Source organism: Litoribacillus peritrichatus, assembly GCF_039537985.1.
GTDB classification, from domain to species: Bacteria; Pseudomonadota; Gammaproteobacteria; order Pseudomonadales; family Litoribrevibacteraceae; genus Litoribacillus; species Litoribacillus peritrichatus.
The window spans coordinates 1,126,324-1,183,994 of record NZ_BAABBN010000004.1; the positions used below are offsets into that span (position 1 = coordinate 1,126,324).

Genomic DNA, 57,671 nt, shown 5'->3' on the forward strand with positions numbered 1-57,671 from the left:
TACCCATAATGATTTGATCGCGGGCACTAACGCGCAACAGCAAACCGAACGTTATCATTATCAAGGGCACTTATTCACCCAACGTGTTCGCGCCAGTGGCTTTAGCCATTATTTTGAATGGGAAGGCGAAGGCCCTGCGGCGCGCTGTGTTCATAACTGGGGCGATGACGGTCGATACGATTACCACTTTGAGTATGTGGATGATGAACGTTTAGCCATCAGTACGGATGGCCGTGGACAGGTCTGGAAATTTTGGCACGACGAAGAAGGCAGACTGATCTCAAAACAATCGCCATCCGGTCATCAATGGCAGTATGAGTTTGACCAACACGGTCAAAAGGTGGCCGAACGATCGCCAAACGGTGGCACCACTCAATTTACCTACAATGAGCGTGGCCAGTTAGTTTCGGTTCAGTCGCCCGATGGCGCGATCACTCAGTATCAATACAATGGCTTGGGGCAACGCATTGTTACTATTGATGCTGAAGGCGGTGTTTGGCAACAAGAATATTCCGTGGTAGGTCATCTGAAAAAGACAACTCTGCCCAATGGAGCCCAAACTCAATTCCGCTACAACGAACAAAGCCAACTGGTTGAAATAGAAAGGCCAGATGGCGCGTTGGTTAAATACCGATGGAATGAGCAAGGTCAACTGCTTGCCCGAGCAATGGGCGAGCAGCTCTTTCGTTACAGCTACGATGAACTCGGCCGTTTAAATGGCGTGCTCGACGGCAGTGGGGTTGTCACACAATACACTCGAGATGACAAAGGCCAGTTAATCAGTATTAAGGCCTATGAGGAAAGCGACCCTGGCAATGCTCAAGAACAGCGCTTTCAGTACGACGATTCAGGGCGCTTAATTCAAAATACCGATGCCCAAGGACGAACCCATCAATATCAGTTTGAAGGCCTAAGCCAACCGACTAAGCAAATTCGGCCTGATGGCAGCTGGCTTCATTATCAGTACGATAACGAACGTAACCTCACCGGCATCCAGCGCAGTGATGGCAATGAATACCTCATTGAATACGATGGCGAAGAACTGCCAACGAAGCTAACCGGCTTTGATGGCCGACAACAGAGCTTAAAATACGACGGCGAAGGCCGTTTGATTGAATCGGACGATTGCGGTGAAAAAGCGGTTCGTTTGAAACGCGATTTACAGGGCCGAGTCACAGAACAACTCGGACGCAGCCATAAAACCCAGGAAACGCAAAGCAACTATTTTCAATACGATAAATTAGGTCGCGTAACCTTTGCCAACAACGCAGACCGTAAACTGCGTTTTCAATACGACGCGAACGGTCAACTGCTCGAACACTGGCAGGATCAATGGAAGACAGAACACCAATACGATCAAGCCGGGCGTCGTACCCAAACGCTTCTGCCTGATGGTCAAACCGTTCAATTTCATTACGACAAACACGGTCGCTTAAATCAGCTAGGCCTGAATGATCAACCTCTGACCTTAAGAAAGTTCGACCAACAAGATCGTGAAATTGAACGGGAATGCAGCAATGGCGTACTGCTGAAACAATCGTTCGATGCTTTCGGTAAAATTACTCAACAGCAATGGCACAACCTTCAAAATGCGTCAGCGGATCAAAACGAAAAAGAAGGCCAAAACCAAGCACAACTACGCTCTTATCAATACGAAAAAACTCAATTAGTCGCTATTGAAGACAACCAGCTTGGCAAAAAAGCTTACGTTTATGATGAACTGGATCAGCTGATCTCGGTCCAGAATACCAAAAATGAATCACACACTTCTGAAAGCTTTGAATGGGACAGCTTTGGGAATCCTGCGGGGGACGGCGTAGTCGTAGAAAACGACCGCTTGATTAAGAATAACGGCTCAAGTTATCGATATGACGCGTGCGGAAATCAGATTCAGGTGGATGCTGGAAAAGCAGACAATGAAGCTCCGAAACATCAAACCCGAGAGTTTGATGGCTTCAATCAACTTCGCCGATTAAGAAACAACGGCAAAGTTAATCATTATCAATACGACGCCCTAGGCCGAAGAAGCGCCAAACTCACAGAGCAAGGTAAAACCGATTACCTGTGGGACGGTGATCAACTGATTGGTGAACATCATCAAGGTAAATTCCGTTGGTACATTTACCAGCCAAATACGTTTTTACCCATTGCGCTGGTTGAAGAAGGCCAAGTATACCACTACCACCTAGATCACCTTGGCACCCCAATCCAACTGACGGACAACCAAGGCCAAACGGCCTGGCAAGCAGATTACACTGCATTCGGTGAAGCACAAGTAATCATCGAACAGGTCAACAACCCGATTCGTTTTCAGGGCCAATACTTTGATCAGGAAAGTAGCCTTCATTATAACCGGTTCCGGTATTATGACCCTGAAATAGGCAGATTCATTCACCAAGACCCGATTGGGTTAGTGGGTGGGATTAATCATTATCAGTACGCGCCGAACCCTGTGCAGTGGGTTGACCCGTTTGGGCTTAAATGTAAAGAGCAACCGCCGCAAGCAGCAAATAACTTATCAGAAACTACAATTCCTGAAAATTATGATCCAGTATCTGATACATTTAAGGGTGTTGATATCAATTTATTCTCGACCGATGAGGCAATTCACTACTCAGCAAAGAATGTGGATAATAAAGACGATATTTTTATAGTGGGAGGGCATGGCAGCCCAGATAGAATGGTTGATCAGAATAGAGAGCTTGTAACCCCAGTGGCACTTGCGAGAATGATTAAGAACCACCCCAAATACCAAGAAGGAATGCAAGTTTATCTTTTATCTTGTAGTACAGGGCAAGGGAGTAATAGTTTTGCAGAACAGCTAACAAAAGAGATGGGTGGTCCAGTTACTGCACCTACCACACTTGCTTGGTACTGGAGTGATGGAACAGTAAGGCCGTTTGAAGCAAAAGCTAAGCTAGATGAAAATGGAAGAGTCGTGAAGGATGGTAATGGTAATCCAGTTAAAGAGCCTGATTACTCTAAACCAGGCACTTACCGAACTTTTGATATTTAGAGTTAATTCATGAAGTTTATTTTTTCTTGTCTCTTAATTTTACTGCTTTCAACTTCCTCTTTATCAGGAGAACCTAATATGTCATACGATCCGAATGATCTTTTTGGGGGAAGTATTCCTCTAAACGAAGACCCTAATTCAACGGTTAATACTTTTAGTTTAGGTGAAAAAGAATTAAATATTTTAATTGCTCAGGGTAATAAAGGTGATAAATCCGCAGCTTTTAAATTATATCAATTCTACGAGTTTTCGGAATACGATAGAGGCAAAGCAGATCATTGGCTTCTAACAGCCGCAAATTTAGATCACATTAAAGCACAATACAACCTTTCAGTCGGCTTTTTTCAAGATGGGAAATATGCTGAAGCACTTTATTGGTGTAAGAAAGCTATTGAAAATGGTCACATTAAAGCTAAAGAGCTACTTGAAGATATCGAAGGTGAACGCTGATAATTGCTGCTCACAACACCTTAATTAGAAAAAACTATATGTTAAAACACGTGGCGAATTTAAATGTATTAATTCAGATTGGAATTCGCGAAGAAGGTGTTTGTCAGGTCAGATTCAGTTCATGCACGAATTCAACCCACAAGGTCAAGCAGCCAAATGCTCAAGCAGCAATGATTTACTAGGACTCTCTTATTAGAAATGGAGAGTATGCCTTATCAAGGGCCGATTATGATGCAGAGAAATTGGATACTCCGGATTATTGCTCAGAGAATAAGAGTTGTTTAACTCATGTATTTGATATTTTAAATGCAGGTGATAAAGGTGCACCTACTTCTTAACCTGCAAATTTAACCACCGGAAGGTATATTCGTAGTTTAAGAAAAGAGACAAAAGTGTTAGATGAGGGGCTTTGATAAATAAAATTATTTCTAAAAAATCTTTTGTATGTGATGAGCATAACTGTTCTACAACGGCTCCTGTCTGTTGTCATATCGAAGAAAGTATAAAGCACGGAGTACCCATTAAGATTGTCCCGGTTATATATGAGAGATACTTAGTTGATATTTATTATGAAAAACACTGGATCTGTTTAGCTTGTGCTAATAAATGCGGTGCTCCAATCGCAGGTTGCTTGCTTTTTGATCCAATAATCAGAAGTTTTATGAAGCTAGCTGAATTAGAAAAGGATATGTATCTAGAAGAAGTCTATGAACTTATAGATCCTTATTTAGATATTAAAAAAGAGCTTAAGGCTATATGTAGTGAATGCTTCAAAGAAAATTATTTTTATGATATTGAAATAGTTAGAAAAAATCACCAGTTAAATGAAACAGAGATGAGTGTTAAGAAGTAATGTCCGAATTCAGATAATAAGTTCAATACTCATGGTAGATGATGGTTTTTATACTTCGTTCAGTGAAAAAATGAAGCTCGATGAAATTGATATAGAAAATTTAAAGTGGATTCTTGAAAAAGAAAGTAGCACATTGTCGTGCAAATATTGCGTTAAACAAAACCTCTTGTCATGGTCAAACATAACAGGAGAAACTCAACGTAATATTAATGTAATCGCCGAGTTTGATAAAGCAGAAGAGTATATTAAAAAAAATGGTTATACGGAGTACCATCCAGAAGGAACAAATTATTGGAGTTCAGATGCCCCTGTTGCAGTCCAATTCTATCCATATCATGAAAGTAAGATAAATGTTTGTTCAAAATGCGGGGCCGTATTTTTGACATACACTGAATACTCAGGGCATGGGCCTCAACATAGAATTAGGTATATTAAGAAAAATTTAATTGTTTCATAGATAAATACAGACTCTATCAGCCCTCTGACTATTTATTTTTTATGAAATGATGGAAGAGTACCTGTGAACACATAGAATGGGACAGCTTTGGGAATCCTGCGGGGGACGGCGTAGTCGTAGAAAACGACCGTTTGATCAAGAAAAACGGTGCCAGTTACCGGTATGACCCATGCGGAAACCAGATACAGGTTGATGCTGGTAAAGCAGATAATGAAGCTCCGAAACATCAAACCCGAGAGTTTGATGGCTTCAATCAACTTCGCCGATTAAGAAACAACGGCAAAGTTAATCATTATCAATACGACGCCCTAGGCCGAAGAAGCGCCAAACTCACAGAGCAAGGTAAAACCGATTACCTGTGGGACGGTGATCAACTCATTGGTGAACATCATCAAGGTAAATTCCGTTGGTACATTTACCAGCCAAATACGTTTTTACCCATTGCGCTGGTTGAAGAAGGCCAAGTATACCACTACCACCTGGATCACCTTGGCACCCCAATCCAACTGACGGACAACCAAGGCCAAACTGCCTGGCAAGCAGATTATAGTGCATTCGGTGAAGCACAAGTCACTATCGAACAGATCAACAACCCGATCCGTTTTCAGGGCCAGTATTACGACGATGAGAGCGGTCTTCACTATAATCGATTCCGGTATTACGATCCGGCAATAGGCCGATTCATCCACCAAGACCCGATTGGGTTAGTGGGTGGGATTAATCATTATCAGTACGCGCCGAATCCGGTGCAGTGGGTAGATCCGTTTGGGTTGAGTTGTAAGGAATTACCTATAGAAACGCTTGATAAGGAGAACCTCCTTGGTAAGGGCGCATTTAAAGAGGCTTATACAATTAATGATGATCAGGTATTTTTGATTCCAAGAAAGGATGCTCCTCATGGGCAGCCTCACTCTTTTGAAGACTTAAAACAGGAAGCGTTCTTACTGGAATATATCAGCAGTTTTGGGATTCCAACATTAAAAATATTTGGTACTGGTATTGTGACCTTGCCTGATGGCGAGAAAGTAAAGGGTTTAATAGCGGAAAAGAAGCTCTTTAATGGTAAGGATATATTAGCCATTAGAAAAGGAAAGAAGGCTGACGTAAGCATAGAAGATGTTAATCAAGCGGTCACTCAAGATACCCTAGATGAACTTAATAAAATGGATCGCATAATTAAAAAAGAGAACTTAGTTATCAAAGACCTTCAAATCCTATATGGAGAAGATGGTAAGCCTGTTGTAGCTGATCCCCTAGATGCTTATGCGGGTGAATATGCGGAAGAAAGAGATGTTAAAATAACTAAAGATAGACTGAGAACCAATAGAGAAATGGTTGAAGGTATAATAAATAAAAATTCTACTTGATATAGAAGGCTTTTATGTGTGAAGAGATCAGGAACGGTCTTACAGAGAATGAAAATATTATAAGGTCTCTAAAGAATAATATTGTTGTAAATGTTCAACGAGTATATTTCAAGAGCTCATTAAAGGAGTGGTTGGAAGATAAAAAACAGAACTTAAGTACTTATTTTAATCTAGAATGTAATTCTATCTTAGTCACCTTAAGTAATGCTGATATTATTGGTTTTGCTGATGATGATGTAAAAGATTCAATCGTGACATGGTTTGACACTCAAAATGGTATTGAAGACGATACTCAGTATTATGATCGTGAATGGTCAACTTTGTTAGATTATGATGATCCTGTCTACTCAAATAAAGATACCTGGGCTGTTCTCATTGGAGAGAAGGTCACTCGAATTAGGGTTTTGTCTATCGACTTAGGAGGAATTAAACGGTTTGATGATTCTTTTCAAAGAGCAATCATATTAGAAACAGAGAAAGGTGGTTTAGTATTGTCCTATGGATTAAAAGAAATCGAAGGTAGCTATTTCCCCATATCAAAACTAGAAGATTTCCCCCAAGAGTTAATGGATAAAGCGGAGATTATAGAACTTTAGACAGAGGCTTAGTATTATTTATAATAACCCTATTTAGAGATGATTTTTGTGGTATATGCTGAGTTATTAAAAGAATCTATTCATGAGGTCAAGTCTTTAATTTCCGGTCATGATCAGGTTGGCTATTTTCAAAAGCTTTGGGGTGGTGATTATTTTCATAATGTGGAGTCTTCGTGGAGCAAACACATTGAGAGCTTTAAACATAACATCATGGTTGATACTGACTGGAAAGAGCTAATTCTTGTTATTACATTCGACTATTATTTGGGCCCATGTGTCGGATTACCTGAAAAAGTTAAGCTAGATTTTTATAACTGGCTGATAGCTGAAATTAAAAAACAGTGTGCTTAATCTATCAGGAGCTAAGCGTTGAGCACTTTGCCTATCGACCATGAAAAGTTGGAAGAATATCGGACGTTAACGACGGTGTCAGGGGTGTACCTTGAGGTTTGGGCTCAGGTCTTGAAAGATAAAAGAATGAGAGATTCTTTGGCAGATTGCTTGGTACGCTTTTCTGAAAATGATACCGAATTCCTGATTGATATAATTCGTCCTCGACCAACAAAAATTCTTGGTGGAGGAGATGGGCGCATTAAGGTTGATAAGAAAACCCGAGAAATCATTTTATTTACTTATGCCCGGTGAACTTCTGTTTTAAAAAAGGGCCATCCGTGGCCAACACTATGGTATAACTGATGTGGTTAAGCTTCGGTTTTTTCTATGGCTTTCTCCTCTTCATTAAATAATACGGGTGTTGCTTTCACTTCCATTTTTCTCTCCCAGGTGAATACAAACGCAGGGAGGAAGTTGATCAGAACAAGTTTGGTTTGAACCAGCGGGCCAAAAATTTCCTGCGCTAACCACCGAAACTGTTCTGCCTTAGCAAATTTGTACGAATGGAGGTATTGGAAGGTAATAAATTTAGTATTTTGGTGGCTGAGTTCTGCAATGGCCTCCAAAAAATGTTTTGTGGCTTGATCATCTTGGGTGTTGATTGGTCTGCCTGAGAATACATAATCCACTTTCTCCCAGTTTTTGTTGGTGATCAGTTGAGCGTAATCATCCGCTTTGCCTGTCTCAAACGTTGCAAAAGGCATGGTTTCTTTTAACAGGTCAGTAAAACCAGCGTCCTGTTCTATTCCAAAATACTGTTCTTGTGAGGCCACTTTAGTCAGTAGCTGTCGAGATACGTTGCCTGTGCTTGGGTTGATTTCAAGTACTTTGTCTGTTCGGTTCAGTTCTACATTTTCTACCATTTTGCTTGCGAGGTTGTTGGATGCAGGAAAGGCGGTGCCGATAGATTTTGGATCATCCAATACGGATTTGATAAAAATGCTGTATTCGCCTGTCATTTGTTGTCTCCTGTTTAATGTATGGAGTCAGTTTACAAAAGACTTAATAAACGCAAGATGGAGGGAGCATTAAATAAAGTTAATGGAACTGTCTCATGTTAGGATGCAGAAAAAACAGGGAGGTTAGGACATGGTTTGCCATCTGAAAAATGAAGTATTGAATGTGATTATCAAGCCTGAAGGGGCTGAGTTAACCAGCATTAAAGACAAAGCAGGGCATGAGTATTTGTGGCAGGCCGATCCGAGTGTATGGAGTCGTCATGCGCCAGTGCTGTTCCCGATTGTCGGTGCGCTTAAAAACGGTTCATATTGTTATGAAGGTACGGAGTATTCATTAAGTCAGCATGGTTTTGCCAGGGACAGTTTATTTACGGTCATCCGGGCGTCAGACCTGGAGGCGGAGTTCCAGTTAAAAAGTGATGCCCGGACCTTAACGAATTATCCATTTGAATTTGATTTTCGGGTGATCTACCGGCTCGAAGGGAGTCAGCTGATGACTCGATTTGAGGTTTATAATTTAGGTGATCGGGACATGTTGTTTTCAGTAGGCGGTCATCCAGCATTTAATTTGAATTGGCTAACAGGTGACTCCATCGATGATTATTATCTGGAGTTTGATCAGTCGGAGACGCTTAATGTTTGGCAACTTGAAGATTCGTTGTTGGCAGAAAATCCGAAACCGTTTTTAGACCAAGAAAGAATCATTCAGTTAAGTTCGTCTACCTTTGATCACGATGCATTAATTTTTCTGGAACATAACTCCGGCATTGTTTCCTTGTGTCATAAACGGACTTCCCGGCGTATATCGGTGAATATCTCTGGTTTTCCTCATTTAGGTATATGGTCTAAACCGGGTGCGCCTTATGTTTGTATTGAACCCTGGCAGGGGCATGTAGACCCTACCGACCACAGTGGCCAATTTGAGGATAAGCCAGGAATCGTGCGGTTGTGTAAAGGGGGTCACTATAGCGCGGAGTTTTCAGTTACTATTACCTAAATATCACCTATTTAGCTTTTTCTATATTGTCGGCGTAGGCTCTTAATCCTGGGCCTACTTGTGGAATGACTTCCTTCGGGTTGATCTCTTCACCACACTCAGAGCAGCATGCCTGAATGGTCATTTTATGCTGACACTTGGTGTGCATATATTCTATGGGTGGCCCATCGCCGTTATCCATCCAGGTATCTCCCCATTTGGCCAGAGACATCAAAACGGGATACAGCTCAACCCCTTTGCTTGTGAGCTTATATTCGTAGCGAAGCGGCTTTTCCTGATACGGAACTTTTCTCAGAACGCCATGTTCAACCAGTTTGGTTAATCGATCGGCCAAACGATGACGGGATAAACCGATGCTTTTTTGAAATTTATCAAAACGTTTTATGCCGATAAAACAATCACGAAGAATTAAGAGTGTCCAGCGATCACCAAAAATGGAAAGGGCTCTTGCTACAGAGCATGGTAGTTCTTGAATTTCATCCCACTTCATACAGTCAGTTGTCTCTTTGTTTATCTGTGATTGTGATGTCATCAGTATAGCTTTACAAATTCCATTATGGAACTTACTATCAAGTGAGTTACAAAATGGAACTTATATTTGGCTGTGATTTGAACAAAAGAAAAATATAAAAATGAGATCGCTTGTAAGTGGATTCTGGAGGAGAGATGGACATGACTGGTATTCAACACAAAGATATTCAAAATAAAGACATTCCAAATAAAGACAGTCTCAGGACTAAGGCGGATGAGGGGGCGTGGAAGTCAACAGCTTGTATGTTGTGCAGTATCGGTTGCTCTATCGAGGTTCAGGTAGAAGGACAGACGTTAAAGAAAATTCGTGGTGATAAGGCGTCAGGCTCCTCCGAAGGATACATTTGCCAAAAAGCGGCTCGTTTGGATCACTATCAAAACCATACCGAACGCCTCACTAAACCGCTCCGTAAGAATGCGGAAGGACGTTTTGATGAAGTTGAATGGGATGAGGTGATCCCTGAAATTGCGCAGAAGCTACGAGCTATTAGAGATCAGCACGGTGGGCATGCCTTTGCCTACTATGGTGGTGGCGGTCAGGGTAACCATTTAGGTGGGACTTACAGCTCTTCTTTAAATGCGGCTTTGGGAACACCTTACGTTTACAGTGCGCTTGCCCAAGAAAAGACGGGTGATTTCTGGATTAATGGAAAACTGTTTGGGCGACAAAATTGTTACGCTGCGGAAGGCATGGAGCACGCCGACTATACCATTGTCCTAGGTGCGAACCCTTGGGCTGCTCACGGTGTGCCCAAAACACGAGACGTGCTTAAAGACTATAAGAAAAACCCAAATCGAACTATGGTGGTGATTGATCCCCGACTCAGTGAAACCGCTAAAATGGCGGATATTCATTTGGCGGTAAAGCCTGGACGGGATGCTTTTTTGTTGTCTGCAATCATAGCCATTATTTTGCAGGAAGGCTTGGAAAATACGGACTTCATTGCAAAGCATACAACAGGTTTTGAACAGGTAAGACAGCAGTTTCTGAATATTCCTCTTGAGCGATACGCAGAGCTTTCGGGAGTGGGTCCAGACCAGATTAAAGAAGTGGCCATTGGGTTTGCACAAGCGAACACAGCCACAGTTCAGGCCGACTTGGGGATACAGCAGAGTCTTCACAGTACGTTAAATTCCTACCTGGAGAAATTGCTGTTCTTAATCACGGGGAATTTCAATAAAAAAGGCGGCAACCATTTGGTGTCTCAGTTTGCCCCGATCATTGGTCATTCAAAAGAACCTGAAGAGGGCGGTGTTGTGACCAGAGTGACGGGAATGAAAGGCATCAGTAAACTTTTCCCGCCAAACGTGTTGCCTCAGGAAATCAGCACAGATCACCCTGATCGAATTCGGGCATTGATTGTGGACAGTGCCAACCCGGTAATGTCTGGTGCGGATACTCGGGCCTATAAACAGGCGTTTGAAGATTTGGAAGTGTCGGTTGTGATTGATGTGGCACTGACCGAAACTGCCCGGGCTGCCGATTATGTCTTGCCTGCGTCCAGCCAGTTCGAGAAAACGGAATGTGCGTTTTTTACCTTCGGATTCCCAACGTCTTATTTCCATTTGAGAAAACCTGTTGTGAGGCCTCAAGGTGATACTTTGCCAGAGGCTGAAATCTACCGACGCTTGGTGGTTGCGTTGGGTGAAATTCCGGATGAATTTCCTAAATTGGAGCGTATTGCCAAGCTGGATCGCAAATTTCAGTTTGGACGGCTATTTCCTGCTGCGTTGGCGGCAACTTTGAAAGTGAATCCAGAATGGATGCCTTACCTTCCCGTTATTTTATACGCGACGTTAGGAAAGGCTTTGCCGCAAGATTTGTCATCGGCAGCAACTCTCTGGGGAGTTTGTCAGTTTTATGCGGGTCGATTCAGTGATCAAGTCGCCGCAACAGGGGTAGAAGGGAAAGGGTATACATTAGGCAATAATTTATTTAATAAAATACTGGCATCGGATAAGCCCGTTCCTCTGGCAACGTTTGACTATCAAGATACTTGGAAGATGATGAAAACCAAGGATAAGAAAGTCCATCTTTATATTTCAGAAATGGATGATGCTTTGGATCAGCTCAAGCAAGAAGCTCAAGAATTAGCAGAGGAGTCCAATAATGAGGCGTATCCGTTTATTTTAATGGCGGGTGAGCGTCGCTCCTATAATGCAAACCAGATATTCAGAACACCTGACTGGCGAAAAACCGATAAAGATGGAGGCATGAGAATTCACCCCAAAGATTTGGTGTTGTTAGGTCTGGATGATGGTCAGCAAGCAATTTGTCGTTCTGAAACCGGTAAGGTTGAAGTCTCACTTATGAGTGATGACAGTGTCCAGCGGGGGATGGTGACTTTGCCACATGGCTACGGCATGTTGTACACGGATGCGTCTGGCGAACTCAAGCAAAATGGCCCGGCCATTAATGAACTCACCTCCATGAACCATTGTGACCCGATTGCCAAAACGCCTTATCATAAGCATGTGAATGTTGCGATTGAGTCTGTGTGAGTTCTGAATTGGGAGCCAAACGGTTTTTAATTTAAAAAGTTTATCAGTCGTTTGGCGTTACTTGAATCAGATATATTCTGTGGCCAAACGGCATAAACTGGAATCGGTTCTACTTGCCAGTCGGGCAGCAGTTCCACCAAAGTCCGGTCTTTTATGTAGTGTTCGACCAGATAATCCGGCGGAGTTGCTAAGCCTAAGCCCGCCACACAAAATTGGCACATGGCTTCTACATTGTCGACGCAAAGTTTGCCCAACGTTTTAAGGGTTTGCTTTTCACCTGATACATGAGTAATGGTCCGTTTGCGAGAGAGTTGGTTCAGCTGAACCCAGCTGAACTTTTTAAGTTCGTCCGGGCTTTTGGGGTAAGCAATCGCGTCAAAGAGGGAGGGGGCTGCAACTAACTTTCTGAATATTTGCGCTACTTTCTTTGCCTTCAGACTGCTGTCTTCCATTGCTCCAACTCGCAGAGCCAAGTCAAAACCTTCAGCGATTAAATCATCCCTTGAGTCAGAAAAGTGGATGCTTAGTTCAATATCGGGGTAGGCTTTGTGAAATTCTGCAATTTGTTGATTCACAGGGGCGCGTGCTAAAACCGCTGCTAAAGCGATTTTTAAGTGTCCTGAAGGTGTTTCTGTTTTCCTGAAACTTGCTCAATCCCTGTTTTGGCGGCTGAAACCATGAGCTGGGCTTGCTTATAAAGGCTTTCGCCCTCAGAGGTGAGTGTGAGTTTACGCGTTGATCGGTACAGCAGTGCTGTTCCTAAGCGTGCTTCTAATTGGGATATTTGATAACTGACGACCGATGGCGACAACCCCAAAGTCGTTGCCGCTGCTCGGAAAGATCCGTGCTTGGCGGTTTCGGCGAAAACAGCGATGGCTTTAAGATCATTAATCATAATTAAAGATTATAGAACAATGAAATTAAATAATGCTATCTAATTAACTAATAAAGCCTGGATTACACTGCTCAGAAACGAATGGGAAGAAGTATGAGCGTATATTTAGCGATGGGGTTGTTTGCTTTATCAATGTCGATTTCACCGGGGCCTGTGAATTTTATTACATTTTCGTCTGGTATGAATTCTGGTTTAAGGGCTTCAATGGGCTTCGTTTCTGGAGCGACGTTGGGGTTTACCGGGCTTTTAATGGTGGTCGGGTTTGGTTTGACGGCGGTTCCTTGGGAAAGCAGTGACTTATATTTAAGTATGAGTATTTTGGGGGCGAGCGTTATTGGTTACATTGGCTATCAAATTTTCTCTTCAAATAGTGATATAAACCCTTCAGGTCAAGGCGATACGGTAAGAGCCAGCAAACCTTCATTTTGGCAGGGCGTTCTTCTGCAATGGCTAAACCCTAAGGCTTGGGCTGCGTGTGTTGCAGGTGTGTCTGCATTTAATCTAAACAGCTCTGCGTCTCAGCTTATGGTGTTTATTCTGGTGTATTTCTTTGTATGTTATTGCTCAATTGCTGGTTGGGCATACGCTGGAAGTCGTGTCAGGGATTGGGTGAAAGCACCTCAAGCGCTCTCTGTTTTAAATATGTCGATGGGAATTTGTTTGATGGGCGTCTCGATTTACTTACTTTTAATGGCGTTTTTTTAAACAGCGAAGTACATTGTGTCTCATAGCTTGAGGGGATGACCAAACTATGAGATATGAAGGGTATTTAAAGGATCTAAATCGCATTCATACGTCAGAAATTTACGGCGCTGCTGTTTTCAGGGCCGCAGCGTCTGTGACTTTGAACAAAACCATGCGAGCTAAGTGGAAGCTGTTATACGAGCTTGAGGTTCAAACTCTTAAGCGGTTTCATGCTTACATGGTTGAGACCAACCAAAAAATTCTTTTTACTTGGGGGTGGTCATTACGAGGTCACGCCGAAGGCATTGTGCTCGGTCTTTTACCTTGGGAGATTGCGATGCGAATGCTGGCTGACGGCACAGAATCCTACCAACAAACCTTTGCGCGCCTGAAGAAACACAGCGTACCTGAAGATGAAGGTTTTTTTGATTACGTCTATGCTCATGAAAAAGCCATAGAGGCCTTTGCTTTGAAGGAATTATCCTTTGAAAAAGAGAGCACTTTAGTGTTGAATGCCCTCCTTAATAACGAGGGCGTTTCTGATTAAGTCCTTTTAACGCTTTTTTCATTATTTTATTGAGTTTTTAATGAACGTCTTTGGTAATTCAACCTCATATGCGGGCTTTATCTCGCTTTTGAGATGCATTTTTGTCCTGGTTTTTGGGTTGGTGTTTCATTTAACTGCGAAAGCAGATGATTTCCGTATTTTATCTTTGGATTTGCCTGAAAATGTCTGGGCGCTGGGGTTTGCACAAACCCTGAGAACGTCGGTGTATGAAGGTGAGTCAACGGATCAGGACCTACTGCCGGTATTCGCATACAAAGGAAAGCACGGTTATATATTAGGCCCGGAGGCTGGGCTGCACTTGTACAAAGACTCTGATTGGAGAGTCGACTTGTTTGCCGCTTATCGGTTTTCCGGCTTCGATAAAGATGAAAACTCTGCGCTTGAGGGCATGTCTGCGGATGACAGTCTCGATGGCGGTATTAAGTTTTTTTGGCAACGAGGAGACTTTGAAGCGATCGCCAGTTGGCGAATGGACGTCAGTGAAAGGCACGAAGGGGACGAAGCTCAATTTGAGTTTGGTTATTTATTTACTTCAGAAAGCTGGAAGTTGCGCCCGTGGATAGGGGCGAAATGGCAAAACTCCGATCTTGTAAATTATTATTTTGGGGTCAGTGAAAAAGAAGCAACGCCAGATCGAGAAGAAACGGTTCTGAGTGACCATTGGCAAGCCGGATTGGGTATTGATACCTCTTATCGCGTTGATAATAATTCGGTTTTTTCATTTTCGTTGTCTGAAATGCGTTTGGATACAGACATAGCTCACAGCTCAATCGTTGAAGAGCAATACATGTTCAAGGCCATTTTGAGTTACCAATATCAATTTGTTGAGGGTAGTGGTGGTAGCAGTGTTGATTTTTCAAATGATTTTTTTGAGGGCGACTGGTTTTATCGGGTTGCCGGAGGCTTGGCCACCGAAGAATCCTTTAACAAAATTATTCGGGGGCGTATAAATTTTGAAGAAAGAAATACAGGAATCACCAGTGTATTTGTAGGTAAAAAGCTGACGGATGAGTTCTTTTCTCTGCCCATCGAAATTTACCTAAAAGGCGGGCTGGTTCGACACTTTGAGCAAGGAACCCAACCGGATTTTTGGGAATACGTTACTGCTTTTAAAGGCTATTACAGCGGCTTTCCATGGTCTGATCGAATTGAGACCCGTTTAGGTTTTGCTGAGGGCGTTTCTTATGTGGAACGGATTCCAATCATTGAACTCGAAAATGTTGAAAGTAAGAACCCTTCTGCTTCGCATTTGTTGAATTACCTGGATTTCAGCATTGATGTAAATCTTGGGGATGTATTCAGCAAACCTTCGTGGAAATCTTGTTATGGTGGCTTTTCGATACACCATCGTTCGGGAATTTTTGCCAGTGCCGATGCGTTTGGTAATGTGGATGGCGGATCAAACTACAATACGCTTTATATCGAGTGTCAGTTCGAAAATAAACTTTGAATAAAATAAAAAATCAAGGTTATTTTCGTGTGAGCTACTCCCAAGTTGAACTTTTACTTGAAAATACTATCTATTGTTCCAGATGCGCATGAGATAACTCAGAAATAATACTGAGATTCAGAACGGCGCACTTGGCACACACTTATCATCTACAATGACAACATACGGTTAAATAACCCGACTTGATAACTGGTAGATGGTGTAACACATCATAGTTTTATATCGAGTATCAAAATGAATATTCAACGATTGCGTACCACATCTGTACTTTTATTCTTTGCGGCATTGATGTCGCTTTCCTCTCAGGCAATGGCAAAAGCGCCGATTTATACCTCCTTCTTCAGTGATCTTGCCGTTTCAGGCTACGATGCTGTTGCTTATTTTAATGAGAGTAAGGCGGTTGAAGGTTCTGAAAAGTTTGAACTTGAATATAAGGGTGCACAGTGGCGTTTTAAAAATGAAGCCAACTTAAACGCGTTCAAGGCGTCGCCAGAAAAGTACGCCCCTCAGTACGGTGGTTATTGCGCTTGGGCTGTAGCTAATAATGACACCGCAAAAGGCGACCCTCTGCAGTGGACGATCCATCAGGGTAAATTGTATTTAAATTATAATGCGGACATTCAAGCTAAATGGGAAAGTGACAAAGTTAACTTAATTGAGAAAGCGAATAAAAACTGGCCTGACGTGCTTTAAATTCATAATAACGATAAATAGACATGGTTTTGGAGGGTAAGTCATGAAAGGTAAAGTGATTGCTGTTGGCAGTTGGGTTGTTGTTCTTTGGATCTGTAAGGTTTTTTTGAGTTCGCTGCCGTATAAGTTTACAAGTCACCCGGATACTCAACACATATTTGGCACCATCGGCGGTTGGATGGAAGGTGTGCTGTCCCAAAGCATTGGCCAGTGGTTTACTCAATATGGCGCATTTGCTGTAGGTGGGGCTGAACTCTTGGTTTCCGTTTTATTGTTACTTCCTGCTGTTTTCTTTTTGATTACCAAAGTGAACTCTGGTGTTACTTTGCCGAGTAGGGCGCTTGTGCATAGTGTAGGTGGCTTAGTGGCGTCTTTAGTGATGTGTGGAGCGGTCTTCTTCCACCTGGCGACCCCTTTAGGCATCGAGGTGTTGCATAACGGTCAAAGTGATGGAGGTTCGTTGTTTTACGCAGCGGTTTCTATTTTGGTCTTAGGATTGGTGATGGCCATTGTGAACTTTTCGCACTGGCAATCCATGAAGTCGGCGCACTTGAACCCTGCGGTTCAGTAACAATTAAGCCTAAGCGATAAGTTCTTTATATTTATGATGATTCGATTATTACTGATAGTTTCCTACATTTTGTCTTGTCTTCGTTTAAGAGTCGGGCCTTGGCGATATTTTCAATTAAATGCTTCTTACTTTAATGAGAACAAAGGCATTTATTCAAAATTGGATATCGATAACCTGATTCCAGAACAGTGGCGATTGCAACAGTGGGTCGATGGCCATGGTCAAGAGCCAACGTCGTATCCGGTGTTCGTAAAGCCTGAGTGGGGGCAGAACTCCAAAGGCATTCAACGAGCAGATAATGCAGAAGCGCTGAATTTGATTCGATCAGAGCGCAAGCCCTCTCAAGTACAGCACCTTGTGCAGGAAGCTGCTACGGGCAAAATTGAATTTGAAATTTTTGCCGTTCCTTCTGAAAACAATATTGAACACTATCAGGTTCTTTCAATTACGAAGGTGTTGAATGATGGTGATGCTGAATTTCCAATTAACGGTATTTATAACAAGCATACCCACTATCAGGACATTACAGATCAGTTCAGTGATGAAGATTTAGACCGGTTGTGGGCACACTTAAAACAAATCGGACAATTCAGAATTTCCCGCTTCGGGGTACGAGCTGATTCGATCAAGGCTTTGTTGGATGGTCGCTTTAAAGTGATAGAGATAAATCTTTTTCTACCAATGCCTTTAGTTCTGTTAACAAAAAACACCAGCGTTTCATCGAAATTCAGTTTTGTATTTCAGTGTATGTGGCTCTTAGCAAAAGTCACCAAAACAATACCGGTAGAACAGAATAAACGTCCGATTTTTTTCCAGAAACTGAATTTTATTCGTCGTGTAAAACACATTGCTCAAAAAGAGGCTAATTGATGTTAGCAATTAAAAAAACCATCTATGCATGGATCAGTAAGCAGTTTATGGATGGCTGCAGTAGCTACAATAGCCTGGAAGTACGAAAAGGGTGTCGCTCAAAAGAACAAGCCCGAGCAGTATTTGAAAAGGGCAATGTACCGCATGCGAAAGGAATGATTTTTCTTAATCCTTTCAAAGCCCATCGTTTTGCTAAACAACATGGTTTTCCATTAGTGATTAAACCAAACGTCAGTGGCTTTTCAAGAGGAAGTCACTTCCCGATCAATAGCTATGCCGAACTTTGGAAGGCGATCTTTCTGGCAAAACTTTGGTGGCCAACCACTGTGGTAGAGCAGTATCTGAAAGGTCATAACTATCGGGTGGTAGTGGTTAAGGGGGAGATCATGTCCGTTATTGAGCGGTTTTCTCCTTTCGTGGAAGGAGATGGCCAGCATACCATCAGTGAATTGATTGATATTGAAAATCAGGTTCGAAAGGATATGAACTTGTTTCCTGTCATTCATCCCTTATCGAAAGGTTCGGTCACTCAAAAGTTCTTAAAAAAGAAAAACTATACCTTAGGTACGGTGCCGGATAACGGTGAAGTCGTTACTTTGTTTTATCGAATTTCATTAGCACCGGGTGGCGTGGTAAAAATCATTAAGAAAGATGCTTTACCTGTTGAAAACAAACAGCTTTTTCAGGATGTTCTGGAGATGTTTGATGCGAATATTCTCGGGATTGATGTGATTCTGGAAAAAGGGATAGAGCACTCTTATAAGGATCAGAAATGTATTTTTCTGGAAGTGAACTCACGTCCTTATTTGAAAATGCATGATTATCCAAGGTATGGCGAAAAAGAAGACTTATCACCTTATTTTGAGAAGCTGGAGCAGCTCGATATTAGCCAGGCTGATATATTCTAATGAGTTATTTATCCGCCCGATTTTTTCAATTTGCCGGAGTGCACTCGTTTTTAATAGGCTTGTTGCCTTTTTTTATCCCTGTGTTGCTTTGGCAAAATAAAGAGTCGATAGGCAATGTTGCATTGTTTATTGCTTTGACTGGGCTGGGCTTTGTCGTTTCGCTCTCGTTATGGGAACGATTATTTATCAAAGCGCATTGGCGTCTGTTAATCGCATTGTCATTAGTTTTTGAGTTATTGCTTGTCTCCGTATTAATGGCTTCGGAGGGGCTGCTTCTCATCGTGGTTGCCGCGCTACTAAACGGGGCCTATAACTGTTTTTACTGGACGACTCAGCGGGTCATGTTCAGTGCCATGACGGCAGAGCATGAACAGACACGTAACAAAACAGGGAAAGCGTTCGGTGATTTCCAGATATTGGTGGTAGTGCTGCTAAAACTGGGTATTTTGGCGGGCGCGTTTTTGTTGGAACAAGGCGATATTCATTGGGTAGTGCTGACAAGTTTGCTGATTACTCTGGTTTCAGGGGTATGGTTCTGCCGGAGCAGTGTTGCTGACCGGCTTGCCGGTGTGAATGAACTACTGAACGTTGAAAGAGCAGAGAATCTAAAGCCGTTATCTTCATTTCGTTTCAGGGACAACCATAACTCGGCCATCATTTTTTATCTGGATGGGGTGTTTCTGTTTCTGGAAAGTTATTTCTGGGTGTTATCTCTGTTTTTGATTACTCAAGAAAATGTCATGAATTTGGGATTGGTCGTCGTTACGTTAACTGTGTTTCTGTCAGTGGTTTTCTTTTTAATTAAAAATAAAATCGATGCACTGAACCCGCAAAAGGTGTTTGTTATTGCCGTCGGTATGTACGCCATCTCTTGGTTACTTCGGGCTGAGCTGGACATGGATATGGCTGAATACTGGAAGTATCCGGCAATTGTATTAATTGCTTTTTTGACGACATTTTTTAGATTAAGTTTTAATAAACGTTTCTTTGATATTGCCCGTAAACAGAAGGCTTTGCCGTATTTGTTATCAAAAAGTTATCTTTCGCAGGCAGGAATTGCGATATTCTTTGGCGGTTTAGCTTGCTTGGCATATTCTTTAAAGGATACAGCGGAATTATTAACTTTGGTGTATTGGGTGGCCGTGCCAGCGTCGCTGGTTTATTGGGCGTATCTTTCACCTGAAAAAGCGCTTAAACCAACCCATCGAACTGAAAAACTGGCGGTCAAACGGGTGCAGTCATAAGTGTTGTGGTTATAAGTGCTGCGAAGCGTAGCTCAAACAAAAAAATTTTAGATATTGAATGGTACATCAGGAATGCAGAAAGTTATTAACGCAAGTATTGAAATTTTGGATCAAATATCGAACTTCATTATGGAGTTGGATGATGCTTCTTATACCAAGGTATCTAAACCGTTATTTGACAGTTCCATTGGTCAGCATTTGAGACATATCCTCGATATCTTTCAGGCGCTGATGACAAGTGAAAATGGCGACTTAATAGATTATGACTTGCGAAGAAGAGGCATTCCGTTAGAAACCGATCGAATGGCCGGTTTGCAAGAAATTGATCAGGTTCGAGAGTGGTTGTTGTCTTTAGAGCCGGAACAGCTCGATAATGATGTTGTGATTAGTACTGAAGTTGCTTTAGTAACACAACAAACCGCCGAGTTCAGAACGACGTTTGGACGAGAGTTATGTTTTGCTTCGAGTCATCTGACGCACCACTTGGCGCTCATGGTCGTTCATGCCAAACTGTTAGGGCTTGAAGTAGACTCCCAACTGGGCGTTGCCCCGGCGACTGCGACCTATATTCGTGAGCAGGAAGAAACTTCGTGTGCACATTAAGCTGGCTAAATAACGATGACGGTTATGAGATTTTTTTTAACCGTGATGAACAGAGGTCTCGGGCGAAAGCCATTCCACCTAAATTACTAAATCTGCAGGATGTATCGGTTTTAATGCCTGTTGACCCGAGGGGAAATGGCAGCTGGATTTCTGTGAATGAATTTGGCCTTTCTCTTTGCTTATTGAACTTTTACCAAGGGCACAACCCCCGCCAGAACTTGAAAAGCAGAGGTCAGCTTTTAAAGACCTTGTCTCATTTTGAAGACACCAAATCCGTTGTTTTGCATTTAACGTCAATGGATTTAACCTGCTACGCACCTTTTACTCTGGTTGCGATTACAGATAAACAAGAGTTCTCAGTTAAGAACACGGCGGCTTCTCACCAGACGTTTCAGTGGGATGGACAACACCTGCAACTTGTCAATCTCAAGCGTGCCATGATTACCTCATCGTCGGTTATGTTCGATACGGTTGCTCCTTTCCGTATTGATAATTTTGACGCTTTATCATCATCCGCTTCAGCAGAAGATCATTCGCGTTTCCATCAAGGTCATACCACAAAAGAAGGCTATAAATCGGTTTGTATGCATCGGGAGGACGCTAAGACGGTCAGCTTTAGCCGAATTCATGTTTCGGACAAAGAGATTAAGTTTTCCTATTTGGATGGTTCGCCGTGCCAAGGTGGTGATTACATCACTACTTATCTACCAAGGTGTGTTGAAGGTTCCGTTGATCAAAGCCTGCCGTCACCCAGTTGATTCCTGAATTTGGGTTTTCATTGTTGGGTCTCTGAGTTGATCTGTTGCATTTCCTTGATTGTTTCAAGTTTGGAACTTTTGGTTTTAAGACGGGACTAAATTAACAATAAAAATGGCCTACTTAACACGATAAATGGACGGATCATGAATCGACTTTTGCCTTTCTTCACTTTACTTATTTCAATAATAAGTCTCACTGGTTGTGGTCAATCGACCTCAGAAAAATTGGTGTTAACCGGTTCAAGCACGGTAGCGCCATTGGTCAGTGAGATAGCTTTGAGGTATGAATCTCAACATCCGGGAATTCGAATTGATGTTCAAACCGGTGGTTCGTCGCGTGGGGTAAACGATACCCGAAGTGGTTTGGCTGATATTGGCATGGTATCACGTTCGCTGAAGACGTCTGAGGAAGATTTATCGGCCAATATTATTGCCTGGGATGGCATAACGCTGATTCTTCACCAAGATAATCCTGTTACAGCATTAACTCGCCAGCAAGTCATTGATATTTTTACCGGTAAGGTTCAAAACTGGCGTGAAGTTGGCGGTAAAAATGAGGCCATCGTGGTGGTAAATAAAGCGGAAGGGCGTTCTACACTTGAGTTATTTTTAAAGCATTTTGGCTTGAAAAACAGTGACGTCGATGCCGATATTATTATTGGAGATAACCAACAGGGCTTAAAGACGGTTGCCGGAAATCCATTGGCCATCGGTTATGTATCGATCGGAGCCGCTGCTTATGAATTTGAGCATGGCGCCCCGATTAATCTGTTAGCCATAAATGGTGTTGAAGCTACACTGGCTAATGTTGAAAAAGGTGTTTTTCCTATTGCTCGGCCGCTTAATTTAATTATCAAAGACTCCGACTCAAAGTTGGCGACTGACTTTATTGCATTCGCACAGTCGTCCAAGGTAAATGACCTGATCCTAAACCAATACTTTATTCCTGCCAATGCGAACTAATCCGATTTTTTCTAATGCACTCTTATTTGGTGCGTGGTTTTCTGTTGGTTTGTTAATACTGATTGCTGTGTTTATGGTTTTGCGAAGCTGGCCTTTCTTTGACCGTGAAGGCTTGGGCGCTTTATGGCTGGACAGCAATTGGTTCCCGACGGAGGGCTCGTTTAACCTGCTGCCTATGGTAGCCGGTTCTTTAATGGTGACTTTGGGAGCTGTGTTATTAGCAGGGCCAACGGGCGTTATCTTGGCGATTTTTGGCCGCTATTATGCACCGGCCAGGCTGGCGTCCGTGTATCGGGCTCTTATGGAACTGCTGTCCGGTATTCCGTCGGTTGTTTATGGCTTTTGGGGGCTATTGGTTCTTGTGCCATGGATCAGTTCTTTTGCGCCGCCCGGAGCCAGTATTTCAGCGGGAATCATTGTTCTGGCCATTATGGTTTTGCCTTTGGTGGTACTCACAGTCGACACCAGTTTTGAGCAAACACCTAAAAAATGGTTGGTGGCGGCGGATGCTCTGGCGTTACAACGTTGGAGTAAAGTTTGGCGCATTGTTTTACCTGCTTCGCTGCCGAGCATTCTCTCGGGCATTACGTTGCAAACCGGGCGGGCTTTAGGTGAGACCATGGCGGTACTGATGGTTTGTGGCAATATTGTTCAAGTACCAGGGAGTATTTTTGACCCCGCAAGAACGCTGACTGCGAACATTGCACTGGAAATGTCTTATGCCAGCGGTCTACATGTAAATGCCTTGTTTGTCAGTGGCTTACTGTTGTTTATTTTGACTGTGGTCATTGTTAAGTTCGGTGGGCTGATACAGGAAGGAACAAGGAGGCAAGGTGCTTAGGAGACAAGATGCTTAGCTCCCGACAAACAGATCAGTTTATGACAGGCTTAATTTGGCTGGTGGCTATCGTTGTCACCGTTATCCCATTGATGATGGCTTACGATCTGTTGGCGAACGGTATACAGCACATCAGCTGGTCGTTCTTAGTGGATAAACCACTGGATTCAGGCCGCTCCGGTGGTATCGGGCCTTTGATCGTTTCTACTTTCCTGATTTTATTCGTGTGTTTATCTGTTGTTTTTCCGTTTGGCTTGGCGTGCGCTTTGTATTTAAGTGAGATGGTAGAAGGCGATAGCACTAAGGGAAAACAAATAAGCCAGGCGTTGGATATATTGAGTGGTGTGCCTTCTATTGTATTTGGTTTGTTTGGTTATGTGTTTTTTGCTCAAATTTTAGGTTTGGGGTTCTCAATATTATCCGGCGGACTTACCTTGGCCTGTATGGCGTTGCCATTGTTTGTCCGGCTCACCGAGCAGGCATTGCGGCATACGCCAAACAGCTATCGTCAAGCGGCAGAGGCGCTTAACTTATCTCATGTGAGTTTTGTTTTTAGAATACTTTTGCCCTCGGCATCAACGGGCATAGCCGCAGCAACGATTGTGGCGACAGGCCGGGCATTGGCCGAAACGGCGGTGTTAATTTTCACCGCAGGTTATGTCATGCGCCAGCCTGAATCTTTGATGGATTCCGGCAGGGCGCTTTCGGTTCATATTTATGATTTGGCCATGAATGTTGCCGGTGGTACTAAGCCTGCAGCGGCAACCGCGCTGGTGTTATTGAGCTTACTTATCCTAATCAATTTATTTGCCCGGTTTTTGAGTAAACGTTGGTTGCGTCAGTAGAGTAAAAAGTTATGACTATGATTCAGAAATTTCTAACTCGTATAAAGCCGGTAAAGGCACCTTGTGCGGCAGATATCGCCGGTGAATCTTCACTCGCATTACGGATTAATGCTTTATCTGTAAAGTATGGCGACTATCAAGCGTTACGCAATGCCAGCCTGGTGGCGTACCCCAATCAGATTCTGGCTCTGGTCGGCCCCTCCGGCTGTGGTAAAAGCAGCCTGTTGTCTTGCATAAACAGAATGACGGATGGCGTCAAAGATTGTCATGTAGGCGGCGAAATCTTATTGAATGGTGAGAATGTTCTTGCTGATAACTACCCCGTGGATGCTTTAAGAAAGTGTGTTGGTATGGTGTTTCAGCAGCCCAATCCTTTTCCTTTGTCGATCAGGGAAAATATTTGTTTTCCGTTAAAGGATCATGGCATGAAGTCCGGGATTGAACGAGAAGCAAAATTAGAGCAAGTACTTAGGCAAACAGGTCTTTGGGAGGAAACCAAAGACAGGCTGGATGCTAATGCGTTGCAATTGTCCGGAGGGCAACAACAGCGTTTGTGTATCGCAAGGGCTTTGGCGTTAGACCCTAAGATTTTATTGTTAGATGAACCTTGCAGTGCTTTGGACCCCATTTCAACCGAAAAAATTGAGCAGTTGATTGTAGAACTGAAAGCGACCGTCACCGTAGTGATGGTGACCCATAATTTATCTCAGGCAAGGCGCATTGCTGATCAGGTCGCGGTTTGTTGGGTGGACAGTCATAGTGGCTATGTGGTGGAGTGCAATCAAACTGAGGATATATTTGATAGCTCGAGCCATCCAATTACTCAAGCGTACTGCATGGGCAGAGCAGGTTAGCTATTTAAAGTGCTTACCATTTTAATCCTCTGATTTTTATGCAGCTTTTTGAATTGCTTCCTATACTGAATGCTATCAATTCAACATTACGCATAAATTTGAGGATTTGTTTTGCTGAATCTTAAATTTTCTAAGGGATTAAGAAAATTTCTTTTGATCTTGTGGTTTCCTTTCCCTGTTTTTGCCTATCAAATTCAAGTTGTCGACCAAGATGGTAATCCCGTTCAGGATGCAGTGGTTGCGATTCCCGTGGGTGAGGTTGCCGACGTAAGCCCTCAAAATGCGGTGATGGATCAGATAGACCGTATGTTTGTTCCAAGGGTGCTTGCAGTAGAACAAGGGCGTAAGGTTGTATTTCCGAACAGCGATCATATTCGTCATCATGTTTATTCTTTTTCAGAATCTAAACGTTTTGAAATTAAGTTGTATAAAGGCGTTCCGACCGCCCCTGTCACGTTCGATAAAGACGGTCTTGTCGTGTTGGGGTGTAATATTCACGACTCAATGATTGGGTACATCTTTGTGTCTCCGTGGCCAAGCTTCAAAGTGACTGGGCAATCCGGCGCAGTTGAATTTACTTCCGGTCACTCTCAGGTTGCAGTGTGGCATCCGTGGGTAAAAGACCTGAAGAAGCCACTTATGTTTGACCTTAAAAACGAAGGCAATGACCGCTTTTACCAAATCAGTCTGGAGTTAACTCCTCCGAAGCCTGTGAAAAATATAAAGAACAAATTCAGAAAGTATTACAATGAAAGGCGTTAGTTTACGGAATAAAATTTTACTGCTCTTTCTGGGCGTTATTATCATTTCATCTGTAACGACCATTACGGCGGTTTTGCTGGCGACGAACGAAAGCGTCGAAGAGCATGCTCACGAACAGCTGAACGTTGGCAGGAAGGTATTCGAGCAATTGCTGAATATTCGCGGCAGGCAGCTATTTGACTCTGCGGAAGTGTTAACGGCGGATTTCGGCTTTAAAGGGGCCGTATCTGCCGGAGACAGAGAAACCATTTTGTCGGTACTTGAAAATCATGGCGCCAGAATTGGTGCCGACTTAATGATGCTGAGTTCTCTGGATGGGAGCTTAATTGCAAGCACCGACATAGCTACTCAACAGAGAAACTTATTCCCTTTTGCTGAACTTTTGCCTCAGGCAGAAGAGGACGGCGGACTGTTAACCGTCGTAATGCTGGATGGCAAAGCCTATCAAATGGTGATGCTGCAGGTGAATGCTCCGGTTCCAGTGGCTTGGGCCAGCATAGGGTTTTTACTTGATCAGAACTTGGCCAATCAACTGCAAGACTTGACGCACCTTGAAGTCACCTTTCGTGGTGAAGCCAAAGATCAAAAGGGCTTTTCTATCTCGACCATGGAGGACGCCCGAAATGGTGCCGGTCAAAGCACTCTTTTAAACGATGAAGAGTGGCAAAGGATGTCGTTAAACGATAACGACTATCTTGCTTTGCTTACGCCACTGGTGAACACGCCCATGTACCAGGTCAGCGCCATTTTAAGAACCTCATTAAATAAAGCTTACGCGAGTTTTTCGCCACTTAAGATTCAAGTGCTTCTTATTTCATTGGTCGCTTTAATTTTATCCGCTATCAGTGCTTTTTTTATCGCAAAAAATGTAACCCGGCCAATTCATGCTTTGGTTATGGCTGCCAAACGTATCAGCGGTGGTGACTACAGCGAAGATATTCTTGTAGGGCGGACATCCAAAGATGAAATAGGTGAGCTCGCAACCTCATTTAACGTGATGCAGCGGGGTATTGCGGATAGGGAAGAGAAGATTCTTTATCAGGTGTACCACGACACCTTAACGGGATTACCGAACCGTATTCTTATTCGGGAAGAAATGAATAAACTGCTGCAGGATTATCAGCAGACAGAGCAGTGCTTTTCGGTTATTTGCATCAATATCAATCGCTTCAAGCAAGTGAATGATACTTTTGGGTACCAGATTGGCGATGAATTATTAAAGGCATTTGTTTCCAGGCTTCAAAGCGTTGTGAAGCAAGGTGCTACGCCCGGCCGGATCGGTGCTGATGAATTCTTAGTGCTTCATACTGGAACGCCAGAGCCTCAGCTTCCTGATGAAATAAACAGAATCCTGAGCGAACTTAATACGAACTATATGGTGGGCGAATTTGATATATCGATCACGACCTGTGCCGGTGTCGCGACCTACCCAAAGCATGGTGACAGAGCTGATCAGTTATTAAGGCGAGCGGACATTGCACTCAATGAGGCAAAGTTAAAGAAACAGGATGTTGCATACTATGAATTAGGGGCTGATGAAAAGTATCTCAATCAAATTCGTCTGATTAATGACTTGAAACAAGCCATTGAGCAGGATCAATTGGTGATGTTCTATCAGCCTAAAGTGGATTTGAAACAACGGAAAGTCACCCAGGTAGAGGCGCTGATACGCTGGTTTCATAAAGAACTTGGGTTTATCTCTCCGGAAGAGTTCATTGGGTTAGCGGAACAGTCTGGCCTAATGCCTGCGTTAACCCGGTGGGTAATAAAAAACGTATTGAATGAAGCAGTCGTTTGGCGTGAACAGAACGTGAATGTGGCCATGGCCGTGAATTTGTCGGCTTATGATTTGGCGTACGATGATTTGCCAAATTACGTGAGTGATTTATTGGTTCAGTGTCAGCTGTCGACGGAGAGTTTGATTCTTGAAGTGACTGAAAGTGCAGTAATGGAAGACCCTGAACAAGCGCTGAACGTGCTTCATCAATTTAAGTCTTCTGGTATCAAGCTTGCGATTGATGATTACGGCACGGGGTATTCATCACTCAGTCAATTGACCAGTATGCCCGTCGATGAACTCAAAATAGACATGTCGTTTGTGCTTAAACTCGATCAAAGTAAGGACGACCAGGCGATTGTACGGTCCACGATTGAAATGGGGCACAACCTTGGTTTGTCCATTGTTGCAGAAGGCGTTGAGAACAGAGATTCCTGGGCGCTTCTAGAGGAGTACGGCTGTGATAAGTTGCAGGGCTATTATATTTGCAAACCTCAATCTTCATCGGATTTCATTCAATGGTATGCCAATTATGATGTTTTGTCTGAATATCAGGCTTAATTATTTTGGGCTAAAAATCACGGTTTGATTGATTAAAACGGAGAGCTTCTAAGTGTTAACTGCTAAAAGTCTTTTGTCTGGCGTGTTAGCAATATTACTGGGTTTCAGTTCTTTTGCCGTGTTTGCGGGTGGAAAGTTCATTGGCACTTCGGGGGCCACGGAGGTTGAAGGCAGTGGCGGCGGAGGTATTGTGCCTTGGGCGACTATTACTGGCTACGGGACCCGGGACGAGCAAAGCAGCACTGCTTTCAGCAGTTATGTAAACTCGGACGATACCACTTTATGGGCTGCTGGCGTAGCTCATGGCTACAAAGACCGGGTTGAAGTTTCTTTCGCCCGTCAAACGTTTGAAGTAAAAGATGCTGATACCAAGCTTTCACAGAATGTATTTGGGGTAAAGGTACGGCTGTTTGGCGATTTGGTGTTCACTCCATGGCCTCAGGTCGCTGTTGGTATCCAGCATAAACGTAATCTGAATGCTAAAGATATAGAGCCTTTGGGTGTAGAAGACACCGGAACAGATGTGTATTTGGCCGCGACTAAAGCATGGCTGGATGGCCCGTTTCACCGTAATTTTGTTATCAACACCACATTAAGGTACAGCAAAGCGAATCAAATGGGTTTGCTGGGTTTTGGTGGTGATCGATCTGGTTATGATGTGTTGTTCGAATCCTCTGTGGGCTTGTATTTAAACCGCAACTGGATTGTTGGGTTTGAGTATCGCCAGAAGCCGGATAACTTAAAGTCGGTAGAAGAGGATGATTGGCGTAACGCTTTTATCGCATTTTTCCCGTCGAAACATCTCACACTGGTTGCTGCCTTCATGGATTTAGGTGAAGTCGGAGGTCTGGACAGCCAAAGTGGCGGCTATTTTTCAATACAGGGCACTTTTTAGCCCGTCGCTTCTTGTGGTTATTAAGCCGAGCTGAATGTTTAAAGAATATGTTTAATCTGGCGATATAAATGAATAATTCGAGAAAAAGTATGTCTTCAATGCTTGAAAAGTTACGGCTTCATTCGGTTTTGCTGGCCCTGTTAATGATGGCTTTGTTTGGCTGCCAAAGCATCAGCTCGCCCAAAGAGGACGCGCTTTATCATGAATTGGGAGGGACAAAAGGCATCGAACAAATCGTAGATATATTTATTTATGAAATCGGTGAGAATGAAGTGGTGGTTCATCATTTTGAAGACACGGACATTGACCGTTTCAGAGAAAAGCAGATTGAACACTTATGTGTATTGTCTGGTGGCCCTTGTGAATACACGGGTGATGACATGATAGAGTCTCATCTTGGTATGAATATTACTGAAACCGAGTTTAACTCAATGACCAACTCACTTATCACCGCGCTTGATAAAGCCGGTGTCTCTCTTGGTGCTAGAAACAGGTTGTTGTCGATACTGGCGGCGATGCGTGGCGAAATCATTTACCGATAAGGTGATCGGCTTTTATTTTAACAGGGGCGTTATATGTCTTTAGCAAACATGAAAATTGGAACGCGCTTGGGGTTGTCTTTCTCAGTGATATTGGCGTTGATGTTGGTCATTGCGGTACTTGCCTTATCTCGTTTGAATGCCATGTCTGACTCCGCTCAGAAATTTGTTAATGAGGATGTTGCGAGAGTTCTTGACGCCTCTGATATCAATATTCAGGCACAGGCAGCGGCATTGAGCCTGCTCCAGATTTTAGCAACCGAAGACAGAGAGCAACGGTTTAAGCTCTATGCCCAAATGGATGAGCACAACAAAAAACTGGACACCATGATCGCTGACCTTAAGGAAGCCATTGACGAGGGCTCTTTGGTTAAGCTGAATGAGATCACGGCATTAAGAGAAAAATACAAGAAAGCGTTTTCAGATACGGTGGACTTGGTCGAGCTGGACAGAAGCGGCGCTACCAGCCAGTTTAATTCAGAAACCTTCCCGGCATTGAAAAACCTGTTGCTGAGCATTGACGGTTTTCTAATGGGGCAACAAAAAATGATGAAAAAGGATACGGAAGAGTCTGAGGCAGTGAGTACCCAAGCCATTACCATCATGTTTTCTTTATCCGTTGTTGCATTGGTGATGGGCGCATTATTGGCTTGGTTGGTAAGCCGAAGCATCGTCAAGCCGGTAAAAGAGGCTGTACAGGTTGCTCATAAAATCAGTGATGGTGACTTACGAACCGTAAAGTCTGACTACACCAAAGATGAAATTGGCGAGTTGATGTGCGCTTTTCAGCAAATGAGCCAAGGCTTGAGCGGGCTTGTTTCTTCATTCAGAGATTCAGCCCAGGGCATGAATCAATCGTCTCAGAATTTAATTACACCGGTCGATCAGGTGAATCACAGCTCAAGTCAGCAAATTGATGCTTTGACGCGCATTGGGGATTCGATTGCCAGTTTTTCAAGAGACAGCCATCAGGTTGCGGTGACGGCAGAAGAAGCCAAAGTTCAAGCGGAAACAGCCAAAGACTTAGCGTCTGAAGGTCAAAAACTGATCAATCAGGCCACTTCTGAATTTGAGAAAATTTCTACCACCATCAGTGGCTGTGCTGAAGCCGTTGAAACCTTGCGGGAGCGCTCGGTTTCTGTTCGAGAATTGGTGACAACCGTAAGAGAAATTGCAGAACAGACCAACCTTCTGGCACTGAATGCGGCTATTGAAGCGGCGAGGGCAGGTGAGAGTGGTCGTGGTTTTTCAGTGGTTGCGGACGAAGTAAGAAACCTTGCTCAGAGAACTGGTCAGGCAACAGAAGAAATTAATGAAGTGATAGATGGTATTGAACGTGAAACTCAAACATCAGTAGCAAGAATCACCGATGGCAGAAATGAGCTGGAAGAAGGTGTGGTGATGATTCGTCAGATGGTTAAGCCGCTGAGTGACCTCAATGCAGGCTCCATTGCTTCACTTGAGCATCTGAATGAACTGGAAACAGCGGTGGCTTCGCAAGCGAAAGAAAGCCAGGAAATAGAAACTAATGTATTGAAGATAGATGCCATGACCCGCGAGAACCAATCTGCGGTTAAACAAGTTACCGAAACGACCAAACACTTATCGAAGCTGTCGGCGCACCTTGAAACCTCGGTACAGAAATTCACGCTGGACTAGCAGGCTGTTGGGTATTTAACCTTTTCGAATGACGCCAGGCGTGATACCCAATACTTTCTTAAACGCTTTCGAAAAAGACGCTTCAGATTGGTAACCTAATGACATGGCTACACCTAAAACGGATTCGCCGGATTTAAGCAAATCTCTGGCAATGGCCATTCGCCAGTTTGTTAAGTAAACCATCGGTGGTTGGCCGACTTTATCGTGGAACTCTTGCGCAAAAATGGTTCTGCTCATGCCGGACTCTTTGGCGAGCGATGCCACTGTCCAGCTCATTCCGGGTTCGCCGTGAATAGCGTAAATAGCTTTGGATATTCGCTCGTCACACAGTGCAGAGAATAGCCCGGACTCTTCTGAGTGTTGTTCCAGCCACAGTCGAAAAATCTCAATTAACACCACTTCTGTTAATCTGTCGACTAATGCCTCTCTGCCTGGCCCCGGGTTTCTGGACTTGATACTGAGAGAGTGAACCGAAGAAAGTAACCAGCCGCTGTCATTCAAGTCGTCGGTCGATAAATAAACCAAAGGAGGGAGGCTGTTTAACAAAGGGTGGGGTGTTCGGTCGTCGTATTCGAAGTAGCCACAAAGTAAAGTTGCCCCTGGCACATCGCCTTCAAAAGGGGATTGGCCGCTTTGTATCGCGGTCACAACTTCAATTGCCGGGTGTTTAGCGCTCTTGGGTGAACTGGCCAGCCAATGGGCATCCCCATGAGGGAGCACAACGATGTCGCCTTCTTTTAATAAAACTTCCGGTTCGTCATTGACACTCAGCCAAGCATCACCGCGAATAACAATATGAAACTGGCCCCGTTCCGAGGCGGGTTCGTCGATGCCCCAGCTGTCATGAAAATCAGAACAAAAATATGAACTTCCTCGAAGTTGTAATCTTCTTAAAACATCACTGAATACATCCATGCTTGGGGCTGTCTTTCTCTGATTAATGATTTAAAGGGTCGATATTGGAAGAACGTCTCAGTGGAAGGCTCTTCCAATTAGAACTAGCAATTACTTTAGCGTTGGATAACCTTCGGTATATACCCAGTCTTTATCTTTGACTGGCGTGTGGCATCCTAAACAATCGGCTTTGTAATCGGTACTCACATTTACAGTTGGATCGTCCGTCTTGAATAATGCCCAACCCCAGCCATTACCCCAGTTCGGGTTGTTCGAATACCGGCCTTGGGCGTCTTTAACCATCACGAACCACTGCTTAATGTTACTGTTTGCGTAGTGTACGCCAGCACCGGTTGTATAGTCACCAGAGGTGTTAGACCTTAGCTCTTTAATGATGATGGTGCCATCTGCAAACTTGTGGTTCTTTCTATAGGATTGAACGCCTGCTTTATTTGCATACACATCATGAAAACCGCTGGCTCCGCCTTCAGGCACAAACCAAGAACCCAGGTGAGACATTTCAGCCCTGAAATCCTCTGGCAATGAAATATTCCCCTGAGAATCTACGTAAGGCGAAAATTGCGTTTTTTCCGCATAGACAGCTGTGCTGGCTGCTGACAAGGATAATGATAATAAAACGGCAGGAATAGCTTTTATCGGGTTCATGAAGTGCTCCATTGGGTAAACAAGAACGTGTTTATATTTGAACCTGATCATAACGATGAGCATTCATTCTCTATATGCGTAAGCGTTCATGAATTATGTTCTTTCGTCCTTTAGTTTTTTGGTGAGGAGTTGATTTTTGAATATTAGAGCGGTTTCTCTGGTTCTGTTGGTGTTATTTGCCTGCAGTATCTAACCCAACAAAAAGTATGTTATTGTTTTTTGTGGTGCTGATTTCCATATATTTGTATTCAAAAAAATTATGACTTTGGCTTGATTGCCCTCGAATTGGAGATCTGTATCCTTACGTGAGGGCATTATGTCTAGATATGTGAAGGAGAGGGTGTTGGAAGATAGAGCTGAAGATAAAGTAGTATCCGAAGAGTTAGAGTCTTTCCATGATAGAGTGCTAACTAAGACGGCAATAAAAAGTATTTTGTGGTTGTTGATGGCTTACGGAATCACATATTTTTTCCCAGAACAAACCTGGGTTTGGTATATCGTGGCTATATTTATAGGCATTGCAGTAAGTTTCGCGCTTTTCATAAAGTATGCGGCCTATAAAGCAGCTGAAAATGAAAGCAACACGTAGCGTGCTACACAATATATACAGATAGGCTGCACAGTCACAATCCACACCGATTGTTGTATGACCTGGCAGCCTATTAAAGTAATTATCGATTTGAGATTTTCTTGATTCAGGCTTTCGTGCAGAAGGTCATCTTTTAGTCTATATTTTGGCCTGAACCTTACTGCTTTGGCCTGCTTTCAGAGAGCGAATGGGTCGTATTCACGTCTGAAAACTCTTGTGTTATTTTTCTGCGATTTACTGATAAATATATCGTTTTGGTTGAGATAACTTGTGCTATCTTTCACAGGTTACAGATCCCCATTTGTAGCTGCTTGGCTGACCTTTTCTGCCCAAAATCGAGACGTCTGTGGATTGAATATTTATAACATCCCTTGTGTGAAATTTTGAATGAAAAGAGTCTTCAGTCGTGTATACGTTGAACTTGAGAAATAAACGTTTTTTGTATTCACAATTTACCAGATTACTTTGAGTTTTTGAGTGATTTGATAGCGCACACAAAGAGAAATATATGATTGATGAATCAGAGCATAAATTAGTTTTGCGTCATTTGTCTCATGAGGATTATTCCGACATTAAAAATCTAATGGATGCTGTCTATCCAGGGTTAGGTGGGGCTTGGTCTGAGAAGCAATTCAAAGCACAGCTTAAAATATTTAAAGATGGTCAGATCTGTATCGAAGATCACGGGGTGGTGGTTGCGGCTGCCTTTAGTGTGATAGTGGATTACGAAAAATTTGGAGATCAGCATACTTATGATCAAATAACCGGAGACGCTTATTTAACCACGCACGACCCGCTTGGTGATGTGTTGTACGGCGTGGATGTGTTTGTATCTCCTGATTATCGAGGTATGCGTTTAGGTCGTCGCCTTTATGAAGCACGCAAAGAGCTTTGTCAAAATTTGAACCTGAAAGCAATTGTCGCTGGTGGACGAATCCCGAAATACAAAGATCATGCAAAAACGCTCAGTCCTCAAGCGTACATCGAACAGGTGAAAAAGAAAGAACTGTACGATCCTATTTTGACGTTTCAATTATCCAATGATTTTGAAGTAAAACGTGTTATTAGAAACTACTTACCAGAAGACAAAGAGTCTCACGGTTATGCTACGTTACTGGAGTGGACAAACCTTTATTACGATCCCGAAAAGTCCCCGCTTATCGGAGCACAACGTACTACCGCCCGGGTCGGGTGTATTCAGTGGCAAATGCGGCCTTTTAATTCAGTAGGCGAGTTGATTCAGCAAGTTGAGTATTTTATTGACGCGTTATCTGAATATCAGTGTGATCTGGCTCTTTTCCCTGAGTTCTTTAATGCGCCTTTGATGGGAATTGCAAACCATGCGAGTTCGATTGAGTCGATAAAATCCTTAACAGAATACAGCGAAGAAATTGTTGAAGCCGTCTCCAGTCTTGCTGTCTCGTACAACATAAATATCATCGCAGGGTCTATGCCTGTGATGGAACATGATGAGCTTCTGAATGTGGCTTATTTATGTCGTCGCGATGGTACCATAGACGCTCAGTATAAGATTCATCCGACACCGCATGAAAAACGGGTTTGGATTATGGAAGGGGGCAATGACTTAAAAGTCTTTGATACTGACTTTGGGAAAATCGGTATTCTAATTTGTTACGACGTAGAATTCCCTGAGTTGGCGCGTTTGCAGTCCGAACAGGGTATGCAAATTCTCTTTGTGCCTTTTTGGACAGATACTAAAAACGGTTATCTGCGAGTGCGTTGCTGTGCTCAGGCTCGGGCAATCGAAAACGAGTGCTATGTGGCGATAGCGGGCAGTGTTGGGAACTTACCGAAAGTGGATGGCGCGGATATTCAATATGCTCAGTCAGCGGTTTTTTCACCCTCGGACTTTTCTTTTCCTCACGATGCAATTATGGCTGAAACAACTCCGAATACGGAAATGACTTTGATTGTTGATCTGGATTTAGATAAGTTGAATAAACTTCAAAATGAAGGCTCCGTTCGCAACTACTTAGACCGCCGCAGAGATTTATATAAAGTGGAATGGCTGGGGAATTCTGACTAGCACGCTTTTGAATGAAGAATTCTGTTTTTTGTTAAAACAACCCCAGCAATGCCGGGGTTCGTTGATGGAATGCGAGATGATGCTAGAAAATGCCTGGCTAATTCAAACAAATTACACAGCCGCAACTCAATTTGATTTGCGTTTTTTTGCGATAGCGGGCTAAAGGTAATTTCTTTCAGCCCGTTAGCTTGTTTCTTATCGGTATTTTTCAACATCGTTAAACGAAAGGTCAGGGTTGATACTCATAAAGCGAATAATGAAAATCTTCGCTGACGATAACCAACTGCGTAAAGTCTTCATTAAAGGTCATGCCTTCAAATTGACTGCCTTGATTGTTATCCAGGAAGCCTTCATCGATATTTAATTGGCGCAGTATTTCTCCGTTTAGGTTTACTTCAACGATTTTTTCACTGACATGGCTCATGATGAGCAATGTGTTGTGGCGAGGGTTGTAGAAGCAACTTGAAATATCCCCAATGTCAGGCCTTAGTGTTTCAGCATCAAAAAGCGCCGTCACGGTTAATTCTGGATCTTGATAGCTTACATCTTCGGTTGTGTCGGGGCGTTTGAATTGGTAAACGGCCATGGGCGATGGGGAGACCTGACCTTCTATGCATATATAGAAGGTGTCCGTGTTTGGATTATAGGCAACGCCTTCTCCTCCGTTATTGCGCACCTGGGGAGGCTCTGCATAGGTGATCATTTGGAAATCTCCGTAGCGAATGTCTTGCCCCGGCTCCACTGCTCCTAAAAACATGCGACCATATTCATCAACGATGGCGTATTCATGCAGGCCAGACTGTTCACCGATAAAAACGATGTCTTCATGGTCGTTACCGTTCCGGCCGTTATTCATTTGCCGGATGAAATTCAAGTTCTGATCGAATACGTTCATGAATTTATCACCATTATGCAGGGTGATGTACTGATCCAGCTCCCTGTTATAAGTAATCCCGGATAAATCCGCATTGGAGGTGAGTTGTGCTGGTTCGGTCACTTTCACATATTGGTCAATATTGTATGGGCCGGGAGCAGAAGGTTGAGGTGCTGAGTCAATAAATCCACATTTTTCGACAGGGCAGGGTTGACCCAGATACTCCCAAATATAAGAGGTTAAACTGATTGGGTTGCGGTTATCTAAACTTAACTTTTCTTGATTGCAGTGATAAGACGGTGTTCGCTGCAAAAGGTGTTCGGCAGTTTCGTCACAGGCTGCAAACCCCCGTGCGCCAAACAAGGTATCTATAGCTCCGGCTGTACCATCGTCGTGGACGGTCGCGCCTGTGTAGCGGTAATTTCTGAAATGGTTTTGAATGAGTGTTTCATGGGGAAAGGGCCACATGGATAATCCTGTGTCCTGCTGATAACCGGGTTCTCCGTAAAATTTGCCGGATTCACCAATGAATTTCAGTACCTCTGCACCTAGCCGACTTCCGTTTTCGCCCATGGTTCTCAGTGGCGAATTTTCCGGGAGTTGTAAGATGGATTCAAACTGGGGGTCCAACTCGGTTTGATTATTAGAGTAAACGTCCCCCAAACTGTTGGCATCCAACTCGCCTAAAAAGCCAAATATATTGGTGTAATTTAATCCTAATGTCTGGTCTCCCCGGGTATTGCGTAATAGATCCCCCTGATCCACGAGCGAACCGTTACGAAAACCTAAGTTATAAAACAGGTTATTGCTTAAATAACTGCTTCGGTTGCGACTGTAAAGAAAGTGACTGTTATCATAAAAATTGATATGGCTAAGCGTGATGTTGTTGCTTTGAGAAGGCCCGGGTGCGGAGAGTATGGGAATATGGAACCCTTCACCATGATGGTATTTGGAAGGTTCTAAATCCCAGCCAATGATGTCCTGCCATACCGTAGGCAATTGGTTGTCTTGAGAATCGGCCCAGGTGGCCATTAACCCCTGGTGGGTGTTTAGGCCAATACTGCGCTCAAAGCGGATGTTTTCAGGGTAATCTCCGCAGCCTGTTGCCGGAACTGCGAAGATATTGATCAGGTTTTTAGTGTTCGTCCAGAATCGTCTTGCATTGCCGTCTAATACTATGTTGTTTTGGAAGTGAGCATTTTTAGTACAGTAGGCGACCAAACCTCCTAATGGCAAATCTCCGTGGTACTCATCCATTCGGGCGACGGTTCGACGGGCAATCACTTCCGAAGATTTATAGAATTGCAATTTGTAGCGACCCCGGCCCCATAGGTACAAGCCTTCGGTTAAAACGTATTGGCTTCGGGAAATGTAAACATTGGCAACGGCTGCGCCCGAGCTTCTGCCTGAGTCTGAGACTCCCATATCCACCAGTTTAATGTGATCAACATTATCAAGGCGAATGCCAGCGGCGGCGGGATCTTTCGCTACCATACCCTTGATTGCGATATAACGTCTGTCATCGTAGCTTTCTGCGGAGGAGACATGGCCCCAGTCCGGGTGAACGCTGGTGCCCACTATATGAAAAGGAATAAAGTCCGGGTCTCCCTGGCTGTCGAAGATAACTTTCCCCGGGTCCTCTGCTAATACAGTTGTAAAGGCTTGGGACGTACCGGAGGGTGGTCCTACTCGTTTACGATTTCCAAAATCGCCCATACGATTCTGGCTACCAGAATACACCCCGTTGCGAATGATCAGTGTACCCCCGGCGCTCATGACGGATAAAGCGCTGGTTAAATTGTTTAAGCTTTCTAGCGCTCCCATATACAGAACTCGTCCTGAACCTATGGTTAACACCCAGGTTTCAAGATTACTTCCCTGATCATTGGTCGCTCTCACCCCAAGGTGAAAGCTTTCCGACGCTAAGTCAGCGGGTATTTGCCACGCAACGGCACCAGTTAGGGGGTCGACCGTCATTGCATCGGGACCATAAGCCTTACTCCAGTGCAAATTGCTTTCCTGTGAGTCCAAACTGGGTTGGTAGGTGTAGGTTGTACCCGATTGAGCATGAACCTGATCGGGAATACGTTGGATTTGAGGGCCATCAGGATCATTGGGCAACACATCTTCAAAAGGGTCGGTTTGGGTATGAGTCGTCGCTTCGACAGACGGGGAAAGTTCAGAGGTTTGTCCTGCGTGGTTATAGCTGGAAACCTGATAGGTGTAAGTGGTTTCAGGCGCTAAATTGATGTCCTCAAACGTGGTGTTGTCTGTCGACGCAACTTGGCTGCCGTTTCGGTAAACATGGTATCCGGTGACGCCCGCCTCTGACGGGGCCTGCCAACTGAGAGAAACGGTGTTGGCGTCAATCCCCGAAGCCGTTAATTGTGTCGGGGGAGGCGGTGGCAGGTTGTCCGGCGTGTTAGGGTCGGTGCCGTTTTCAAACTCTTGCAGATTACTCAGGCCGTCACCATCCGCATCAGCACTTCCGTCTGCACTGTTAGGGTCAAAACCGTGATTGACTTCGTATTGGTCCGGCATACCATCCTGGTCAGTGTCATATTGGTAATCTGGATTATTGGGAAACGCGTCTTCAGAATCCGGGACTCCGTCATTGTCTGAGTCTCCACCAGAAGGCGGCGTTGTACCGCCTTCCACTTTAATCCAATCAAATAGCCAGTCCCCGGAACGGGCATAAAGCGTTAGATGAGCCGGGGTTGGCGCAGAGTTAAAATCGTCAAGGTTCAGTTGATTAACTTGTTCGTCGTCTACGTAAATGGTTAAGCTTTGTTGAGCAAATACCAGTGCAATTTCATTCCATTGATCAGGCCCTGTTAGCAGCCCCTTTCCATTCCCCGAGTAATATAAGTTGGTTGAACCTTGTGACACTTTGTAATATTTACGACTTGCGCCTGTTAAGGCCAGACTTAGGGTTTCTGACGTCTTATTACCGGCGTCATCCGTATAAAAAAGTACATTCAGGTTTGCATAGGCAGGCGTATTTTCAGCAGGTTTTGCGTAAAACCGAACGGTGGTAGGCAAATCATCTAAGGGCTGTAGTTGAGTTGTTAATTTGGAGGCGCCACTGCTCAACGCTAATATACCGCCAGATACAGATTGTCCTGTGCCTTGCCATTGGTTCAGTGACTGAAAATCCTCGCTCCAGGTGACAGCGTTTTCAGGCGCTTGTGATGCCAAAACACCACTATGCCAGGCGAGTGCCACCAAGAAAAAGAAAGAAACTTGCTTTATATGTGGAATAAGAATCATGACTTCATCCTTGAATATTTCACCTTTGAGTGTTTCAGGCTTTTGGATTTGTTTTTACACCACGACTTTGATCGCTGTAACTCTGTGCAAACAATTTTAACTATCGCAGCAGGGCCAAACCCTGAAAATCAATCAAATAAGGTTGTCGTATAAGGATAGTCTCTTTGACAGTGCCGGTTTTTCGGAAGCCGTCCGGTTCCTTGAGCGATGAAAGCGAGCGAGAGCAAAATTCAGCTTAGGAAGCGGAGCCTTCGGTGATCTATGTGCTATTGGTTGTACACTTTTCCTTCATTAAAAACATCAAAAAGCATGTTCAACATTGGACGCATAGATTAGATAAGAAGAGGGTGATTGCTTAGTTTTCTTTATTGTGGGGGCCACTGTTCGTAATCCATCAGTAAAATCTTTATCACGAGATTGTGATAATTTCATAACAATTTTAAATAGAAATTGCTTTTCAGATGTTGAACTATAATCACAAGTGGTGGTTCTGTGATGGCAGGCCGTTCTGCGTTTGGAATTATAATAAACAGGTATTTTTGGAGTGATAAATGAAGCACGGGCTAAATTTTTTGATATTGATGTTGGGTGCTTTATCTGTGTCAGTTCAAGCAGACGAAATATACGGGACGTTTAATTTTACCCGATTACCGCCTCATGCTGCGGTGGTCTATATACCTGATCAGAATGCGCCTGAACGAATTGCCCATGTGGATCAAAAGAACATTGAATTTACTAAAACACTGGATGTTGGAACGGCCGGCACAAAGGTGATTTTTTCAAATTCTGATCAACACATTCATAATTTATTTGCCAGTAATTATAAATCAGATACGAAATTTGACGTGGGGCTGATTCCGCCGGGCAAAGAAGTTCAGATACCTGTCACTTGGCCAGAAGATACCTTATTACGAGTTGGATGTAACATACATTCCAATATGCGTACTTATATTGCAAATATTCAAAGCAGTAACTTCACTTTGGTTGATTTTGTAACGAATAAGAAAAAAAAGAGCCGTTATGATGATGGCGGATATAAGCGGAAAAAGGCAGCTAAAAAGCTTAAAACGTCTACAGGTAAATATAAATTCAAGCTTTATGATGTCAGTGCAGCAGCCGACACTGTAAACATACTTTTACCGCATTATGACTTGATAGAAATAAAACTATCGAAAGGGGAAAGTAAGTCCGTACCTTTGATGCGCCGTGGTAAGCAGAAAGGTGAATTAACGGTCTCAAGGTCTTGAAAGCTGGTGCATTTGCCGACAATACGATGAACATGCTACACCAGTTAAAATTGAATGGAACGATAGAATACTAAAATGAACAAAATCAAATCTTTAATTAGGTTGCCGTTACTGCTGACATTGTCTGCGACCGCTACTGCTAACTCAGACCATCAATGGGTTGGGCAAGTGAACGGCGTTGCGAATTATAATGATGCGGCTGCAACCTGGTTGGACGGAGGGCTAGGTCGTTTTGGGGTCGACTCAGACGATGGTGATAGCGTTGGTTTATTGGGTGAAGTACAGTTGGGTTATAACTATCGTTTGAACGACCAATTTAGTATTCGGACGCACCTTCAGGTTCAGGAAACTACTGAAGACAGTTCTGCAAGATCTGTAGGTGTGGTGGAGCTGAAGGCAAGATACGTCATTGCACCAGAATGGGATCAAAAATTCACTTTTACTGCCGGACAGTTTTTCTTACCAATCTCTCTGGAAAATACCAATCGTTTCTGGGAATCACCTTATACCATTAATTTTTCATCATTGAATAGCTGGATAGGAGAAGAATTCAGGCCGATAGGTGTGGATGCTAGTTATAAAAAAACCTTTGAATCCGGAAACCAATGGTCTTTGGCAACCACCATCTTTGGTGGTAACGATTCCATGGGGGCTATTTTAGCCTGGAGAGGCTGGAGCCATGGTCGCCACCGTTCGGTATTCGGCGATACCTTGTCATTGCCGGAACTCGACAGTCTGAACACCGGAGGGCCGTTTGAAGATCAAAGAGACGATGGCAGTAAGCCTTTCGGGAGGGATCTGGATGATCGTCCCGGATATGCCATAAGAACGGCCTGGCAAACTGAAGATTATTTATTTAATTTGAGCTGGGTTGATAACTTGGGTGATACTGAGCTGCATCACGGCGAATACGCATGGCGGACTAAGTTTGCGATATTGGGCGCATCCTGGTTTGTTACTGATGAGTTTGAACTTCTTGCAGAGGGAACCAGTGGAAGTACAACTATGGGAGCAGGGCCGGGTGTCGATGTGAATTTTTATTCGGCTTATATCATGGCTTCCTATCTGGTGAATGAGCTTAGATACAGTGCCCGTCTGGAGAAATTTGCTGCTCATGATAAAGACGCCGTTGATGATGAAAATAATGATTCTGGCCGTAGCTATACACTCGCGATAATGTGGGAGCCGGAAGAAAGCAATGTAAGTGGCGGAGCAGAGCTGCTCTATGTTGACAGCAAGCGGATCAGAATGACATCGAACGGTACCTTTGAGGATCAGGAGTCAATCAGTATCAGTTTGTTGGCTAAATATGCTTTTTAAATAATAAGCTTGACGGCTCTTTGGTCGTTTTATGAAATAAGCACTAAGCGATAGCTTTGGTCACTCCGCTACTTTGAACTGTACTGTAGGATTTTTGTGTGTTGAAACGTTGCCTTTTTTATATTGTTCTTTCTTGTCTTTCATTGAATAGTTATGGTTCAAATACACTTTTAGAGGCGCTTGCCGAGTCGAAAGAAAATAATTCGCGTTCTGGGGCAGTGGATACGCCAGAGGCAAAATATGTATATTCGATGATGCAAAAGTTGAAAGCAAAGTACTCAGAAGAGCTTTCAAAGTCGAGTATTGACGCCATACATGGAAATATTAAGTATAAAATTCTGCTGGATCGTGAAGGGAAGATCATTTCGGTTGAGTTTATTACTGAAAATGTTAAAGAAGCTTATAAAAATGACATGAGAAGTTTTATTTACAACGCAGAGCCTTTTGGAGTGTTACCAAAAGAGTTGTATGAAAATACTGAAGTGCTGGAATTTATCCATACATTTAAATTCTAGTTTATCAAGAAGCTGGAGTTGAGTGACGCCAACCCCGGCAATGCCGAGGTTGAAGTGAGTAATATTACTTTTTGACCTTACCACCCACAATTTTGGAACATGTACCTTTGGGTACAAAGATCCACTCAGTTGGGTCACCATCTTTGGTGGATTGGCCTGCACAGCTGTGTTTACTTGTGCCACAGTCATTCATGCCTGCTTTCGCTATGCCCAGGCACTTTTCTACCGGACCTTTGCCTGCAACAGCGGTGTCTGTAACAGTGATCATACCAACTGATAATGCGGCCGCAATGGCGGTGCCCATGATTGATTTTTTATTGTCTGTACTCATTTGTTATTCCTTAATTTTCGAGTTGGGTTTATGAAACCTATAATCATAGGTTAATACAGCTTTAGAAAAGTACAAAAATTTCTTTTAAATCAATTGCTGAGCTTAAAGTCAGGCCAGATACAAAAGCGTTCTGGCCCGGGTTGCAGTGTGATCGGTTTATTTAATAACCGGGCCCTGTGTGAATTTTGGATGGAACGGTTCGGAAGAAGTCATCATTGTATTTCTTATCTTCGTCTGTTGTGTTCCATTTGGCTTCCAGGACTCTCAGGTCTTCTTGTAAGTTTTCGAATACGACATGCATAGGGCCTTTGTACTGTTCATCCACACCGTCAAGCAGGTATGTGAAGTCATTCAGTAACAGTGTGAATCTTGCTCGGCCTGTCGCCAGAGCCACGTAGGCTAATGAACGCCATTCATCAACGGATGGGGTGCCTCGGTCTTTCGGAATTTGAACCTGACCGATGCGAGGATCGAGAGCGGCTTTCACGCCTGTGGTTCCATAAACCTGATGTCGTATCACTGTGTGGTGAATGGTGTCAGAGGCAAAACGAGCTACGCCTTCGCGGGTTTTAAAGTCATGGTAACGTTCAGGAAGACCGTTCACTAACACTATGTTCAGTGCATCATGGAAGTCCTGAAGGTATTTATCGTTTTGAACGGCCTGATCATCTTTGTAGATGATATTGATTAACGATGTCGCATATTTATGCCAGATTTGTGCGTATTCCAGCTCCCAGTTGATACAGGCGTTCGGCAGGATTTTTCCTTCCGTTTCGCCGGGTGCCGGAGCCATGGTCATGAGCGCCGCGCGTTCTTCGACATTTTCGTCGGTGCCGTATTCGAAGTCGTGGTAACAGTCATTCAGATGGCTGATCAAGCTGTCGTGGGTGGTTGCAAAAATCTGGCTGAAGACAGCGCCTTCCTGAACCAAATGTTCTGTTGTTATTTCTTCTGCTAATTCATGAGAGAAGAAGTGAATATACATAAAGGTTCTGAAAGGGTGGGTCCACTGACCTTGCACATCAAACGCATTGTGCATGGAGACTTCAACGAGATTATACGTCATATGGATTTCAGCTAAGTGTTTACCGCTGATTACCTGATAATACATAGACGCTAAGATTCGGCTCTCAGCCCAGCGGAACGTTGCATCATCCGGGTTAGCCAGGATTTCTTCTGTAGAATGCGGCGCAATGACTGAAAGTAGCTCAAGACGTTGCGTTTCGCTGTTTACTTTGAAATAAGCAACACCACCGTAACTTTCGTAATCCTCTTTGGTTTCGTACTTTTCGAGGAATCTGAAGTCAGACATTAACACACCAGGCCCGCGTCCTATCGCCGCTTTGGCAAAAGTGTTAGCGACCCCAAATTCGGTGAGATACGCTAATAGCTGACCGTCTTTAAAGGATTGTATGACCGTATTTGGGGTTTTTTCAAGGTGACCGCCGTCGCCGGGAATGGTGTTGCCAAAAATATTTTTGGTAAAGAGGTTAGGCCAGTATTCTGAGCCATCACTCCAAATGGTCATACGGGGTTTATCTTTCAGCGGTATGGCAACTTTGGCTTGAGGGAAGTAATGATCCAGAATCGCGATCATTGCAAATGATTTTTTGGCCCGGGTCAGCAGTTGCTTGAACATGGTGACGTTGCGCTCAAGGTCCACTGCTGCCGGAATGCTAAGACTCTCTGGTAGGAACTCAGGGTGAACTTGATAATATGGTTTTAAATAGGTTTTTTTAGGCTTTTTATCTGTGTCGTTGTAAACCTTGCTCAAATTAAACGGATTTGGAAAACGTTTTGCGCTGACTAATACAAAGTAGAGGATGGACCAGATCAACTGGCTCATTTGCATGCGCCAAAGGCTAAAGGTTTGAGGTGAAAGCTTGGCGGTAATAACGACCCCGGCCAAACACGTCACGATAAAGCCCCAGAATAACAGTGAACCTTCCGGCAGTTTAATGGCTACGTCCATTGAAAAGCTTGGGTCTGCTTTGGTTGTGGCCATGATTGCCAGGAACAACATGATGCCTGAAACGGTGCTGATGATATGAAACGCAGTGCTTTTTAGTGGCGTCGAAGTTCCTATGGTAAGAGACGTGATCTGAAGTACCGCTTGGGCAATCAGGAACCACGCAACGGCCTCGCCACCCGGAGGTGCCTGGTGGGTTGCAACTAATACGATCTGAGCGACTTGCGTACCAATCAGAATTGCAGGCACGACGGTCTGAGCACCCCCAAAGAATAAGGCAAAACCTAAACCAAAGCAGACGGCACCTGAAAGAAATAAAATACCTGTGCGGAGACTGGGATCGGCGATCACCATGCTGCAAACGAAGAAGAAGATGGTCGTTACCACAGGCGCAAGGTTGAGGAAGCGAATGCTTTGAACAAAGGTTCCTAGTTTCGTTCGCATCAACTGGAAAGGATGCCCTGTCACAAGTAACGTTGCTTCGTATAAAAAGCCAACGCCACTGCCAAAAATGGTGAACAAAAAGGGTAGCCACACCCAGGCGGCTAATTCAGCCTTGGGTAAGTTCTCAAAAATCCCAAGCGGTAAAATAAGATAGGCATTGCCTAAACCTGTCAGTTCCACAAACATGGCGGTGGAAAGAACGGCCATAAACAACAAACTCAGCATCGAAAGGGCTGAGCCAAAAACCGAGAATGTCGGAGGTACAGGTTTTTGAAAGCGAATGGCCGTGGCGTATTCGATTGGGATGATTGAATTACTGGCCAGTGATTCCGGTTTGTCGTTGTTGGGCGGGGTATTGGTTTTTGTTAAACGATGTAAGCTCTCTGAGGTATTTTCTATTGTAGTGTCTGATTCCGAGTTCATCTCCGTATAAGTTCATCAATCCAGATTTTTCTTAATAGATTTGCCATTGGTTGTTCACGGAACAAGAATGAGTATCTTTCAACCATGAACGCCGGACAAAGAAGGGATACAACGAAGGGTCGACACCAGAAATTTCCTAGCCTGTTTGACTAAGAATACAGACTGTCAGTGGTTTGCTGGCCATTCATCCATACTAAGTTTTTAAGCTAGCACTGAATTTGATGCGATTTTGTATTGAACTACAAAAACTGTACAAAAATGATAATTACGCACAAAAATAGGGGCAGCTTGAGAATAATCTCAATATATTTTATTAAGAGTGGCTGTGTTGATTGAGACAGATGCTGATGCGTTTGAGGTGGATATTGTAGTAGGTCGCTCAAACGAAAAAACCGTAGAAAAATCTACGGCTTAGTGATGTTTTTGATTATAGATAAATTTAATTATTGTATAAGTTTCAATCCGATGGGCAGGCCTTCCCCAAATACTTTTTTGGTTTCTGCTTCATCCAGCTCTTTGACGGTTTGTACCATTTCAATCCAGCTGACCGGCGCTTTGACCATTGTTAGCTTTTCGACCACCTTATTTCGCCATTCGTCGTCGATATCTCTGGCTCTGTCCCCGCTCATTCTTGTCATGAGAACGGCTGCAAAGGCGGCTTGTTGGTTCTTTTTCCAGTCGGCTTTGAGCAATTGCGGCAGCCAGGACTGCACCTGACTTTTATCAATGACATTATGGGCACTGCCATGGAAAGGCACGCGAGAGGCCATTCGGCCAATCGCCCACCAACTGGTGATGGTTTCTGAGGGTTTTTCAAGTCGCTTGAGGAGCCATTTGATGGTCTGGGTTTTGTCTTCCACCGGCAAATGTTCAAGGGTTGCAACCAGCTTGACCATGTCTTCATAAGATTTTTGTTTCAGCTCTGCCTGAAGCTTACGATTGGTCAAAGCAGAAGGGTTTAAAAACTTACTGATGTCTTTGTACAGCTTTGTTTGTTGTTCGCTGCTGAGGCCGCCAGCGGCACGGCGCCAGAACGTCCACCACTCAATCCATACCGGTGTTTCCTGATTAAACTGGATACCATGTTGGTAATGAGACCAAACCTGCTGAATGCGCCAGTCATCGACAGGGTAGCCGAATCCTGGTCTCAGGCTGTAACCGGCGAGATTAAGCCATACACGCTCGTGGGCTGCAGAGCGGCGGCGTCTGTTTTTTCCTTCCAGGAGCAGATCAAATAATGCTCTTAACACCGGGATTTCCCAGGTATCCCGTTTGCCGAGCAGCTTTTCTATATCCGCTCTCAGGGTTTTTACGGCTTTTGGGTTATTGTCTTTCTTGCTGCTGCCAAATACGTCAGAAACCTTTTCGGTTACCTGATCAAAGTTGGCTGGTAATTGTTCGGACGCTGTGTCTCTTTGTTTAGACAGGTTTTTTCGTATTTCAAATTCTAACTGCCAGCGTTGTTGGCTTTCGGTGGCTTCATTTTCAGCAACACAATCAATTTTAAGTGTTCCAACTTCTGTGAGCGTAGTGGCAAGCGACACTTCCATTGTCGTTGCATTCGAGCTTTCTGAGTCCATGACCGCAACTAAGGGTGGGAGGGAAATAAACGCTTGTGAAGAAAGGTCTTCATCGCTGAGAGAAATGATTTCGCCAGGCTGGAATTGTCGGTCAGCGGTAGTAGAAAATAGGTGAAACTGAACCGGTTGACCAAGCTGTAGCGAGAACCTGCGTTCGCTTAGGGTTTGTTCCTGGTCTTCTTCTGTGCCTTTGGGCAGCAGACACACGGCTTGCTGTTGGCCCTTTTCTTTATTTAAGCCAAGAAAGAATGTGCGGGCAGAGCCACCGCCAATTTTTAGTTGCGCGCCTCTGCGTGCTTTTGCATAGGCTACGGCCCCTTTGGCGACGGCCAGGTCAGGGTTTTGATTATCTAAATGAAGAATGGGCGTTTGTCGCCAATGGCTTAATACCGATAGGGAGCGTTCGGTCAGGGTCGGGCTGTTGAATACTCCGCCGTTGAATAAAACGGCATCCGGCACTGGGTTTTGTGCGTCATCTTCATTGAGGCCAAGGGCTTCACGGCAAGCGGCTTCGTGTTGGCCGATGAATTCTGCAAGGTGTTTGCTGACGGCAGGATCTGAGGCGTAAGGTAAGCCAAATTCAACCACCGCACTTCGGCGCTTGTTGGGTCTGTCTTCAAAGGGAATTTCAGGGAAGAAGCCGTCCAAGGCAACTTTACGAACCTGAGATTGAGTCAGCAGACAGCTCTTTGAGCCACCGATTAATTTTGCGCCACTGCCAAGAACCGTTACTTTTGCACTTTCTGGGGCCTGATCAGAGAGCAACAGTTCTTTGGCTTTTCGGGTTTGCTGAATCAACTGAGACAAACTGGCCGCACTTAATTTTTTAGGCGTTCCAGAGCCTGCGCTGTTGATTTGCTGTTCCGCCATGTGAGCCAAGGCCAGATCAACATTATCGCCACCCAGCATGAGGTGATTACCAACACCGACACGGGTAAGTGCTAAGGTTTGATCTTTTCCTTCGGTCACTTTAATTAAACTTAAATCGGTGGTGCCGCCACCAACATCGCAAACCAGCAACAGTTTTAGTTTTGCCAGAAGGCTTTGGGCGTTTTCCCCTTGTCTTGCGTACCAGTCATAGCAAACGGCTTGCGGTTCTTCCAATAGCAGAACTTTACCAAAGCCTGCCATTTCGGCGGCTTCGATGGTCAGCGATCGGGCGCCTTCATCAAATGAGGCCGGCACGGTAATGATGACTTCCTGCTGCTCAAGTGGTGCATCTGGATTCCCGTGGTTCCAGGCTTTTCGAACATGGTCCAGATAGCTGGCACTGGCCAATACCGGTGAAACTTTTTCAATCCCTTCAGCGCCCGCCCAAGGCAGAATGTCCGCGCTGCGATCTACTTGAGGGTGTGACAACCAGCTTTTAGCACTGACGACTTGCCGACCATCCACCTTTGAGCCCAACTCTCGTGCCCACTCGCCAATCACCACTTGGGGTAATTCGCCTGGTAATTTAAATTGTGGGTCAGTGTTCAGGTGCGACCAGGGCAGGGTTAAATCATTTTCGTTTAATTCCCCGGGTGCAGGGTGGTATCGAAAAGACGGAAGAAGTGGCTTTTTAGCGACTTCGCCCGGCGCAACCAGTTGTTCAATTTCAAAGATTTGGCAGTTGTCGTGGGTCAGTGCTTTATTCAAATCGGCATAGGCGACCACGGTGTGCGTGGTCCCTAAATCGATACCGATCAGATACTTCGGTTGTGCAGTCATTTTTGCTCGCTGATTTTTCTCGCCAGTAGCGAAATGAAGTTTTAGTCGCGTACGTCCAGCTCTATCTGCCAGCGTTCGGGTTCACCATTTTCATCGGTATTGTTATTATCCGCATTATCGACAGCAATGGCTTCAAGCTTGAGTGTTCCTACTTCAGTTACTTTAGCGCTTAACCGGACGGGTACCACCTCTCCAGCACGTCGGCCCTCGGCTGGCAATGTCGCTTGTAGTTCTGGGAGCTCTTCCAGTTCATCGTCAGCCCAATGCTCCAGCTGAACACCGGATTCATCATGTCGACGGGTATTCGAGCCAAAGAAGCGGAAATGAACAGGCTCACCGACAATTAAGCCAAATTCAGCGGAGGTCGGCGCAGTTTCTGTTCCTTCTTCCATGCCAAAGGGAGCAATACACAGTGCTTCCAACGGTGGTTCCATGCCCGGTATGGCAGGCATCGCACTTTCAATGCCCACATAGTAGGCATTTGCCAAGCCACCACGAATTCGAACCCCTTGGCCTTGTTTAACAAAGCCGTAATAACTTGCACCGTTGGCTACTGCCAGATCAAGGTCAGATTCCTCAAGCAAGCGGGCTTCTTCGGCACCGGCCTCGGTTAGCCATTGATTAATGATACTCAATACTCTGTCGGACAGGGCAGGGGCTTTCAGAACACCGCCGTTTAATAGTATCGCAGTGGGTTTAATGAACGAATCGGACGCTGTATCACCAAAACCGCCTGCAAGGGGATCGGAGAACATAGCTTCGTTAGAAGTGTTTTCATTGTCTTCTGAAGTCGGATTGATAAGATCAGAAGCAGCATCTGCCTGTTTGCTTAAGAATTCAGCCAAGTGACGAGTTACAGCCGGGTCTTGCGCGTAAGGTAAGCCTTTTTGAGTCAGTGCTCCGCGTCTGGCTGCTCTTGGGTGATCATTGATTGCAACTTCAGGGAAGAAGCCTTCTACCAGCGCCTCTTTGACTTCGTCACGGGTTAATTCGGTTCTTAGTGTATTTCCGAACAGTTTGGAGCCTCGGCTAGGAACCACAATCGGAACTTCAGTGATGTCGTTATCCAGTAGCAACTGCTCTTTTGCATCTCGACATGCCTGAGTAATGGCTTGTATCTGCCAAGTTTGAAGTTCTTTCCCTTCCTGCGCCAGCTTGGCTTTGACACGATACGCCAGTGCCAAATCCATGTTGTCGCCACCCAATAAAATGTGGTCGCCAACCGCAACCCGGTTTAAGGTAAGATTCCCTTCGTCTTCCGTAACTGCCACCAAGGATAAGTCGGTGGTGCCGCCTCCGATATCAACCACTAAGATGATGTCACCAACATTGACCTGGTTTCGCCATTCGTCGCCACAGGCGTGAAGCCAGTTGTATACCGCAGCCTGAGGTTCTTCGAGCAGAGTCAGGTTTTCAAAGCCAACAAAACCGGCGGCTTCGGCCGTTAATTCTCGTGCGGCCGGATCAAAAGAGGCAGGAATGGTGATGGTGACTTCTTGTTCTGTTAACGGGTAGTCGGGGTACTTGTTGTCCCAGGCAGAAGCTAGGTGATCAAGGTATTCAAAAGTTGCGTCTAATGGGGATACCTTGGCGACTTCTTCCGGGCTTCCTGCGGGTAGGAAATCGGCATGACGGTCAATGCCGCCATGACATAACCAGCTTTTTGCACTGGAGACTAATCGGATGGGTGTTTTACTGCCAAGGTTTCTGGCCAGCGAGCCGACAATGTCTTCCGGCTTTTCGTTCCATGGCAGGGCAATGTCACTGTCAGTCAATTCTGATTCGTGTGCCATGTACATGAACGAAGGCAGCTGCTCTTTTTCTTCGATCACTCCGGGCTGTGTTAGCTGTGGAATACTCAGCACAGATACTTCAACTTCTGCTGTCGGATCTTCCATGGCGGAGTCCAGATCCAGGTAAGACAACACGCAATGGGTTGTACCTAAGTCGATGCCAACGGAGTATTTGGCAGAACGGTTGTTTTCATCCATTGAATTCAATTCCGTATCACTCATAGTTCAACCTCTGCTGGTGCAACGATGGACGTGTCGTGACCTTCCGCCAATTTAGGTAGTTTAATGTTGGTTACTTTCCAGCCTTTATGAATCAGGGTGCCGGTGAATGGTGCTTCGCCTACCACATTTCCTGTCAATCTGACTTCAGATGCATTGAATCCTTCGTTCAATGTAACGCGGGATTCTTCTTCTTCGTTTCTGATGGCGGCGAAGTCAAAATACGTAGTAAGTGTTTTTTTGCTGCCTTCATGGACAACACGTGCGGCTGCACCAATGTCGGCATCCGAGTAACTGGATACGTCTTCTTGAATAAAATCGATGAATCGGGCGTCCTGTTGCAGCAATGTCAAAAGCTGTAGGGCTGCATCCGGGGTGGCTTCTTTCAATACGGCTGGCTTGGGTGTTTCTTTTACTGGGGCAGGCTTTGGTTCAGCAACAGGCGTAGGTTCCGCAACCGGTGTCGGCTCGGGCGTTACTTCATTGGCGCTTGCCTGAGGCGATGATTTTTTTGTAACGAATAAAACAAAGAATACAACTGCAAGTACTGCGAGAATCAGATGAAGCATATCGATGGTGGATGGTAGAGAAGCAGGATCAAAATTCATCAGACGTTTCCTTAAAGTGTTTAAGTTATTTTAATTCCATGGGTGCCTGTCTAACTCATTGTAAGAAGAGCTTTTTTACAGAATAGCCAGCCAAACTGCAGCAACCTTTGGATAACGGCGGCATTCTAGCATGACAACTTAGAATCAAACATCTATATGAGGCCGGATCTTTGTTCCTCGCTTCCAATATTGAATTTGGAAGGTGGAAGCCAGATGTATATAATGGCGCAAATTTTGACCAAGTAATGAATTAGATGGCTTGGTTAGCCCATTAAAACAGAAGGTAGGTCGTTGTATGTTGCGAGTAGTACGAGCAATTCTTGGTGCGTTAATTTTATTTTTTAACTGGGTATTCACTCCCAGAGGTGTAAAAAGAGCGCCGCAAGCTCAGGCAAAGATTGACTCAGAAACAAAGAACCTGGCGCTTTATCAATACAAGTCATGCCCGTTTTGTGTAAAAGTACGTCGTTCTATGAAACGTAATTCTTTAAATATCGAGACCAGAGACGCCAAGCGTGTTGCGTCACATAAAGATGAGTTGGTTAATGGTGGCGGTGCATTGAAAGTACCATGCCTTCGTATTGAAGATGAGAAGGGCGAAGTGAGCTGGATGTATGAGTCTTCGGACATCATTCAGTATTTGGAATCCCGGTTTTCAACTCCTCAAACCTCTTAGGTTGAAAGCTTCTGTAAGCTTTATTCATTAAGTGTTACTGAATAAGCGGTGATTTATCGCTTATTCTCTGTCTTCTTTTATAGATGCGCAGCCCTTTCGATTTTCTTCCCTGTAATCCTACCCATTAATTATTTTGTATCGAAATGGATTCGCGCCAGTATTCTCCCGGCAGGCTGTTGATTTTCGTTATCGAGGCAGGACTAACAAGGCAAAATCAGGCGAAAACGCGGAGTATATAGTTCATAAATGAGCATTTTGAGTCTGATTTTAACACCGTTAGGGCAACACAGATAGAAAATCAACAACCTGCTAGACTTATTGGATACACCTGAAACAAGTGGAGAGTCACAATGAGTGCTCATGTATATAAAAAAGTTGAGATTGTAGGCAGTTCTACCACCGGCTTGGAAGATGCCATTACCAACGGCATTAATAAAGCTGCTAAGTCCATTAAGCATATGGACTGGTTTGAAGTGACAGAAACCCGAGGTCACATCGATAAAGGAGCTGTGGCTCACTGGCAGGTAACGTTAAAAATTGGTTTTCGACTGGATGATTAATTGCCAGTTAAAAACCGGCTTTGGTGCTCAGCCGATGGCAGTATGCAATGGTCGTATTTGCCAAATAAGAAATACCGGTTGAGTGCTATTCGGTCGTAACCCCAGTTTCTTATGAACGCAGGCAAGCATTTAAAAACCGAAAACAGTTTCCAGGGAAGACCCAGCTGGCTTACGACGTTTAAAAATGCATCGCTTTGTTGGTAGGCCTTCGATCCTTCTATGTACAGCATGGTATCGAATCTGTCGGTGGGGTAATTGAAATAGGCAAGAATGCTTTGCCCCTCCGGAGACTGGACGGATGCCAATTTGAAGATGTTCTGGGTGTCGTGTTTAATTATGAACCCGCTCCAGAAATTACAGAGCTTGCAGACACCATCAAATAAGATAACTTTATCGTTTTCTGACATATAAGGAGGAAGAGACATAGTCATAGACTTTAGCCCTCGTAGGCTGATAATGCTTCGTTCACTGGCTATCTTGCCTTTCATAATACTGTCTATCGTACCACTCTTTCACCGAAATTAAGTGCGGCAATTCGTTAAGCTGTTTTTCGTACTTACTGCTGGGCGACTCTGTTGCATCTCTTTTGCGTTTGGATCGTTTTTTTCTCAGGGAATTTACTGGTTATCTCCTAAAGTTTCTGTTGCTTCTATGCGCTGTCTTTTGGGTTGATAAAGTTTACTCTTCTTAATCCTTTTTTATTAATTTTAATCGCATGATTAAATAGGGTGCTGACAACCGTTCGTAGCCTAGTTAGTGTTATACGGCAGTTCCGATCCAGTTGTACGGAAACATGAATTTAAATCCCTGCATTTTTTCCTACAGCAAGCTGAACAGGAGCTTTCCATGAGCGATGATGTCGCAGTACAAAACACAGAAAAAGCCGAGCTAGATCCTAAAATTCAGGAAATTATGGGTTCCATTGATTTGGAACTGAATTTAGTGAACCCGCCGCCGCCAAACGACTATGAGGTGTTGTTTAAAGTCGCTTTGGAAGCGCTGAACTTTTTTCCTCCATTGTATTTTCAGTCTATTTTTGGCCGGGTGGGAGAGATTATTCCGCCGTACCGTACAGAATCTGAGTACACCATCTTGAACCCGTGGCGTCCGGTTCGTGCAGCTAATTATCTGGTGGATATTACGGTGCCTGCGTTTTCTCACGCGCCAGGACCTTGGGCAAGAACGTTATTGCCGCCGGTCATTCAAAATACGTTTTGGCGTCCTAGTAATTACTTTCAGCAACCAGATCCGTTTGACAGTGTGACTTCGTTTGCGAATGAGCGTTGGTTCTTTTTGAATGGAATCTGTACCAACGAAGCGGTTGCAAAACTGAACACGGACTTAATCAGCGAACTGTTTCAGAGGCCGATTACTTGTATTCATAATGCGACTGACTCTGCAATTTTGGACTTGGTTCAGTGCGCCGTGGGTAAATCCTTCAAAACCGACCCAGACCTGGACGATGCTCAGTCTATGACTGAACCTGCAATCAAAGCGGCTGTAGCTATACTTGAGGCGCTGAAAGATCCTCAGTTGGATAAAGTCGTGTTGCTATGTCACTCGGAAGGAACAATTATTACTGCGAATGTACTAAAAGCGTTTCAGCGCAGTTTAGAGACCATTCATTTGTTGCTGGATGATCTCAGTGCCCGACCTAAGCTAAAGCTTGAACTCATTGATCAATTAGTCATCGATATTATTTTCAGTGAAGAACTTCACGGCTTGGATCGCAAGAGCCTGGATTCTTATTTGGTGAATACCCTCAAGAAGTTAGAGGTTTATACCTTTGCAAACTGTGCAGACAAGATGACCTATGTGAGTTATACCGTTGATGAGCAGGGGAATGAAGTTGGATTGCCGTACATTGAGAACTTTGCCAACGAATTTGATTTAGTGGCTCGACTCGGTGTGTTGTCTCCGTTGAAAGCGACCAACCCGGATATCATTAAAATCGATGGCGATGTTTACGAAAAGACGGGCTTGGACGCCTGGGGTCATTTACTGAATCAACACTATTTATTCGGTATGCAGGCATTTTTAGAAGGTAAGAGTGGCAACCCTTATCAGAATGTCGACCAGAAAGAAGGGGAGATTCCGCCGACGCCTCGTTTATACCAGTATTACGACGGCAAACGTATAGGGCCATATTGCAAATAGGTATATGGAAAACAAATACATTGAAAACCAAGACATTGAAAATAAGTGCATTGAAAATAAAAGTACGTTGATGCTCTAAGAATAATAAACGGAGTTCTGATTGCAAGGACTCCGTTTATTCGTCAAGCAGTTCATCAATAACTTTGTAAAGGCCGAGCTGACGGTCAAGCTTGTCTTGTTGAAGTGTGCCTAGGTCACTCGTGATTAATGTATCTGTGATTTGCTCTTTTATGGCCTCTTTATTGGTTAACTTCCCGTTTTCATATTCTTTGGTTGTTTCTTCTTTGGACTGAGACTGATTTACGATGGCAGAGTTAATGGCGCCTTGGCCATCCATATTGATGGATCGGATTAAAGAGCCTTCTTCTTTCAGCGTCTCGTATTTGTAGTTGCCATTTTTGAAGTCTACTTGATTCAGGCCGTTGAGAGGCTTGTGCTGTCGGATGTCCATGTCGTAGGTGGATGTTTGTTCAACTTCCGTGTATTTACCATCACGAGTCAAGCCTTCTCTGATTTTGGTCTCTTGGTCGATTTCTAATGACATGAACGACTTTTCTTGCGGATTCTGAGGATTTGGTGCTATGTCTCGTGTCCCAAAAAAATTGGCTTCAAAGTCGGGCAAACCACTGAGAACCGATTTAGCAACGGAAGTTTGGTTTGGGTTGAGTGTCGTTGATGTGTCCTTCTCATCGTCCTCATTCCTCAGGCCAATGTTGAGCGCAGATGAAAATCCGTCTGTAAAAAACGATGCAACATCGTCAGGTGAAACACCGAACATTTTATAAGATTTAGCTGTTTTATCTATGATGTCTAAATACGATTGGAACTGGGCATTTTCTTCCAGGCTCCCGCTGACCAGTTCGTTGTTGGTATCTACTGTGAAATCGTACGTTAACCCGTTCTGGGTGGCTTCCAAAGTTTGGTTGCCGTTGAATTGATCAATTTCAAAATGAAACTCCGCTTTGGAGCTGGTGTGTGAATTCTTTAATTCAAGATCAAAGCCAACCAATTCGTCGCGATCGAAACCTTGCAGGCCATTTAATTCAGCCATGCCCCGACCATTGAAAAAAGCACCGGCAGAATCGCTAAAATCCACAGCCAGATTTTGAATGGCTTCCAATTCTTCTTCGTCCAGCTCACCTTCAAATTCAAAGCTGAACGAAGTGCCGTTGACACTCAGAAAACCCGAGTCTTTCACTGCTGCAATGCCGTTTTCTTTGTTGATATTAATGGTGACTTTGTCGCCGTCTTTGGTTTCGATTTCCAAACTGAAAGATGCTTCCACATTCGCGCCGGATCGGAGGCTTTGATAACTTGGTGATGCCGTTTTTCCAGCTTCATCCATTTGCGCAAAACCTGCGTATGAACGGCTTCCATCAAAATATGAGCCTTCAGATAGATCGAGTTCCGTGATGTAAGACAAAAATAAAGACGGCAAGAACTGCCTGTTAGTGGTTTGGGTATCCAGTTCGGATGCCAAGTACTCATTACGATTTAAAAACTCGGCATCACCTTGCGGTGAATAACGAACCAAGCCTTCAATGGCTTTAAAATTATTTGGTTCATTAATGATGGGTGTTGAAGCGATGTCTACCGTGATGGAAGGAGGGAGTGCAACATTATGTTCTACCGTTTGGGATTCGGACGAAGTTAACTGAAGCTTTTTGATTTCCTCATCGGTTAACTTTTTACCTTCAGGTACATTTCCACTTCGTGCGGATTGTAAATCGGCCAAATCGAACGGTATGGTTTTCATAAAAATTTCCTATCCATGAACTTTCTATGTGTTTATGTGGCTGTGTTGAATCCTATGCTAACCATCTTAACGACCTTTGCTTGAGTAACTTTAGACCACTTACACTTAATATTGACTGATTAGTCAGTGAGAAATATCTCAAAAGTGAGGGTTTGATCAATTAATCTGTGGTGTGTGACGAGGCATTAATTAAAAAGACGGTCTGGTATTTATATACATGAGGCTCGTAATTCTAAAGCCTCATGTATTGCTTGGAGAAAGACACTAAGCACACAGGCCTACAGGCGTCTTTTCAAAGGCTATGAACCTTGGCAGACTTTCGAAGCGTTCAATCCAGGCGCGAATGTTGGGGTAGTTTTCCAGCGAAACATCGCCTTCAGGCGCATGCGCTATGTATGCGTAATTTGCTGCGTCTGCAATGGTCGGTAAATCAGTGGCTAGCCAATCACGACCATTAAGGTGGGCTTCTAATTCGATCAAAATTCCATGAGCCGTTGCTATGGCTGCATCGTGATCTAATCCAGCTCCAAATACATTGACCAAACGAGCAGCAGCTGGGCCAAAAGCCACCTTGCCAGCAGCGACGGATAAGAAGCGTTGTACTTCCGCCTGATCTGTCAGGTCTTCCGGATACCAGGTTCGCTCTGTATCGTATTTACTGGCAAGGTAGACAAGAATGGCATTGGAGTCCGAGAGCGTTACATCGCCATCGTCCAATGCCGGAACTTGGCCAAAGCTGTTTTTTGCCAGAAACTCAGGTTTCTTATGTGCCCCTGCTTTTAGGTCTACGTCGATGATCTCTGCATCCAAACCCAGTAGAGACAAAATGACTTCCACTCGGTGAGAATGGCCTGATAGAGGGTGGCGGTATAGTTTGATTGCGGACATAGTCTTACTCCAATAATTCAGCAATTAATTTTAGTTTGTGGGTCGTAAATTTATATTTCACGTTTAAGGGTTACGTT

At 44.1% G+C, this 57,671-nt stretch carries 52 protein-coding genes; 37 read left to right on the forward strand and 15 right to left on the reverse strand.

Translation table 11 applies throughout. The annotated features are described in order from the left end of the window. The 8 genes from ABD744_RS06300 to ABD744_RS06335 form a co-directional block, all read left to right on the forward strand. A partial coding sequence (locus tag ABD744_RS06300) for an RHS repeat-associated core domain-containing protein (RefSeq protein WP_344796567.1) occupies positions 1 to 3,016 on the forward strand: 3,016 nt, incomplete at its 5' end. 78 nt (positions 3,017 to 3,094) lie between these two features. Then, positions 3,095 to 3,466, forward strand: a complete 372-nt coding sequence (locus ABD744_RS06305; RefSeq protein ID WP_344796569.1) for a tetratricopeptide repeat protein — start codon at positions 3,095 to 3,097, stop codon at positions 3,464 to 3,466. 409 nt (positions 3,467 to 3,875) lie between these two features. Then, positions 3,876 to 4,319 carry a hypothetical protein gene (locus ABD744_RS06310; protein WP_344796571.1) on the forward strand — a complete coding sequence of 148 codons (444 nt, stop codon included), beginning with the start codon at positions 3,876 to 3,878 and terminating at the stop codon, positions 4,317 to 4,319. 31 nt (positions 4,320 to 4,350) lie between these two features. Further along, positions 4,351 to 4,776, forward strand: a complete 426-nt coding sequence (locus ABD744_RS06315; RefSeq protein ID WP_344796573.1) for a hypothetical protein — start codon at positions 4,351 to 4,353, stop codon at positions 4,774 to 4,776. Between the two features lie 131 nt (positions 4,777 to 4,907). Then, complete coding sequence (locus ABD744_RS06320; RefSeq protein ID WP_344796575.1) at positions 4,908 to 6,143, forward strand: RHS repeat-associated core domain-containing protein; 1,236 nt, start codon at positions 4,908 to 4,910, stop codon at positions 6,141 to 6,143. Between the two features lie 14 nt (positions 6,144 to 6,157). Next, on the forward strand, positions 6,158 to 6,739 hold the full coding sequence (locus tag ABD744_RS06325) for a hypothetical protein (RefSeq protein ID WP_344796577.1): 582 nt from the start codon (positions 6,158 to 6,160) through the stop codon (positions 6,737 to 6,739). A 48-nt stretch (positions 6,740 to 6,787) separates the two neighbouring features. After that, entirely contained in the window at positions 6,788 to 7,090 is a 303-nt protein-coding gene (locus ABD744_RS06330; RefSeq protein WP_344796579.1) for a hypothetical protein, read from the forward strand. Positions 7,091 to 7,108: 18 nt separating this feature from the next. Continuing rightward, positions 7,109 to 7,384 carry a hypothetical protein gene (locus ABD744_RS06335; RefSeq protein WP_344796581.1) on the forward strand — a complete coding sequence of 92 codons (276 nt, stop codon included), beginning with the start codon at positions 7,109 to 7,111 and terminating at the stop codon, positions 7,382 to 7,384. A 56-nt stretch (positions 7,385 to 7,440) separates the two neighbouring features. On the opposite strand, the gene ABD744_RS06340 is transcribed toward ABD744_RS06335, so the two are convergent. Next, a complete protein-coding gene (locus ABD744_RS06340; RefSeq protein ID WP_344796583.1) occupies positions 7,441 to 8,091 on the reverse strand; it encodes a class I SAM-dependent methyltransferase in 651 nt (216 codons plus the stop codon). A gap of 130 nt (positions 8,092 to 8,221) precedes the next feature. On the opposite strand from ABD744_RS06340, the gene ABD744_RS06345 reads away from it, so the two are divergent. Continuing rightward, positions 8,222 to 9,088 carry an aldose 1-epimerase family protein gene (locus tag ABD744_RS06345; RefSeq protein WP_344796585.1) on the forward strand — a complete coding sequence of 289 codons (867 nt, stop codon included), beginning with the start codon at positions 8,222 to 8,224 and terminating at the stop codon, positions 9,086 to 9,088. Between the two features lie 7 nt (positions 9,089 to 9,095). On the opposite strand, the gene ABD744_RS06350 is transcribed toward ABD744_RS06345, so the two are convergent. Next, on the reverse strand, positions 9,096 to 9,578 hold the full coding sequence (locus ABD744_RS06350; RefSeq protein ID WP_344796587.1) for a winged helix-turn-helix transcriptional regulator: 483 nt from the start codon (positions 9,576 to 9,578) through the stop codon (positions 9,096 to 9,098). A gap of 182 nt (positions 9,579 to 9,760) precedes the next feature. Here ABD744_RS06350 and ABD744_RS06355 point away from each other — a divergent pair, with 182 nt between their 5' ends. Further along, on the forward strand, positions 9,761 to 12,121 hold the full coding sequence (locus tag ABD744_RS06355; protein ID WP_344796589.1) for a molybdopterin-dependent oxidoreductase: 2,361 nt from the start codon (positions 9,761 to 9,763) through the stop codon (positions 12,119 to 12,121). A gap of 26 nt (positions 12,122 to 12,147) precedes the next feature. On the opposite strand, the gene ABD744_RS06360 is transcribed toward ABD744_RS06355, so the two are convergent. Both ABD744_RS06360 and ABD744_RS06365 read right to left on the reverse strand, forming a co-directional pair. After that, entirely contained in the window at positions 12,148 to 12,696 is a 549-nt protein-coding gene (locus ABD744_RS06360; protein WP_344796591.1) for a substrate binding domain-containing protein, read from the reverse strand. A gap of 35 nt (positions 12,697 to 12,731) precedes the next feature. Further along, positions 12,732 to 13,016, reverse strand: coding sequence for a LysR family transcriptional regulator (locus tag ABD744_RS06365; protein WP_344796593.1), 285 nt, complete (start codon positions 13,014 to 13,016; stop codon positions 12,732 to 12,734). A 93-nt stretch (positions 13,017 to 13,109) separates the two neighbouring features. Here ABD744_RS06365 and ABD744_RS06370 point away from each other — a divergent pair, with 93 nt between their 5' ends. The 19 genes from ABD744_RS06370 (at position 13,110) to ABD744_RS06460 (ending at position 31,058) form a co-directional block, all read left to right on the forward strand. Next, positions 13,110 to 13,721 (forward strand): LysE family translocator, encoded by a 612-nt coding sequence (locus ABD744_RS06370; protein ID WP_344796595.1) that lies wholly within the window; start codon positions 13,110 to 13,112, stop codon positions 13,719 to 13,721. A gap of 46 nt (positions 13,722 to 13,767) precedes the next feature. After that, the gene (locus ABD744_RS06375) at positions 13,768 to 14,247 is read left to right on the forward strand and encodes a hypothetical protein (RefSeq protein ID WP_344796597.1); all 480 of its coding nucleotides are present in this window, start codon (positions 13,768 to 13,770) and stop codon (positions 14,245 to 14,247) included. A gap of 121 nt (positions 14,248 to 14,368) precedes the next feature. Further along, positions 14,369 to 15,718 (forward strand): MipA/OmpV family protein, encoded by a 1,350-nt coding sequence (locus tag ABD744_RS06380; protein ID WP_344796599.1) that lies wholly within the window; start codon positions 14,369 to 14,371, stop codon positions 15,716 to 15,718. 234 nt (positions 15,719 to 15,952) lie between these two features. Next, the gene (locus tag ABD744_RS06385; RefSeq protein WP_344796601.1) at positions 15,953 to 16,411 is read left to right on the forward strand and encodes a YHS domain-containing (seleno)protein; all 459 of its coding nucleotides are present in this window, start codon (positions 15,953 to 15,955) and stop codon (positions 16,409 to 16,411) included. A 43-nt stretch (positions 16,412 to 16,454) separates the two neighbouring features. Further along, complete coding sequence (locus ABD744_RS06390; protein WP_344796603.1) at positions 16,455 to 16,982, forward strand: hypothetical protein; 528 nt, start codon at positions 16,455 to 16,457, stop codon at positions 16,980 to 16,982. A 33-nt stretch (positions 16,983 to 17,015) separates the two neighbouring features. After that, positions 17,016 to 17,852, forward strand: coding sequence for a hypothetical protein (locus tag ABD744_RS06395; RefSeq protein ID WP_344796605.1), 837 nt, complete (start codon positions 17,016 to 17,018; stop codon positions 17,850 to 17,852). Continuing rightward, positions 17,852 to 18,760 carry a cyanophycin synthetase gene (locus ABD744_RS06400; RefSeq protein ID WP_344796607.1) on the forward strand — a complete coding sequence of 303 codons (909 nt, stop codon included), beginning with the start codon at positions 17,852 to 17,854 and terminating at the stop codon, positions 18,758 to 18,760. The genes ABD744_RS06395 and ABD744_RS06400 overlap by 1 nt, the downstream gene beginning before the upstream one ends. Further along, complete coding sequence (locus ABD744_RS06405) at positions 18,760 to 20,004, forward strand: hypothetical protein (protein WP_344796609.1); 1,245 nt, start codon at positions 18,760 to 18,762, stop codon at positions 20,002 to 20,004. Before ABD744_RS06400 ends, ABD744_RS06405 begins: the two co-directional genes overlap by 1 nt. Before the next feature lie 72 nt (positions 20,005 to 20,076). Next, entirely contained in the window at positions 20,077 to 20,607 is a 531-nt protein-coding gene (locus ABD744_RS06410; protein ID WP_344796611.1) for a DinB family protein, read from the forward strand. Then, a complete protein-coding gene (locus ABD744_RS06415) occupies positions 20,595 to 21,365 on the forward strand; it encodes an NRDE family protein (protein ID WP_344796613.1) in 771 nt (256 codons plus the stop codon). The genes ABD744_RS06410 and ABD744_RS06415 overlap by 13 nt, the downstream gene beginning before the upstream one ends. A gap of 144 nt (positions 21,366 to 21,509) precedes the next feature. Then, positions 21,510 to 22,328, forward strand: a complete 819-nt coding sequence (locus tag ABD744_RS06420; protein ID WP_344796615.1) for a phosphate ABC transporter substrate-binding protein — start codon at positions 21,510 to 21,512, stop codon at positions 22,326 to 22,328. Beyond that, positions 22,318 to 23,169, forward strand: coding sequence for a phosphate ABC transporter permease subunit PstC (gene pstC, locus ABD744_RS06425; RefSeq protein ID WP_344796617.1), 852 nt, complete (start codon positions 22,318 to 22,320; stop codon positions 23,167 to 23,169). Before ABD744_RS06420 ends, pstC begins: the two co-directional genes overlap by 11 nt. A gap of 8 nt (positions 23,170 to 23,177) precedes the next feature. Next, a complete protein-coding gene (gene pstA, locus ABD744_RS06430) occupies positions 23,178 to 24,011 on the forward strand; it encodes a phosphate ABC transporter permease PstA (protein ID WP_344796619.1) in 834 nt (277 codons plus the stop codon). Positions 24,012 to 24,028: 17 nt separating this feature from the next. Beyond that, positions 24,029 to 24,865 (forward strand): phosphate ABC transporter ATP-binding protein, encoded by an 837-nt coding sequence (locus ABD744_RS06435; protein WP_344796621.1) that lies wholly within the window; start codon positions 24,029 to 24,031, stop codon positions 24,863 to 24,865. 153 nt (positions 24,866 to 25,018) lie between these two features. Further along, positions 25,019 to 25,627, forward strand: coding sequence for a cupredoxin domain-containing protein (locus ABD744_RS06440; RefSeq protein WP_344796623.1), 609 nt, complete (start codon positions 25,019 to 25,021; stop codon positions 25,625 to 25,627). Beyond that, on the forward strand, positions 25,614 to 27,965 hold the full coding sequence (locus ABD744_RS06445; RefSeq protein WP_344796626.1) for a putative bifunctional diguanylate cyclase/phosphodiesterase: 2,352 nt from the start codon (positions 25,614 to 25,616) through the stop codon (positions 27,963 to 27,965). Before ABD744_RS06440 ends, ABD744_RS06445 begins: the two co-directional genes overlap by 14 nt. Before the next feature lie 52 nt (positions 27,966 to 28,017). Beyond that, positions 28,018 to 28,860 (forward strand): DUF3034 family protein, encoded by an 843-nt coding sequence (locus ABD744_RS06450; protein WP_344796628.1) that lies wholly within the window; start codon positions 28,018 to 28,020, stop codon positions 28,858 to 28,860. A gap of 68 nt (positions 28,861 to 28,928) precedes the next feature. After that, positions 28,929 to 29,402, forward strand: a complete 474-nt coding sequence (locus tag ABD744_RS06455) for a group I truncated hemoglobin (RefSeq protein WP_344796630.1) — start codon at positions 28,929 to 28,931, stop codon at positions 29,400 to 29,402. Between the two features lie 33 nt (positions 29,403 to 29,435). Then, on the forward strand, positions 29,436 to 31,058 hold the full coding sequence (locus tag ABD744_RS06460; protein WP_344796632.1) for a methyl-accepting chemotaxis protein: 1,623 nt from the start codon (positions 29,436 to 29,438) through the stop codon (positions 31,056 to 31,058). A gap of 15 nt (positions 31,059 to 31,073) precedes the next feature. On the opposite strand, the gene ABD744_RS06465 is transcribed toward ABD744_RS06460, so the two are convergent. Continuing rightward, positions 31,074 to 31,973 (reverse strand): AraC family transcriptional regulator, encoded by a 900-nt coding sequence (locus ABD744_RS06465; protein ID WP_344796634.1) that lies wholly within the window; start codon positions 31,971 to 31,973, stop codon positions 31,074 to 31,076. Positions 31,974 to 32,063: 90 nt separating this feature from the next. Beyond that, positions 32,064 to 32,618 (reverse strand): cytochrome P460 family protein, encoded by a 555-nt coding sequence (locus ABD744_RS06470; RefSeq protein WP_344796636.1) that lies wholly within the window; start codon positions 32,616 to 32,618, stop codon positions 32,064 to 32,066. Positions 32,619 to 32,961: 343 nt separating this feature from the next. On the opposite strand from ABD744_RS06470, the gene ABD744_RS06475 reads away from it, so the two are divergent. Further along, positions 32,962 to 33,207, forward strand: coding sequence for a hypothetical protein (locus ABD744_RS06475; RefSeq protein WP_344796638.1), 246 nt, complete (start codon positions 32,962 to 32,964; stop codon positions 33,205 to 33,207). 508 nt (positions 33,208 to 33,715) lie between these two features. Continuing rightward, positions 33,716 to 35,254, forward strand: coding sequence for a GNAT family N-acetyltransferase (locus ABD744_RS06480; RefSeq protein WP_344796640.1), 1,539 nt, complete (start codon positions 33,716 to 33,718; stop codon positions 35,252 to 35,254). 229 nt (positions 35,255 to 35,483) lie between these two features. On the opposite strand, the gene ABD744_RS06485 is transcribed toward ABD744_RS06480, so the two are convergent. Next, positions 35,484 to 39,398 carry an SdiA-regulated domain-containing protein gene (locus tag ABD744_RS06485; protein WP_344796642.1) on the reverse strand — a complete coding sequence of 1,305 codons (3,915 nt, stop codon included), beginning with the start codon at positions 39,396 to 39,398 and terminating at the stop codon, positions 35,484 to 35,486. 581 nt (positions 39,399 to 39,979) lie between these two features. Here ABD744_RS06485 and ABD744_RS06490 point away from each other — a divergent pair. From ABD744_RS06490 to ABD744_RS06500, 3 genes are all read left to right on the forward strand, one after another. Next, on the forward strand, positions 39,980 to 40,645 hold the full coding sequence (locus ABD744_RS06490; protein WP_344796644.1) for a cupredoxin domain-containing protein: 666 nt from the start codon (positions 39,980 to 39,982) through the stop codon (positions 40,643 to 40,645). A 75-nt stretch (positions 40,646 to 40,720) separates the two neighbouring features. Continuing rightward, complete coding sequence (locus ABD744_RS06495) at positions 40,721 to 41,965, forward strand: hypothetical protein (protein WP_344796646.1); 1,245 nt, start codon at positions 40,721 to 40,723, stop codon at positions 41,963 to 41,965. 98 nt (positions 41,966 to 42,063) lie between these two features. Next, positions 42,064 to 42,480, forward strand: coding sequence for a hypothetical protein (locus ABD744_RS06500; protein WP_344796648.1), 417 nt, complete (start codon positions 42,064 to 42,066; stop codon positions 42,478 to 42,480). 64 nt (positions 42,481 to 42,544) lie between these two features. On the opposite strand, the gene ABD744_RS06505 is transcribed toward ABD744_RS06500, so the two are convergent. The 5 genes from ABD744_RS06505 to ABD744_RS06525 form a co-directional block, all read right to left on the reverse strand. Further along, entirely contained in the window at positions 42,545 to 42,811 is a 267-nt protein-coding gene (locus ABD744_RS06505; protein ID WP_344796650.1) for a BufA1 family periplasmic bufferin-type metallophore, read from the reverse strand. 160 nt (positions 42,812 to 42,971) lie between these two features. Continuing rightward, positions 42,972 to 45,647, reverse strand: coding sequence for a hypothetical protein (locus ABD744_RS06510; protein ID WP_344796652.1), 2,676 nt, complete (start codon positions 45,645 to 45,647; stop codon positions 42,972 to 42,974). Between the two features lie 443 nt (positions 45,648 to 46,090). Then, a complete protein-coding gene (locus tag ABD744_RS06515; protein ID WP_344796654.1) occupies positions 46,091 to 48,937 on the reverse strand; it encodes an Hsp70 family protein in 2,847 nt (948 codons plus the stop codon). 41 nt (positions 48,938 to 48,978) lie between these two features. Further along, positions 48,979 to 50,952: an Hsp70 family protein gene (locus ABD744_RS06520; RefSeq protein WP_344796656.1), complete on the reverse strand. Its 1,974-nt coding sequence runs from the start codon at positions 50,950 to 50,952 to the stop codon at positions 48,979 to 48,981. Next, positions 50,949 to 51,557, reverse strand: a complete 609-nt coding sequence (locus ABD744_RS06525) for a DUF2760 domain-containing protein (RefSeq protein WP_344796658.1) — start codon at positions 51,555 to 51,557, stop codon at positions 50,949 to 50,951. Before ABD744_RS06525 ends, ABD744_RS06520 begins: the two co-directional genes overlap by 4 nt. A 295-nt stretch (positions 51,558 to 51,852) precedes the next feature. Here ABD744_RS06525 and ABD744_RS06530 point away from each other — a divergent pair, with 295 nt between their 5' ends. Then, positions 51,853 to 52,233 carry a glutaredoxin family protein gene (locus tag ABD744_RS06530; RefSeq protein WP_344796660.1) on the forward strand — a complete coding sequence of 127 codons (381 nt, stop codon included), beginning with the start codon at positions 51,853 to 51,855 and terminating at the stop codon, positions 52,231 to 52,233. A 350-nt stretch (positions 52,234 to 52,583) separates the two neighbouring features. Further along, positions 52,584 to 52,793 (forward strand): dodecin, encoded by a 210-nt coding sequence (locus tag ABD744_RS06535; RefSeq protein WP_344796662.1) that lies wholly within the window; start codon positions 52,584 to 52,586, stop codon positions 52,791 to 52,793. On the opposite strand, the gene ABD744_RS06540 is transcribed toward ABD744_RS06535, so the two are convergent. Further along, positions 52,790 to 53,281 carry a thiol-disulfide oxidoreductase DCC family protein gene (locus ABD744_RS06540; protein ID WP_344796664.1) on the reverse strand — a complete coding sequence of 164 codons (492 nt, stop codon included), beginning with the start codon at positions 53,279 to 53,281 and terminating at the stop codon, positions 52,790 to 52,792. The genes ABD744_RS06535 and ABD744_RS06540 overlap by 4 nt on opposite strands. A 358-nt stretch (positions 53,282 to 53,639) precedes the next feature. Between ABD744_RS06540 and ABD744_RS06545 the strand changes: the two genes are divergently transcribed. Next, positions 53,640 to 54,950, forward strand: coding sequence for a hypothetical protein (locus ABD744_RS06545; RefSeq protein WP_344796666.1), 1,311 nt, complete (start codon positions 53,640 to 53,642; stop codon positions 54,948 to 54,950). A 115-nt stretch (positions 54,951 to 55,065) separates the two neighbouring features. Here the strand turns inward: ABD744_RS06545 and ABD744_RS06550 are convergent, their stop codons facing one another. After that, a complete protein-coding gene (locus ABD744_RS06550) occupies positions 55,066 to 56,706 on the reverse strand; it encodes a hypothetical protein (RefSeq protein ID WP_344796668.1) in 1,641 nt (546 codons plus the stop codon). 264 nt (positions 56,707 to 56,970) lie between these two features. Continuing rightward, positions 56,971 to 57,594, reverse strand: coding sequence for a glutathione S-transferase family protein (locus ABD744_RS06555; protein ID WP_344796670.1), 624 nt, complete (start codon positions 57,592 to 57,594; stop codon positions 56,971 to 56,973). Positions 57,595 to 57,671 lie beyond the last annotated feature (77 nt).

Bases quoted from the DNA above. Each gene is read 5' to 3' on its own strand.
- ABD744_RS06305 (WP_344796569.1), top strand. From the start codon at position 3,095: ATGTCATACGATCCGAATGATCTTTTTGGGGGAAGTATTCCTCTAAAC.
- ABD744_RS06315 (WP_344796573.1), top strand. From the start codon at position 4,351: ATGGTAGATGATGGTTTTTATACTTCGTTCAGTGAAAAAATGAAGCTC.
- ABD744_RS06325 (WP_344796577.1), top strand. From the start codon at position 6,158: ATGTGTGAAGAGATCAGGAACGGTCTTACAGAGAATGAAAATATTATA.
- ABD744_RS06340 (WP_344796583.1), bottom strand. From the start codon at position 8,091: ATGACAGGCGAATACAGCATTTTTATCAAATCCGTATTGGATGATCCA.
- ABD744_RS06345 (WP_344796585.1), top strand. From the start codon at position 8,222: ATGGTTTGCCATCTGAAAAATGAAGTATTGAATGTGATTATCAAGCCT.
- ABD744_RS06350 (WP_344796587.1), bottom strand. From the start codon at position 9,578: ATGAAGTGGGATGAAATTCAAGAACTACCATGCTCTGTAGCAAGAGCC.
- ABD744_RS06355 (WP_344796589.1), top strand. From the start codon at position 9,761: ATGACTGGTATTCAACACAAAGATATTCAAAATAAAGACATTCCAAAT.
- ABD744_RS06365 (WP_344796593.1), bottom strand. From the start codon at position 13,016: ATGATTAATGATCTTAAAGCCATCGCTGTTTTCGCCGAAACCGCCAAG.
- ABD744_RS06370 (WP_344796595.1), top strand. From the start codon at position 13,110: ATGAGCGTATATTTAGCGATGGGGTTGTTTGCTTTATCAATGTCGATT.
- ABD744_RS06375 (WP_344796597.1), top strand. From the start codon at position 13,768: ATGAGATATGAAGGGTATTTAAAGGATCTAAATCGCATTCATACGTCA.
- ABD744_RS06385 (WP_344796601.1), top strand. From the start codon at position 15,953: ATGAATATTCAACGATTGCGTACCACATCTGTACTTTTATTCTTTGCG.
- ABD744_RS06390 (WP_344796603.1), top strand. From the start codon at position 16,455: ATGAAAGGTAAAGTGATTGCTGTTGGCAGTTGGGTTGTTGTTCTTTGG.
- ABD744_RS06395 (WP_344796605.1), top strand. From the start codon at position 17,016: ATGATGATTCGATTATTACTGATAGTTTCCTACATTTTGTCTTGTCTT.
- ABD744_RS06400 (WP_344796607.1), top strand. From the start codon at position 17,852: ATGTTAGCAATTAAAAAAACCATCTATGCATGGATCAGTAAGCAGTTT.
- ABD744_RS06405 (WP_344796609.1), top strand. From the start codon at position 18,760: ATGAGTTATTTATCCGCCCGATTTTTTCAATTTGCCGGAGTGCACTCG.
- ABD744_RS06410 (WP_344796611.1), top strand. From the start codon at position 20,077: ATGCAGAAAGTTATTAACGCAAGTATTGAAATTTTGGATCAAATATCG.
- ABD744_RS06420 (WP_344796615.1), top strand. From the start codon at position 21,510: ATGAATCGACTTTTGCCTTTCTTCACTTTACTTATTTCAATAATAAGT.
- pstC (WP_344796617.1), top strand. From the start codon at position 22,318: ATGCGAACTAATCCGATTTTTTCTAATGCACTCTTATTTGGTGCGTGG.
- pstA (WP_344796619.1), top strand. From the start codon at position 23,178: ATGCTTAGCTCCCGACAAACAGATCAGTTTATGACAGGCTTAATTTGG.
- ABD744_RS06435 (WP_344796621.1), top strand. From the start codon at position 24,029: ATGATTCAGAAATTTCTAACTCGTATAAAGCCGGTAAAGGCACCTTGT.
- ABD744_RS06445 (WP_344796626.1), top strand. From the start codon at position 25,614: ATGAAAGGCGTTAGTTTACGGAATAAAATTTTACTGCTCTTTCTGGGC.
- ABD744_RS06455 (WP_344796630.1), top strand. From the start codon at position 28,929: ATGAATAATTCGAGAAAAAGTATGTCTTCAATGCTTGAAAAGTTACGG.
- ABD744_RS06460 (WP_344796632.1), top strand. From the start codon at position 29,436: ATGTCTTTAGCAAACATGAAAATTGGAACGCGCTTGGGGTTGTCTTTC.
- ABD744_RS06465 (WP_344796634.1), bottom strand. From the start codon at position 31,973: ATGGATGTATTCAGTGATGTTTTAAGAAGATTACAACTTCGAGGAAGT.
- ABD744_RS06470 (WP_344796636.1), bottom strand. From the start codon at position 32,618: ATGAACCCGATAAAAGCTATTCCTGCCGTTTTATTATCATTATCCTTG.
- ABD744_RS06480 (WP_344796640.1), top strand. From the start codon at position 33,716: ATGATTGATGAATCAGAGCATAAATTAGTTTTGCGTCATTTGTCTCAT.
- ABD744_RS06485 (WP_344796642.1), bottom strand. From the start codon at position 39,398: ATGATTCTTATTCCACATATAAAGCAAGTTTCTTTCTTTTTCTTGGTG.
- ABD744_RS06490 (WP_344796644.1), top strand. From the start codon at position 39,980: ATGTTGGGTGCTTTATCTGTGTCAGTTCAAGCAGACGAAATATACGGG.
- ABD744_RS06495 (WP_344796646.1), top strand. From the start codon at position 40,721: ATGAACAAAATCAAATCTTTAATTAGGTTGCCGTTACTGCTGACATTG.
- ABD744_RS06505 (WP_344796650.1), bottom strand. From the start codon at position 42,811: ATGAGTACAGACAATAAAAAATCAATCATGGGCACCGCCATTGCGGCC.
- ABD744_RS06510 (WP_344796652.1), bottom strand. From the start codon at position 45,647: ATGAACTCGGAATCAGACACTACAATAGAAAATACCTCAGAGAGCTTA.
- ABD744_RS06515 (WP_344796654.1), bottom strand. From the start codon at position 48,937: ATGACTGCACAACCGAAGTATCTGATCGGTATCGATTTAGGGACCACG.
- ABD744_RS06520 (WP_344796656.1), bottom strand. From the start codon at position 50,952: ATGAGTGATACGGAATTGAATTCAATGGATGAAAACAACCGTTCTGCC.
- ABD744_RS06525 (WP_344796658.1), bottom strand. From the start codon at position 51,557: ATGAATTTTGATCCTGCTTCTCTACCATCCACCATCGATATGCTTCAT.
- ABD744_RS06530 (WP_344796660.1), top strand. From the start codon at position 51,853: ATGTTGCGAGTAGTACGAGCAATTCTTGGTGCGTTAATTTTATTTTTT.
- ABD744_RS06535 (WP_344796662.1), top strand. From the start codon at position 52,584: ATGAGTGCTCATGTATATAAAAAAGTTGAGATTGTAGGCAGTTCTACC.
- ABD744_RS06540 (WP_344796664.1), bottom strand. From the start codon at position 53,281: ATGAAAGGCAAGATAGCCAGTGAACGAAGCATTATCAGCCTACGAGGG.
- ABD744_RS06545 (WP_344796666.1), top strand. From the start codon at position 53,640: ATGAGCGATGATGTCGCAGTACAAAACACAGAAAAAGCCGAGCTAGAT.
- ABD744_RS06550 (WP_344796668.1), bottom strand. From the start codon at position 56,706: ATGAAAACCATACCGTTCGATTTGGCCGATTTACAATCCGCACGAAGT.
- ABD744_RS06555 (WP_344796670.1), bottom strand. From the start codon at position 57,594: ATGTCCGCAATCAAACTATACCGCCACCCTCTATCAGGCCATTCTCAC.